The following is a 56,110-nucleotide window of genomic DNA, read 5'->3' as shown; positions in this document are numbered from 1 at the left end:
GGTGCCGAGGATCGCGCCGGGGATGTCGTAGCCGTTGTGGTCCTTCTCGCGTTCGCTGCGCGGCAGCAGCTTGAGACCCGCGATCAGGGCGAGTACCGCGACCGGCGCGGGCAGCAGCATCGTCAGGCGCCAACTCGCCTCGGTGAGCAGGCCGGAGAGCACCAGGCCCATCGAGAAGCCGGTGGCCGCGCAGGTGGTGTAGATGGACAGGGCCCGGTTGCGCAGCGGGCCCTCGGCGAAGGTCGTGGTGATGATGGACAGGCCGGCCGGGGCGGTGAAGGCGGCGCTGAGGCCCTTGATGAAGCGGCTGGCGATCAGCAGCGGGCCCGAGTCGACGAGCCCGCCGAGCAGCGAGGCCAGCGCGAAGACACCGAGGGCCACCAGGAACACCTGACGGCGGCCGAGCAGGTCGGCGGTCCGGCCGCCGAGGAGCAGGAGTCCGCCGTATCCCAGGATGTAGCCGCTGACGATCCATTGCAGCGTCGAGGTGGAGAGGCCGAGTTCGGAGCCGATGGACGGGAGCGCGACGCCGACCATCGACACGTCCAGCGCGTCCAGGAACATCGCGGCGCAGAGCACCAGCAGGGTGCCCCACAGGCGGGGAGTCCAGCGTCCATCGGTCGCCGGAGTGGTGAGCGGAGAGGTCATGACGAAGACAGTACATGCGCATGCATTGAATGTAAGTGCATTTAATGTTGATGCAACAAAATTCGGTCGGCGTCAGATGACGGCGGACTTCTCCTCCCAGAGCGCGGCGAGCGCGGGGTCGCCGGTCACGGCGGGGAACGGCTGCCGGTTCCACAGGGCCAGGTAGAGAGCGGCGGCAGGGCCGGCCACCTCGCAATCCGCTTCCGGATCGGTGGTGCGTTCGGCCGCCGGCGGTTCCGACGACAGCCGTACGGTCCACACCGCGTCGTCCCTGTCGGTCACCCGGACCCGTAGTGTCCGGGGCTCGTCCGTGCGGACTCGGCTCTTCGCGCGGGCGTGGAAGCCGCGCAGCAGCTCGTCGATGCCGTCCGCGGCGAAGTCCGGGGCGAGCGGGGTGGGCGCGACGCCGAGGGCGGATTCGGCGTCCACCCGGTGGACGGCCGTCTCATGGGCCTGGCGACGGGCCCAGAACGCGAGGGGCGAGGAGGCGGGCAGAAAGCTCCAGCACTCGACGTCGGGCGGGGCCGAGGCGAGGGTGTCGACGAGGATGCGATGGCCCTCCCGGAACCAGGTGAGCAGTGCGCTGCCGTCGAGGTCGGGCAGGTCGCCGAAGGGGGAGGGCGACGTGTGCCGCTCGGCGACGTACGTGGTTGCCCAGCGGTGCACCGCACCTGTGTGCAGCACCAGGTCGCGCACCGCCCAGCCCGGGCAGGTCGGCACTTTGGCTCCGGTGCCCGCCCGTTCGGCGGCAGCGGCGAGCAACTGGCCCTCCGAGTCCAGGATTTCCACGAATCGCGCGGTCTCGATCAAGGCGGTCTCCATTCGGGATTGCGGTGGTTCGCTAGCTCAGGAATGCTTCGGTGGTCGCCGTGAACTGCTTCGCGTCGTCGAGCCACGGGAAGTGTCCGGCGCCCGGCTGGACGACCAGCTCGGCGTGCGGGAACAGGTCCGGAATCTCGGTCATCGCGGGCGGTGGGGAGTTGAGGTCGACCTCCCCGGCCAGTACGAGGACCGGTGAGGCGAGACGGGCGAGCGCCGCCCGGGTGGCCGCCGGGTCGAAGGCGCCCTCGGAGGCGAAGACGGCCGCGGCCTCGTCGTTGCGCTGCCGGTCCTCCGCGGCGCGGTGGGTACGGGCGGCCTCGTCCCAACGGCCGTACCAGAACGGGGCGATGGTCTGGAAGGTGTCGGCGTCCGGCTGTCCGGCGACGAGTGCCTCCAGGGCCGCGAACGCCTCCGGGAACCAGGGCTCGTACCGGCGCAGCCGTGCCGTCGTGACCCGGACGTTTCCGGCGATGGTGATGCCGAGGGCCAGGACGCTCGGGGTGATCAGTGCGAGCCTGCCGACGCGCTCGGGGTGACGGGCGGCGTACAGCAGGGCCAGGTTCGTGCCTGCGGAGTGGCCGAGCAGGTCCAGCCGGTCGAGGCCCAGGTGCTCGCGCAGGGCCTCGACGTCGTCGACGAGACGGTCGCAGCGGTAGGACGCGGGGTCCTGCGGTACGGCGGAGCGGCCGGTGCCCCGGAGGTCGAGCATGATCAGACGCCGGTGCGCGGACAGGCCCCCGAGGTCCCCGAGATAGACGGAGTCCTGCATCGGGCCGCCGGGCAGACAGACCAGCGGCGGTCCCTCCAGCTCCTCCCCGAGCACTCGACAGGCCAGTTCGGTTCCGTCGTACGCGGAGAAGCGCGTGGAGAAGGGCACTGAGAGGGCGGACATGGCCAGGACTTTCGCAGTCGTGCAGCGGTCCGGCAACCGGGTTTCGTGGCGTGATCGCGGACAGGGAGCGACTGCGGGCCAGGTGTCCGCGCCGTGAAGTGGTCGACGCGCGATTGTCAGTGGTGGGTGTCAGGGTGGTGGCACAACGATCTGCGAAAGGGAATCGCCGTGATCACCACCGACCTCGCACCCGGCTCCCCCTGTTGGCTCGACCTCGGCACCCCCGATGTCCCCGCCGCCGCAGCCTTCTACGGCGCGGTGCTCGGCTGGGAGTACGAGTCCATGGGCGCGGGGGAGGACATGGAAGGCGGGATGTTCCGGAAGGACGGCAAGGTCGTCGCCGGGCTCGGCAAGCTGACGGAGGAGGGCGCTCGCTCCGCCTGGATGATCTACTACGCCGTCACCGACGCGGACGCCACGACCCGGGCCGTGGAGCGCGCGGGCGGCACGGTGCGGCTGGCGCCGAGGGACCTCGACGACTGGGGGCGGATGGCCCAGTTCAGCGATCCGCTGGGCGGCCAGTTCGCGGTCTGGCAGGCGGGGAAGAACTCGGGTTTCGAGCTGGCCGACGAGCCGGGCTCCCTGACCTGGGCCGAGCTGTACACGCGTGACGCCGCTGCCGCCAAGGAGTTCTACAGCAGTGTCTTCGACTGGTGGTACAGCGAGATGGAGATGCCGGGCGGCGGGGGCTCGTACACCCTCATCACCGCTCCCGGGCTTCCCGAGGAGCGTATGCAGGGCGGCCTGATGCAGGTCCGCGCGGAGGATCTCGCCCTGGCGGACGGGCGGCCGTACTGGCATCCGGTCTTCGCGGTCACCGACTGCGACGCCGCGGTCGCCAAGGTCACCGAGAACGGCGGCAGCGTGCGGATGGGGCCGGACGACGCGGAGGGTGTCGGTCGGCTGGCGGTCTGCCTCGATCCGGCGAACGCGGACTTCGTGGTGCTGGCTCCGGCCGAGCGCTGAGCCCGCGAGGGGTCTGGGTCGGCGGGGGCGACCCTGCGCGCTGAGGAACCCGGGCGGCGGGACGCCTGGCCTGGGCTTCGTCCGTGACCCCGGCGGTACGCCGTCGTCCGCGCGTCGCCGGGGCGAAACCGTCCGGCCCGAGTATCGAAGCGGTCGTCAGCGGCGGCCGCGACACCCTTGTGAAGTCCCGGCCCCGGACATCACGACGCCGAAGTCGCGCGGCGGGTGACGAAGCCGATCACGGCTGCCGTGGCGGCCAGTGCCGCGACGCTGGTGAGGGCGGCGGGGAGCGAGAACCACTCCGCCATGAACCCGATGGCGGGTGGTCCCAGCAGCATGCCGCCGTAGCCGAGCGTGGACGCGACCGCGACTCCGTCGGGGCCGGCCAACGCACCCGCGCGTTCGACGGCGACGGGGAAGAGATTGGCGAGACCGAGCCCGGTGACCACGAAGCCGAGGAGCGCCGCCCACAGGGACGGGGCGAGCGCGCCGAGGAGCATGCCGGCGGCGGCGGTCGTGCCGCCGGATATCAAGGTACGGGTCTGGCCCAGCCGTTCGAGCAGCCTCGTGCCGGTGAGCCGGCCGATGGTCATGGCGAGTGCGAAGCAGGAATAGCCGACAGCCGCGATGCCCGGCGACGCGTGCAGATCCTGTTCGAGGTGCAGGGCGCTCCAGTCGGCGAGGGCTCCTTCGCCGTAGGCCGTGCACAGGGCGATCAGGCCGAAGACGATGACGAGTCCACGTGTGCGGCTGTCCAGGCGCTGTGGCACCGACTCCTTGTGTTCTTTCCGTACCGCGCTCTCCGGTGGTGCCGGGGGCTGGATGCTCAGCAGGGTGCGGCCCGCCAGGGCGGTGACGAGCAGTCCGATCACGGTGAGGCCGAGCAGATGTCGCGTGGGGGACAGCGCCCCGGCCACGAGCCCGCCGAGCCCGGCGCCGATCATGCCGCCGAGACTGAACGCGGCGTGGAAGCTGGGCATGATCGGCCGTCGCAGGACCCGTACCAAGTCGACGGCCGCGCTGTTGAAGGCGACGTTGATGCCGCCGAAGGCCATGCCGAAGATCAGCAGGACGGCGCCGAGCGCCGGGGCGGAGTGGGTGAGCGGTGGCAGAGCGACGCTGAGGCAGAGGAGGACGGCGCAGACGACGGTGACCCGGTGGTTGCCGTAACGACGGCAGAGGCGGCCGGTGAGGATCATCGTGACGACGGCTCCGCCGGAGACGCCGAGAAGAGCGAGGCCCAGGGCGCCGGCGGAGGCGTCGGTCTGCTCCTTGATGGCCGGGATGCGGACGACCCAGCCGGCGAAGACGAAGCCGTCGAGGGCGAAGAAGACGGTGATGGCGGTGCGGAGGCGGGTGAGGGTGTTGTCGGGGGTGGTGCTGTCGTCCGTCCGGGATTTGTTTATCAGCGGCACAAAGCCAGGCTAGGTGGGTGGGAGGGGGAGGGCAAGGGAGCCTGTCGGGCGACGCTCTTGCGTCTCCGGGGCCCGGGTGTCCGGGGCTGCGGAGCATCAGGGTCTGCGGATCAAGGGGGCGTCCGTGCGGTCCGCGATGGCCTCGGCCGTCACACCCGGTGCGCACTCCACGAGTACGAGGCCCTCCGGCGTGACGTCGAGGACGCCGAGGTCGGTGATGATCCGGTGGACGCAGGCCTCGCCGGTGAGCGGCAGTGTGCACTCCTTGACGATCTTCGGGGTGCCGTCCTTGGCGGTGTGCTCCATCAGGACGATCACGCGACGGGCCCCGTGGACCAGGTCCATCGCACCGCCCATGCCCTTGACCATCTTGCCGGGGATCATCCAGTTGGCCAGGTCGCCGGCGGCGGACACCTGCATGGCGCCGAGCACGGCGGTGTCGATGTGGCCGCCCCGGATCATGCCGAAGGAGAGCGTCGAGTCGAAGAAGGAGGCGCCGGGCAGGACGGTGACCGTCTCCTTGCCCGCGTTGATGAGATCAGGGTCGACCTCGTCCTCGGCCGGGTACGGGCCGGTGCCCAGGATGCCGTTCTCCGAGTGCAGGACCACCTGGACGCCCGGCGGGAGATGGCCGGGGATCAGGGTGGGCAGACCGATGCCGAGATTGACGTAGGAGCCGTCGGTGAGTTCGGCGGCGGCGCGGGCGGCCATCTCGTCCCGGGTCCAGCCCAGTCGCGTGCCGAGGGTGGTGCTCATGCGCGTACGGTCCCTCGTGTCGAAGACGCGGAAATCAAAAGGTGTTCTGTCTGCTTGTCGGCCGCCTCGGCTGCCGTCAGCTCCACCACCCGCTGGACGAAGACGCCCGGCAGATGCACCTCGTCGGGGCTCAACTCGCCCGGTTCCACGAGCTGTTCGACCTCCGCCACGGTGATCCGGCCGGCCATCGCGGCAGGCGGGTTGAAGTTGGCGGCGGACCTGCGGAAGACCAGGTTGCCGTGGCGGTCGCCGCGCCAGGCCCGTACGAGGGCGAAGTCGGTGGTGATGCCGTGCTCCAGGACGTACGCGCGGCCCGCGAAGTCCCGGGTCTCCTTGGGCGGGGAGGCCACCGCGACCGTGCCGTCGGACGCGTAGCGCCAGGGCAGCCCGCCCTTGGCCACCTGGGTGCCCACCCCCGCCGGGGTGTAGAACGCCGGTATGCCCGCTCCGCCGGCGCGCAGCCGCTCGGCCAGCGTGCCCTGGGGTACGAGTTCCACCTCCAGTTCGCCCGACAGGTACTGCCGGGCGAACTCCTTGTTCTCGCCGACATAGCTGCCGGTCACCCGGGCGATCCGGCCGTCGGCCAGCAGGACTCCGAGTCCGCGCCCGTCCACACCGCAGTTGTTCGACACGACCTTCAGGCCGGTGGTGCCCTGCGCGTGCAGGGCCCGGATGAGCACATTGGGGATGCCGCTGAGACCGAAACCGCCGACGGCCAGCGACGCGCCGTCGGGTATGTCGGCGACCGCCTCGGCGGCGCTCGCACGGACCTTGTCCATGGGGGAGTTGGGCCTTTCTGCTCTGCTCTTGCTGTGCGCCTGCCTACTGGCCTACGGCGTCCGAGATCGGCTTGGCGCCGCCGTGCGCTGTGAGGCCGCCGTCGACCGGGATCTCGGCGCCGGTGATGAAGGAGGCGTCGTCGGACAGCAGGAACGTCACGAGCGGGGCGATGTCGTCGACGCTCCCGGTGCGGCCGAGGGGTGTCCCGAGGAGGTTCGCCTCACGGAATCCCGGTGCGGCGAAGGCGGTCATGTCCGTCTCGATGAAGCCGGGGTGGACGATGTTCACGCGGATGCCGCGCGGCCCCATTTCCATGGCGGCGGTCCTCGTCAGGCCGCGCAACGCCCACTTGCTGGCCGTGTACGCGACGGGATAGTGGGCGGTGAGCGCCGCCGACGAACCGACGTTCACGATCGACGCCCCCGGCCGCATCAACGGCACGAGATGCTGGATGCCCAGCAGAGGACCGGTGACGTTGACCGCGTGGACCCGGGCCATGTCCTCGGGGCGCACGTCGTCCATACGGGCCCGCCAGGTGACGCCCGCGTTGTTGACCAGACCGTGCACCTGCCCGTACGACTCCCGCAGTTCGGCGGCGAGTTCGGCCCACTCCTTCTCGACGGTGACGTCGAGGCGGCGGCAGCCGGGTGCCTCGGTCACGTCGGTGGCGATCACCCGGGCGCCCTCCTGGGTCAGCGCCTCGGCCTCGGCGGCACCCTGACCGCCGGCCGCGCCCGTGACGACCACGACCTTGCCGAGGAGCCTCTGCCGGTTCGTGTCGGTCACGGCCGCTCCCGCAGTCGTCGCCGGGCGACCGGCACCGGCACCGGATCGGCCCCGGCGACCACGGTGTTGGAGACGCTGCCGATGCCCTCGACAGTGAGCGTCACCGTGTCCCCTGGCCCGAGCGGCGCCGGGTCCCGGTGGCCTCGTACGCCCCACAGCTCCGCCAGACACCCGCCGTTGCCGCAGGTGCCCGAGCCGAGGACGTCGCCGGGGCGGACCACCGTGCCGCGTGAGGCGTAGGCGACCATCTCCTCGAACGTCCAGCTCATGTTGGACAGCAGGTCCTTGCCGACGATCGCGCCGTTCACCGCCGCCGTCAGCTCCAGGCGCAGAAAGCCGTCCGAGTCGCGGTAGTTCTCGAGCTCGTCGGCGGTGACCAGGTACGGGCCCAGCGTGGAGGCGGTGTCCTTGCCCTTGCAGGGGCCGAGGCCCACCCTCATCTCGGCCGACTGGAGATCGCGGGCGGACCAGTCGTTGAGGACCGTGTAGCCGACGATGTGTTCACGGGCCTGCTCGGGGGTGAGGTCGCGGCCCTCCTTGCCGATCACGGCGGCGACCTCCAGTTCGAAGTCGAGCACGCTCGACCCCGGCGGCATCGGGATGTCGTCGTGCGCGCCGTACACGGCGTACGGGTTGGTGAAGTAGAAGGTCGGGGCCGCGTACCACTGCTCCGGCACCCCGGCGGCCCCGTTCACCGACCGTCGTACGCCCTCGACGTGCTCCTCGAAGGTGACGAAGTCCCGCACGGTGGGCGGCTGGAGCGGCGGCAGCAGCCGTACCTCCGACAGGGGGACGGGCGCGCCCACGGGGCGGGTGCCGACTGCTTCGAGCGGTGACGTGCCGTCCGGGAGGGCTCGTACGGCGTTGCCTTCCACGATGCCGCAGTGGCGACGCCCCTCGTGCAAGTAAGTGGCGATGCGCATGAGTTGCCTCTCAGACCGGCGGGGCGACGAACACCCCGCGGTCGACGTCGTTGAAGGACTCCTTGGCGACCAGTTCGTTCATCGGGTTCGCCGTGCCCCACTGGTCGGTGACCTCGGGCTGCGAGAAGTCGTAGACGTGGGGATGCCAGGTGTCCTCGTCGAGCAGCTCCAACTCCGTTGTGTACTCGACCGTGTTGCCGTGCGGGTCGAGGAAGTACGTGAAGGTGTTGTCGCCCGCCATGTGCCGGCCCGGGCCCCAGACCTTCTGGAAGCCGGCCCGCATCACCCGGCCGGAGCCGCGCATGTACTCGTCCAGGCCGCGCATCTCGAAGGAGACATGGTGCAGGGAGGTGTGCGGGCCCTTCGCGATGGCCATGGAGTGGTGCTGGTTGCTGATCCGCATGAAGTGCATGACGTCACCGACGTACGGCGAGCTGAGCGTGTCGGAGTGGCGGAAGCCGAGATGACGCTCGTACCACTCGCGGGTCCTGTCCAGGTCCGGCGAGTTGAGGACGACGTGCGACAGCTTGACCGGGATCGCCTCCTTCTCCTCGATCCGGCGGTGCTGCCTGACCTCGACGTCGGCGGAGACCTCGATCGTGCGCCCGTCGATGTCGAAGAAGCGGAAGCCGTAACCGCCGCCGGGCGTGTCCACCTTGCCGGGCCGCGAGACCAACTGGACGCCATCGGCGAGCAGTTGCTCGGCGAGAGCGTCCACGTCCGCCGCGCTCCCGGCACCGTAGGACACCAGGTCGAGCCGCTTCTCGTCGGCCTTCCGCAGCCGTACGACGTACTGCTCGGGCGAGCCCTCGGCGGCCAGGAAGGAGATCCCGGAGTCCTCGGCGACCTTGGTCAGGCCCCACACACCGGCGTAGAAGTCGAGCTGCTTGTCGTAGTCGGGCACGGCGAGGTCGACGTGCCGGAGGTGCGTGAGCGGACGGTCACTCATGGGGGGTTCCTCCTCGGACGAGGTTGAGCAGGGCGGCGGCGTTGCCGCCCCGCACCGCGTGGAAGTCGTGGTCGGGCAGACCGGCCGTGCGCAGCGCGCCCAGCGGGTCGTCGGTGCCCATGTCGAAGGGGAAGTCGGAGCCGAGCAGAACCCGGTCGGCGCCGACGGCACGGATCAACTCCCGCAGTACGTACGGGTCGTGGACGAGCGAGTCGAAGTACAGCCGCCTGAGATAGCTGCTCGGTTCCCGCTCGCAGTCCCGGGCGTCGGGGCGGACCCGCCAGGCGTGGTCGGAGCGGCCGACGTGGGTCGGCAGATAGCCGCCGCCGTGCGCCGCGATCAGCTTCAGGCCCGGATGGCGGTCCAGAACGCCGGAGAAGATCAGCTGGGAGAGGGCGACCGCGTTCTCGGTGGGCTGGCCGACGGTGTTGGACAGGTACCACTGGTCGAGCCGCTCGTCGAGCGTGCAGCCGAAGGGGTGCAGGAAGAGGACGGCACCCGTCTCCTCCGCCCGTGACCAGAAGGGTTCGTACGCCGGATCCGACAGCTCGTGACCGGGCGCGTGCGAGGAGATCTCCACGCCCTTCAGGCCCTGTTCGAGCGCGTGGTCGAGCAACTCCGCCGTGAGGCCGGGGTGTTGGAGCGGTACCAGGCCGAGGCCGTGCAGCCGATCGGGGGCCTTCGCACAGTGCGCGGCGGTGCCCTCGTTGGCCAACTGACTGACCCTCTCGGCCAGTTGTGGCTCCGCCCAGTAGTGGTAGTGCGACGGGGACGGGCTGACCAGCTGGATGTCCACGCCCTGCGCGTCCATGGCGGCGAGACGCGCGGTGACGTCCGTCAGCCTCGGCACGCGCGTACCGACCATGGGACCGTTGACGGCCAGGGCCGCCCGGCCGTTGCGGCGGGCGTCGAGTGCGCGGGCCTCGGCGAGACCGGGCCGGCCGGCGACGACCTCCTCGACCTCCGGGAGGAGGAGATGGGCGTGGACGTCGATCGTCGGGGGTGAGAGGGGCTCGGTCACGGAAGTTCCTTGAGGGCGCTCATCGTGCGGCCCATCAGTGCCGCCACATCCATGCCGCGCTCCTGGTCGGGCGCCCTGTCGAGCAGCCACCGGGCGACCTGGACGGAGGCGTCGACGACCATGCGCACCCGGGGCAGCCGGCGGGCGCGGTAGTCGGTGAGGAGCTGGTCGTCCCAGTCGTCGCGGCCGGTCAGCAACTCGGCGAGGACCAGGACGTCTTCGAGGGACATCGCGGCGCCCTGGGCGAGCGTGGGCGGACAGCAGTGCACGGCGTCACCGACCAGCACCACCCGCCCGCGGTGCCACGGGCCCTCGACCAACAGCCGGTCGAAACAGGCGTAGTTGACGGCCTTCGGATCGGTGAACGCGGTGCGGATCTCCGCCCACGCCCCGCCGTAGCCCTCGCTGAGCGCTCGCATCTCGTCGGCGTACGCGCCGGGGTCCAGCGAGGCCCGGTCGCGGGCCCACTCCACGAGATAGGCGTAGACCGTGTCCTCGCTGGTCGGGCAGTACCCGGCGATGAAACAGCGGCCGCCGTACATCATCTCGGTGCGGCTGACGCCGGCCGGGCGGGGCGCGGGGGCGCGCCAGATGCCCATGCCGGTGGGTTCGGGTCTCTCGGCGATGCCGATCATGTCGCGGGTGGTGGAGTGCAGTCCGTCGGCACCGACCACCAGGTCGTAGCGGCGGCTCGTGCCGTCCGAGAAGGTCACGTCCACGCCCTCGCCGTCCTGCTCGAAGGCGGTGGCCGTCGTGCCGAGGCGGACCTCGGCGCCCGAGGTGCGTACCTGGTCGATGAGGAGCTGCTGGAGCCTCGGCCGCTGCATGCCGATGTGGGCGGGCAGGTCCTCGCCGCCGGTGCGGAGTTCGTCGTGGGTGTGCAGCACGGTGCCGTCGGGGGTGAGGATGGCGACGCCGTCGGCCGCGTAGCCGTCCTTCTCGATGCCGGCGAGGACCCCGACCTCGCGGAGCACGCGCAGGGCGTTGCCCTGGAGGGTGATGCCGGAACCGGCGGCGGCCTTCCAGTCGGGGCTTGCCTCGACGAGGTCTACCGCGATGCCGGCTCGGCGGAGGAGGACGGTGAGGGTGTTGCCGGAGGTTCCTCCGCCGATGATCAGTGCGGTGCGGGTGAGGCGGTTGGCCATGTTGGGGTTACCTCCCGGGGTGGGGCCGCACGGCATTGTGCGGCGGCGTGCGGGGTGCACCGCTGTGAGGGCGGTACGTAGGGTGCGGGTTCGTTGTGGCTGGTCGCGCAGTTCCCCGCGCCCCTTTGGGGCGCCGATCCCGCGCCGGACTTCGGCCCCCGGCGACTCCTCGGGCTACTTCACCGCTAGGGGATTCACGGGGGAGCCGACGGCGCCGGTTATGGGTAGTGGGGCGGCCGTGAGCCAGAACTCGTATGTGCCGTCCTCGGCGCAGTCGGCTGCCAGGGTGTCCAGGTCCCACATCTCGCCGATCAGCAGGCCGATGTTGGGGATGACGACCTGGTGCAGTGGCTGGAAGGCTTGCTCGAACTCGTTCGGCCGTACCTCGAAGCCCCACGTGTCGGTGGCGATCGCGGCGATCTCGGTGCGGTGCAGCCAGCCCGCCGTGGTGAACGACAGACCTGGTGCGGGACCGCCCGCGTAGTCGCCCCAGCCCTCGCGCCGGGCGCGGGCGAGCTGTCCGGTGCGGACGAGGACGATGTCGCCCCGGCCGACGGTCACCCCGTGCGCCTCGGCGGTGGTGTTCAGGTGCTCCTCGGTGATGGCGAAGCCGTCGGGCAACTCGCCCCGCTCGCCGATGACTTGGCCGACGTCGAGGAGTACGCCGCGTCCGGCGACATACGGCGCCATGTGCTCGATGCCGGTGACGAGGTCGCCGTCGGAGGTGACCACCTTCTCGGCCGCCCGGCCGTTCCACGCCTTGCCGTGGTCGAAGATGTGCCCGAGCCCGTCCCACTGGGTGGAGCACTGCAACGGCATCGCGATCACGTCGTCGGCGCCGCCGATGCCGTGCGGGAAGCCCTGGTTGCCGAGGGCCGCGTCGGTGCCGGTGTCGAGCATGGTGTGCACGGGGTTGGTGCGCCGGCGCCAGCCCTTCTGCGGCCCGTTCATGTCGAACCGCTGCGAGAGCGAGAAACTGACGCCCCGTCGGACGAGCGCGGCACCTTCGCGCCGTTTGGCCTCGTCGAGGAAGTTGAGGGTGCCCAGCACGTCGTCCGCGCCCCAACGCCCCCAGTTGGAGTACGACTTGGCGGCCTCGGCGATAGCGCCCTCCGGGTCGAGGTGGTCGAGGCTCATGACGGCTCCTCCGCCGTACAGCGGGTGCGCTGGACGCCCAGACCGGTGATCGAGCCCTCCATGACGTCGCCGTCGCGCAGCAGCCGTCCCCAGTGGATGCCGTTCCCGGCCGGGCTGCCGGTCAACACCAGATCGCCGGGCAGGAGTTGGGCGGTCCGCGAGATGTACGACACCAGCCGTGCCACACCGAAGAGCATGTCCTTGGTGGACTCGTCCTGCATGGTCTCGCCGTTGAGCCTGAGGGTGACCCGCAGGTCGTCGGTGTCCGCGATCGACCCGGCCGGTACGAGCCAGGGGCCGAGCGGGGTGAACCCGGGGGCGTTCTTGCTGCGCAGCCAGTCGGTGCCGATGGCCTTCATGTCCCGGCGGAACACGGTGGCGCGGTCGGTGAGGTCGTTGGCGATCGTGTACCCGGCGACGTACTCCAGCGCCTCCGTCACCGGCACCTGATGGGCCGGCTTGGCGATGACGACCGCCAACTCCAGCTCCCAGTCGGGCTGTTCGGCCCAGGACGGCAGTACGACATCGTCGTACGGGCCCGTGATCGCGCTCGGCAGGCCGATGAACACGTACGGCAGGTCCTCGGCCGCCCGGCGGTCCATGACCGCGGCGATCTCGGCCCGCGCCTCCTCGACCGTGCGCGGATCGTCGGGGGAGCGGTGGGCGACCTCCAGGTCGATCACGTGCTGCCGGTAGTTGGCGCCGGACTGGAAGATCTGCCGGGGCTCCAGCGGGGCGTGCACCCGCAGGCCCTCCAGCGGGCGCCATCCGAGGGCGGTGTCGGCGTCCGTGGCGAGGGCGTGCAGTAGTGGGAGGGTCTCCTCCCACTGCTCCACCACGGCGCGGACGCCGGACGGCGCCCGGTCCAGGGCCGTGCTCAGGTCGAGCACCCGGTCCTCGACCAGGAGACCGGGGAACGGCTCCCCGTCCGGTACGGAGAACGTGCCGAGCGCGAACGGGCCGACAGGTTGCGCGAGCGTTGCCATCAGATGTCCTTCTGCTGGGGTGCGGTCTACTCTGACCTCGAACCACTGATCACGGAAATCAATCTTCTGTATGTGCCGAATCCATGGCATGGATGGCTCTCGCTCGCTAGGCGGTACCCGGTGAACCTGTCCAGACTCGACCTCAATCTGGTCCTCGCCCTGCGTGCGCTGCTTGAGGAGCGCAACGTCACCCGGGCGGGTGAGCGCATCGGCCTCAGCCAGCCCGCGATGAGCGCGGCGCTGTCCCGGCTGCGCCGTCACTTCGACGACGAACTGCTCGCCCGGACCGGCAACTCCTACGAGCTGACCCCGCTCGGCACCGCCCTGCGGGACCGCAGCGCCACCGCGTGCGACCTGCTGGAGCGGGTCTTCGCCAGCCAGGCCGACTTCGACCCGGCCGCCGAGTCCCGCGAGTTCACGCTGCTCGCCTCCGACTACGGGGCCGCCGTCTTCGGTGCCGCGCTCGCCCGAGCCCTGCACGAGGAGGCGCCCGGCATCCGGCTCACCTTCCAGCACCCGGCGCCGTCCGTCCAGGAGAACACCGCCACCCTGCTGAGCACCGTCGACGGACTGCTGATGCCGCACGGCGTGATCGACGGCTTCCCCGCGGTCGACCTGCACCAGGACCGCTGGCTGTGCATGGTCGCCGACGACAACCCGGAGGTCGGCGACGAGCTGACCTTGGACCAGCTGGCGCGGCTGCCCTGGGCGGTCTACCAGCGCCCTTACGACGCCCCGGTCGCCCGGCAGCTCAGCATGATAGGGATCAGCCCCCGGACGGAGGTCTCGGTGCAGACCTTCCAGTTGCTGCCCCACATGGTCGAGGGCACCCGTCGGGTCGCGATGATCCAGGAGCGCCTGGCCCGCAAGGCGGTCCGCGCCGCGGCGGTGCGGGTCCTGGCCTGCCCGTTCGAGGCGGTTCCCGTGCGGGAGGCGTTGTGGTGGCATCCGGTGCATGCGCAGGACGCGGCGCACATCTGGCTCCGCCAGAAGGCGGCCGCTGTGGGAGCGACGCTCACTGGACCCGCCTAGGGGCGCGGGGAACTGCGCGACCAGCCACCCACCAAGCCGCACCCGCCGACTCACAGTCCGCAGCAGACGCGACTGCGGGTCGTACGTGGTTGCTCGCGCAGTTCCCCGCGCCCCTTAGGTGGGCTGTCCTGCCCTCAGTCCGATTGCAACGAAGGCCGTGGCGAGGCCCAGCAAGCCCACCGCACCCGCCAAGCTCCCCACCGCCGATTCGCCCGCCAGAAGCACCAGCGGGCAGATGAACTCCCCGCCGAAGAACGCCGCCATCCACAGCCCCGTCCCGCGCCCGCGGTCCTCGAAATCGAGGCGGGACATCGCGCTGGTCAGGAGGGCCGGCAGGAGCATGCCGGTGCCCACGCAGTTGACGACCGCGCCGACGACCAGCAGCGGGGCGCTGCCCGCGAGGAACATCAGCCCGAAACCGGCGGCGCAGACCGTGAGTACGGCGGGCAGCATCGGGTCGGGGGAGCGTCCCAGGCGGGCGAACGTGACCGCGCCGCCGACGGTGGCGGCACTGGCGATCGCGGTGGACAGGCCGATCACACCGGAGTTCTCCACGCCGAGGTCGTCGAGGAGGTACGCCATCTCCACGGGGACGGTGTAGAAGACCATCGCCCCGAAGAAGGTCAGCGCACAGATGCCTCCCAACTGCCGCCAGGGGAAGGGACGGTGGGCCTCCGTCCCGGCCGCGATCCCGATACCGGCGGTCGGTCGAGCCGCCGGGTTGGGCAGCGCGGCGGCCATCAGCGGAGCGAGCGCCAGGCTCACCGCGTACACCCAGAACGGCACACGCCAGCCCGCCGATCCGGCGGCGCCGCCGATCACGAAGAAGGCGGTGGCCGACGCCGAGGCGCACATGGTCTGCAGGGCGAGGTACTTCACGCGCCGGCGACCGGAGTAGTAGTCGCCGATCAGGGTCGTGCAGCACGTCATGATCGCGGCCTCCGTGATCCCGACCAGGGCGCGGCTGGCGATGATGCCGCCCAGCGATTCCAGCCAGAGCGGAGCCGTGCCGAACACGGCGTACAGCAGGGTCGCCACGATCAGCAGGCGTTTGCGGCCCACCCGGTCCACGACCACCCCGGCGAACGGGGCCAGCAGCGCCAGCGCCAGCGCCGGAACGGTCAGCGCGAGAGGCACCAGCGCCTTGGCGCCGGGGACCGACGCGAAGTGGTCCTGCATCTTCGGCAGCACCGGGGCGATCAGTACCGCGCCCAGGATCGGCAGACAGCTGCCCGCCATCAGCAGGGTCACGCGCAGCAGATGGGCCGGGCCCGAGACCTCCAGGGAGGACGGCGCGTCGTCGTCGACCGTGGCGGAAGGGGGCAGCGGAACGGGACCGGGCATGGCGACTCCAGGGACGGTATGAGGGAGCGGGCATGCCGGTTCTCACGGGCGCCGACGGCGCCCGGCATGCTGCGGACGGCCGCACGACGGCGGCTGGTCCGGACAGCGGCGTGCGGGTAGGGACGACTATGGGTCGTCGTACGCCGCGTCGCCATCCTCCACGCGATCCGAATCCCGTATCCGGCTCATCCACGCGGTGGATGAGCCGCCGCCCCGCACCTCCGAAGGGGCGCGGAGCGCTCGGCAGTAGTCAGAAGCCTCCGGGAGTGCGGCCGAGCGTGCCCGTCGGGTCGCCCGGGTCGGCGCCCTCGACCCGGCCGAAGTACAACTCGACCTGGGAGCGGAAGCGTTCGACGGCCGCGCGGTCGGACATGAACCTCGCGAACGCCGGAGGCGATCAACGGGGCGTTGCGGCGTGTTGATGCTGCTGAGGATGATCAGGAGGCGTTGCCTTGGCGGCGCCGGTAGGGGAGTGGCGCGAGGGGTTGTTTGGTTCGGTGCGGCGCCGTCGTGGCTGGTCGCGCAGTTCCCCGTGACCCTTGGTCGGTCAGGGCGAGGTGCCCGACATCGTGCCCGGGATCATCGCGCTTCGCGTGCCGGAGAAGATGACGCCCGGTTCGGACGGGGCGTGGTTGAGGACCCATAGGCCGATCAGGGTGGCGAGGGTGAAGACGACGGTGATCAGTACGGCCAGGACGAGTCGGCGGCGTCGCTCCCGGCGTAGCCAGTCGCCCCGTGCCGTGCGGTAGGCGTCGGGGGTGGGTGCGGCACTCACTCCGTCGGCCAGGGTCTCCAGGGCGGCCCGCAACTCCCGTTCCGTACGGTCCTGTTCTGTGAAGTGGTCGTTGGTCATCGCCGTGTCTCCATCGCCTGGGTCAGAGCGGCGATGCCGCGTGCGGTGTGTGTCTTGACCGAGCCGCAGGAGATGCCCATCGCGGCGGCGATCTCGCTCTCCTTGAGGCCCAGCCAGTGGCGTAGGACCAGCGCCTCGCGTTGCCGGGCGGGCAACTGCTGGAGGGCGCCGATCAGTACGCGCTGGTCGTCGTGGAGGAGAGCGGTGCTCTCGGCGGAGGCGACCGAGTCCTCCGGCGGAGGCGGGTTCTCCACGTGCCGGCGGGCGACCTGGAGGTGGCGTATGCGCATCCGGGTCAGATTGCACACCGTGGAGCGCAGATACGCCTCCGCGGCCTCCGTCTCCCGCAGCCGCCGCCACTTCCGGTAGAGCTGGTAGTAGGCCTCGGCCACCACGTTCTCCGGGTCGTCCGCGCCGAGCAGGACGGCCAGCCGCAGCATCGAGGCGTAGTGCAGCTCGAACAGGCTGGCGAGGGCGGTCTCGCGTTCGAGGTCGGCCGGATCGCCGACCACCGGGGCCAGGATCTCGTTCGCGGCGGCGGGCCGGGGAACCGACGGGGCGGCGACGGCCCCCGGTGGCAGCACCGGCAGGCGTGTGGGCTCTCTGCGTCTCACGGGTTGTTCGCTCCCGTCTCGGGGCGCCGCCTGACGATCAGGCGGGACGGCAGGTCGGTCGCGTCGGCGCCGCGCGGGACGCCGAGACGTTCGAGGGCCGCCGTGCCGAGGACGGCGACGGCCAGATTGAGCAGAAGGGCGGCCAGACCTGCGTAGATCTGGAGGGGCTGGTCGTCGGTGCCGAACGCCACGATGGACGAGAAGCCCTCGCGCACCACCATGAACGTTCCGGCCACCATGCCGACGGCCCACCCGGCGAGCAGCGCACGCGGATGCAGCCGACCGCTGTAGAGCCCGACGGCGACGGCCGGGAAGATCTGCAGGATCCAGACGCCGCCGAGGAGTTGGAGATTGACGGCGTCCTGGTCGCGCAGCCCGAACACGAACGCCACCGCCCCCACCTTCGCGGTGAGCGACACCGCCTTGGCGATGCGCACCTGCCGCTTGGGCGTGGCCGTCGGATGCACGTACTCGACGTACACATTGCGTACGAAACTGGTGGCGGCGGCGATTGACATCACTGCCGCCGGGACCAGTGCCCCCACGGTGATCGCGCCGAACACCAGGCCCGCCAGCGGCCCCGGCATCAGCTGGTCGACCAGCATCGGCACAGCCGCCTCGGCACCGCCCTCCGGTGCCTGGACCCCCGCCGCCAGGGCCGCGATGCCGAGGAAACCGAAGAGTGCAAGGAGCCCCGTCCACGCGGGCAGCGACACGGCGACCTTGCGGACGGTACGCGTGCCGTCGGCCGCGAAACCGGCGGTGAGGACGTGTGGGTACATCAGCAGCGCCAGTGCCGAGCCCAGGGCGAGCGTGGCGTAGGCCGGCTGCTGCTCGGGGGAGAGGAGCAGGGGCGAGTGGGCGGCGTCCGTGCCGCCGAGCCGGCGCGCCGCCCCGTCGAAGACCGCGCCGGGCCCGTCGAACCGGTCGAGCACCAGCCAGCACACGGCGGTCAGCGACACGAAGACGGCCACCGCCTTGAGCGCCGAGATGACGGCGGGCGCGCGCAGCCCGTGCCGGTACGTCGCCACCGCGAGCCCCGCGAACAGCGCCACCATGACCAGGTCCCCGGCCGCGCCCCGCGGATACAGACCCCCGGCCGTCAACACGGCTCGTATGCCCAGGAGTTGCAGCGCCAGATACGGCATCGTCGCGAGGATCCCGGTCAGCGCCACCACCAGCGCCAGCGGAGGCGAACCGTACCGCCCGCGCACGAAATCGGCGGCCGTGATGTAACCGTGCCGCCGCGCCACCGCCCACAGCCGGGTGAGGAGGACGAAGGCCAGCGGGCAGACGATCACCGTGTACGGCACCGCGAAGAACGCCGGCGCGCCGTTTCCGTACGCCAGTCCGGGCACGGCGGTGAAGGTGTACGCGGTGAAGATCGTGCCGCCGAGGAGCAGCCAGGTCCACACCGGGCCGAGACTCCGGTCGGCCAGTGCCCAGCCCTCCAGCGAGGGCAGCCGGTCGTTCGGGCGCAGCCGGCGCGCGGTCACGGCGAGCAGTGACGCCCCGCCGATCACGGCGAGGAACGTCGCGGTCATGGCGCTGTCCGCCATGGGTCACCGTCCTTGGTGTGCCTGAGCCCTCGCCGGAGAGTTGCGCGGGTGGCCGGTTCGGAGGACAGGGAACCGACGGGAAATCTTCTGGAAATTCGCTGTCAACCACATCCGGCGGGTGGGCAACTCTTGCACAGACCCCCAGCGAGCGGGAGAGGAGCGCAGGTCATGGCACGGACCGGACACCAACGGCTACGACGCGTCGCCGTCGCCGTGTTGCTCCTCGCGCCCGCGGCAGGGCTGCTGTGGGTCCCCTGGTACGCCGGTGCGGGCCCGCGTCTCGCCGGTACGCCGTTCTTCTATTGGTACCAGCTCGCCTGGGTACCGGGCGGCGGGCTCTGCCTGCTCGCCGCCTACGCGCTGACCAGGAAGGACGCCAGCGACCCCTGACAAGGTCGGCCGACCGCCCACGTCACTCCCGCTGAGCCGCTCCCGTCCCTCGAACCCCAGCCCAGCCATCCACCCGTCACCGTCAGGTGAGGAGCCGCCATGTCCGCATCAGCCATGCCCGAATCCGCCCTCCCGGCATCGGAAGGCCCACCGAACCAACCGTCCGGATCCCCCCGGATGTCCCCGCGCTCGCTCCTGCTCTGGACCACCGTCGCCCTGGCCGGAGCCGTCGGCTGGGGCGTTCTCGCGCTGGCCCGGGGCGAGGCGATCTCCGCGGTCTGGCTGGTGGTGGCCGCCCTCGGCTCGTACGCCATCGCCTACCGCTTCTACTCCCGCTTCGTCGTCCGGCGCGTACTGAAGCCGGACGACAGCCGGGCCACTCCCGCCGAACGCCTGGAGGACGGCGTCGACTTCCAGCCCACCGACCGCCGAGTCCTCCTCGGTCACCACTTCGCCGCCATCGCGGGCGCCGGACCGCTGGTCGGGCCGGTGCTCGCGGCGCAGATGGGGTACCTGCCCGGCACCCTGTGGATCGTCGCCGGAGTGATCTTCGCCGGGGCGGTGCAGGACATGGTGGTGCTGTTCCTGTCCATGCGGCGGGACGGCAAGTCGCTCGGGCAGATGGCCCGGGAGGAGATCGGCAGGGCGGGCGGCGCGGCGGCGCTGATCGCGGTGTTCGCCATCATGATCATCCTGCTCGGGGTGCTGGCCCTGGTCGTGGTCAACGCCCTCGCCCACTCGCCGTGGGGCACCTTCTCCGTCGCCATGACCATCCCCATCGCCCTGTTCATGGGCTTCTGGATGCATGTCGTACGCCCAGGCCGCGTCGTCGAGACCAGCCTCATCGGGGTCGCGCTGCTGCTGCTCGCGATCGTCGGCGGCAGCTGGATCCAGAACTCCTCGCTCGCGGACGCCTTCACCCTCAGCCCGACCACCCTGGTCTTCTGTCTGGTCGGCTACGGCTTCGTCGCCTCCGTCCTCCCCGTGTGGATGCTGCTCGCCCCGCGCGACTATCTCTCCACCTTCATGAAGATCGGCACCATCGCGCTCCTCGCGGTCGGCGTCGTGGTCGCCGCGCCGGTCATGCGGGCGGACGCGGTGAGCGACTTCGCCTCCTCGGGCACCGGTCCGGTGTTCGCCGGGTCGCTCTTCCCGTTCCTCTTCATCACGATCGCCTGCGGCGCCCTGTCGGGCTTCCACGCACTGGTCGCCTCCGGGACGACGCCGAAGCTGATCCAGAAGGAGTCCCAGGTCCGGATGATCGGCTACGGCGCCATGCTGATGGAGTCGTTCGTCGCGATCATGGCCCTGATCGCCGCCGCCACCCTCGAACCGGGCTTGTACTACGCGATGAACGCGCCCGCCGGACTCCTCGGCACCACCGCCGAATCCGCCTCCCAGGCGGTCGCGGGCCTCGGCTTCACCATCACCCCCGACCAGCTGACCCAGGCGGCCAAGGCAGTCGAGGAACAGACGCTGATCGCCCGCTCCGGCGGCGCGCCCACCCTCGCGGTCGGCATGTCGGAGATCTTCTCCGGGGTCTTCGGGGGTACCGCCCTCAAGGCCTTCTGGTACCACTTCGCGATCATGTTCGAGGCGCTGTTCATCCTGACGACGGTCGACGCGGGCACCCGGGTCGGCCGCTTCATGCTCCAGGACATGCTCGGCAACGTCTGGAAGCCCATCGGCCGGGTCAACTGGAAGCCCGGGATCTGGCTGTGCAGCGGGATCGTCGTGGCCGCCTGGGGCTACTTCCTCTACACCGGCGCCACCGACCCCCTCGGCGGAATCAACCAGCTCTTCCCCCTGTTCGGCATTGCCAACCAGCTGCTGGCCGCCGTCGCCCTCACCGTCTGCACGACGGTGCTGATCAAGTCCGGCCGACTGCGCTGGGTCTGGGTCACCGGCGTTCCGCTCGCCTGGGTGGTCGCGATCACCTTCACCGCCGGCTGGCAGAAGATCTTCTCCGGCGACCCCCGGGTCGGCTTCTTCGCCCAGCGCGCCAAGTACGCCGACGGCATCGACGCGGGTCAGGTCATCGCGCCCGCCAAGTCCCTCGACGACATGCACACCGTGGTCACCAACTCCACGGTCGACGGCGTCCTGATCGCCCTGTTCCTGCTGCTGGTCACGGTGGTCATCGCCAACGCGGCCGTGGTCTGCGTACGGGCCGTACGCTCGCCCGTCCCGCTTCCGACGACCGAGACACCGTACGTCGAATCCCGCATCGACCTGCCGGAGCAGGCTTCCGCCGAGTCGCTCGTGGGGGCCCGTTCGTGAAGGCCGGGCAGCGGGCTCGGGCAGTGTTCCGGTACCTGCGCTGGTACCTGCGCGAACTGACCGGTGAGGCGCAGTACGACCGTCACTGCGAGCGCCATCGCGGTCGGCACCCGCACATCCCCGTACCGACCCGGCGCGAGTACGAGGTTCTGCGCACCCGGCACCGGGAGACCCACCCCCAGAGCCGCTGCTGCTGAAACCCTGCCCCTGGCCCCCGGCGTTTCGACGCCGGGGGCCGGACAGCGGTCGTTCAGTCGCGCGTCGGGGGAGTGTAGAAGTCGCCGACGGACGTCCAGACGCCGTTCTTCACCTCCACCCGCTGCACACTGCGCGTGCCGAGGTGGTTGCTCGCGCTGAACTTCATCACCGGCGACACCCCCGGGTCCACGGAGGAGGCCTTCGCGTACGCCGCGCTGATGGCCTCGGACGTGACGGGCCCCTTGATGGTCTTGGCGATCTCGGCGAACACCTTCGCGTTGCTCCAGCCCCACAGCGCGAGGAAGCCGGCGTCCTGACCGGGCTCGTACTTGGCCATCGCGGTACGGAACTCCTTCACCGCGGGGTCCGGGTCAGAGGGCGCCTTCACCAGCTGTACGGCCTTGAGGCCCTCGGCGGCGTCCTTGGCCAGCGAGACCGTCGACTCGGCGGCCACCGGCGCGTAGGCGTAGGTGGGCAGGTTCAGCCCCTGGAGCTTGGCCTCCTTGAGGAAGGCGGCGGCCTCGGGGGAGGTGAGGATGACGATCACCGCCTGGGTCTTCGCGGCCTTCACCTTGCTGATCACCGGGGTGTAGTCGGTGGTCTGGTACTTGACCGCCAGCCGCTCGACCTCGACCGAGGGGTCCACCTTCTTCGCCACGGGCTCGACCTGCTCGGCCACGTTCACGAACGCGGCCGGGTCACTGTGCACGACGAGGATCTTCTTCGCGCCGTCCTGCACCGCCCACGCGGCGACCGCGGCGGCCTGGTCCTCGTACAGGGTCTGGGTGCCGAACAGGCCGGCGCGCGGCGGGTCGTACCAGGCCTCGCTGCCGCCCACCTCGTTGAGAACCGGGACCTTGGACTGGGTGAGGACGAACGGGAAGGCGGCCTCCGCCTGGGAGGTGCCGTTCGCGTTCACGATCGCCACGACCTTGTCCTGGCCGACGAGTTCACGGGCGATCTGCACGGTCTGCTGCGGATCGGCCGCGTTGTCCTCGACCGTCCACTTGATCTTGCGGCCGTTGATGCCGCCGGCCGCGTTGACCATCTTGAAGTACGCGTCGGCGCCCGCCTTCTCGGGCACGCCGTACGAGGCGGTGGCCCCGGTCAGGGGGAGCCACGCACCGATGTGGATCTCCGTATCGCTGCCGGCGGCGCCCGCGGAGTCCTGGTCGGCGCAGGCATTGGCCGTCAGCGAGACCACGGCCAGGACGGCGAGGGCTCCCAGGGTGCGGCGAGATCTATTGGTTGTCCGGAACACGATCCACCTCGTTCATGCTCGTTCATGACGTGATTTCAGTTCACTTGGGGTGCCCGGGCGGCGGTCGCCGCGGTCGTGGCGGTCGCGGCGGCTTCCAGGCCGCCGCTGAAGTAGGCGGCTTCGGCCAGGGCGGCGAACTCCGGGTCGCCAGGGCGTCCATGGGCCGCGACGACGCCCTCGTGGAGCACGGCCACCTCGTGGCAGACGGACATCGCGCGGCTGAGCAGCTGTTCGAGCAGGACGACCGTCAGACCGTCGTGGGCCAGCCGCACCAGCCGGTCGTAGACCTCGTCGACCAGTGCCGGGGCCAGCCCGAGCGCCGGTTCGTCGACGATCAGGACGTCGGGGCGGACGATGAGCGCCCGGGCGATGGCGAGCATCTGCTGCTCGCCGCCGGACAGCCCGGCGGCGGAGGCGTTCATTCGGTCGCGCAGCCGTGGCGGCAGCCACTCGACGGTCTCCGTCAGCCGTTCGCGCAGTGGCGCGCCGGTGATCCCGGCCGCGTACGCCGCGACTTCGAGGTTCTCGCGCAGGGTCAGCGTCTTGAACAGGGCACGGCCCTCGGGCGCCAGGCTGGTGCGGACGGCACCGCCCGTCTCCCGGTCGCCGTGGGCGGGTTTCAGGGAGCCGTGCAGGATGCCGGCCAGCGTGCTCTTGCCCGCGCCGTTGGCGCCCGCGATCCCCAGGACGACGCCCTTGCGGACGTTGAGATCGACGTCTCGCAGGGCGGTCACACCGCCGTAGACATGGCCGACACCGCGCAGCCGGATCATGCTCTGTTCGCCCACGTGCTCGGGCAGTTGGGCCCGGTTGCCGACCGTCCCGAGGTACGACGACCGCACCTTGGGATCCTGCAGAACGGTGTCCGGGGTGCCCCCACCGATCGTGCGCCCGAAGTCGAACGCGATCACCCGGTGGGCCACGGAGAACAGGTCGTCGAGGACGTGGTCGATGACCACCACGGCGGTTCCGGCCGCGTGCAGCCGCCTGATGTGCCCGGCCAGCAGCGCCCGTTCAGCCGAGTCGAGGCCGCCGAACGGCTCGTCCAGCACCAGCAGTTTGGGTTCCTCGGCCATCGCACGGGCGAGGTCCAGCCGCTTCTGGAGCCCGAACGGCAGCTCCGTGGGCCGCCGGTCCGCCACGTCCGCGAGGCCCACGGAGTGCAGCAGCCGCATGACTTGGGCGCGGTCCCGGGCCGTGACCCGGCGCCGCGTGCACAACACGTTCTCGGCGACGGTCAGTTCGGAGAACACCTCCGCGTGCTGGAACGTACGCCCGATGCCCAGCCGCCGCCGCGCGGTCGCCCTCGCGTTCAGCAGCGGCCGTCCGGCGAACTCGGCGGTCCCGCTCACCCGGCCGTTGCCGGTCAGCCCCGACAGGGCGTTCAACAGGGTTGTCTTTCCTGCCCCGTTGGGTCCGATGACGGCCAGGATCTCGTCCTGCCGCAGGGTCAGCGAGGCGTCCTCCAGGGCCTTGAGTCCGCCGTACGAGACGGACAGGTGCTCCAAGTTGAGGAGGACGGTGCTGTCGGACGCGGGCCGCAGGGGCACGGGGTCCGCCGACGGCTCGGGGGCCAACGGGCGCCGGACATCCGGCCGTCGCAGAACACGTCGTAGGACAGCCCGTGCCGGTTTGGCGAGGAACGGCACGACTCCGCCCGGCAGGAAGATCAGCACCGCGATCAGCACGATGCCCTGCACCACCGGCTGGGGCAGACCGACCGCCGACGACAGCGACGGGTTCCAGGTCAGATAGATACCGCCGGCGACCGCGCCGACGATGGTGCCCACCCCGCCGAGCACACACGCCGCGATCAGCGAGATGCCCAAGGTGAGCGAGAACGGATCCGGGCTGACGAACCCGGTGAGCAGACCGAGCAGCACGCCCGCGAACGTCGTGCACGCGCCGCTCACCGCGAACGACAGCGCCGACTGCGCCTCGGGCGCGATCCCGATCGTACGGGCGGCCAGCGGATGCGACTTGGCGGCCACCAGCCGCATCCGCAGCCCCGAGGCCGCGGCCGGCACGGCCAGCCCGAGCACCACGGCGGCGGCCCCCACCGCCAGGTACTGCGCGTCGGTGCCACCGCCCAGGACGGTGCCCAGGCCGAGGACGCTGCGCAGTTGAAGCACCGGGACGCCCTGGTCGCCGCCGGTCACGCTGCTCCAGCGGTTGACCAGCTCCAGGGTCACCGTGGTGAAGGCGAGGGTCAGCAGCGCGATGTACAGCGTGGAGAACCTGGCACCCGCGTACCCGATGAAGCCGCCCAGGACGGCACCGGTGGCGACCGCCCCGAGGACCACCGCCTCCAGGGTCCAGTCGTGGCCGCTGCCGTACGCGGCGAAGTAGGCGCCGATGGCGAAGAACGCGGGATGGCCCACCGACCAGATGCCGGACCAGCCGGCCAGCAGACCGACCGACAGCACGACGATCGTGTACACGGCCGCCAGCCCCACCGAGTACATCTGGTACGCCGGGATGGCACCGGACGCCATGAACGCCATGAGCACCGCGCCTGCGGCCGGGCCCAGCGCGGCCCTCGCCAGGAGGGAACGGTTGAAGACCATGGATGCGACCCCTCAGACCCGTTGGAAGGTGCGGGTGCCGAACATGCCCTGCGGGCGGATCAGCAGGACCAGCACGGTGAACGCGAACACGAAGGTGTCCCGGAAACTCGCGGAGACGTAGTTCGCCGCCAGGTTGTCCAGGACGCCGATGGTCAGCCCGCCGACGACAGCGCCGTACATGCTGGTCAGACCGCCCAGGAAGATCCCGGCGAAGGCCCTGAACAGCGGGGCGACGAGGGCGGTGGGCACCAGCCCGGAGCGGGGCGCGTACAGACAGGCGGCGAGTGCGGCGAGGCCCAGGCCGAGCGCCCAGGAGAGCCGGGCGATGCGCTGGGCGCCGAGGCCGACGATCCGGGCCGTGTCCGCCGACTCCGCCACCGCGCGCATGGCCGAGCCGAGCGTGGTGCGGGCGAACAGATAGCCGACCAGGCCCATCGCCACGGCCGCGACGGCGATCGTCACCAGGCTCTGGACCGGCACCGCGGCACCCGACCAGCGCACCGTCCCGTCGACCAGGTTGGGGAAGGCCTTCGGCTGGTCGCCCCAGATCGACCCGGCCACGCTCTCCAGCACGAGGGACACACCCATCGTCACGACGAGCGCGGAGAACAACTGCCCCTGCCCCAGCGGCCTGATGACCGTCTCGCGGACCAGGAGACCGGACGCCACGGTGATCGCGACGGCGGCGAGGATGCCGAGGACCGTCGCCACGCCCCGGTCGTGGAGCGAGACCGCCACGTACAGGCCGAGGGTCGCGAGGGACGCCATCGCGAAGTTCACGACGTCCGTCGCCCGGTAGATGATGACCAGCCCCAGACCCATGAGGCCGTACACGGCTCCACTGGCCACACCGCTGACCAGGACGAGCAGGAACTGACTCACAACCCCTCCCCAGGGGAAGGGCACATTCGCGCCACCCATACAGGAAGCATGATCACCTCACGAGCCGCAGAGTTAAAGTGAACTCAATTCAGTAAGCTAGGCACTCCGGCGCCGGACGGGCAAGACTCGTGCACGGGATTTGTGCGAGTGGCCGGCCGGAGCTCGGCGTCAGACAGCGGTCGGTGCTCCGCCGAGCGCGGTGCGTGCCGCCGCGAGGCCGAACACCAGGGCGGGAGCGAGACCGCCGGCGTAGGCGCGCCGGTACAGCCCGCCGGCGTCCGCCCCGGCCGCCAGCAGACCGGGGATCCGGCCGTGCCCGTCCGAGTCCGCCGACAGCGCGTGTGCTCCGGCGTCGATCAGCAGGCCACCGAAGGTGAACGTGATCGCCGGGGCCGCCTCGACGACGTAGAAGGGCGGCTCGTCGAGCGGTCGGGCATCGAGCAGCCGCCCGGGGACCGGTGCCCCGCCCTTGCTCGCGGCGGAGTTGAACTCCCTGATGCGGTCACGGATCACGGCACCCGGATAACCCCACTCCTCGGGCATCGACGCGAAGTCGTCCAGGCTCTCCGCGACCGCGCTGCGGGCGCCGGCGCGATGGCAGAGCTGGAACTTGTCCACGCCGGGGATGCCCTCCACGTACGAGGCACTGATCCACTCGCGGTGCACCCGCGCGTCGGCGACCAGCAGACCGCGGGCGCCCGGCCGTTCCAGCAGGGCCATCGTGGTCAGATGGTCGCCGACCGTCTCGTCGACGAAGCGCTCGCCCGTGGTGTCGAACAGCAGGGCGTGCTCGCTGTAGTAGAGCGCCAGGTCGACGAAGCGCGCCGGGTCGGCCAGGGAGACACCGGCCGGCATCAGATGCCCGTAGAACCCCGCGTCCTTCCTGCCGAACGCCGCGCCCGCCGCACTCCCGAGCGCGAGACCGTCGCCCCGGCTGTACGGGTTCGCCCGCAGGCCGATGTCGGCGGCCTGGGGGTGGATGTGCTCGGTGCGCAGGGCCGGATCGCCCTGGAAGCCGCCGGTGGCGAGCAGGGTCCAGGTGGCCTCGATCCGGCGTGCTGTTCCGTCGGGCAGGAGACACTCCGCCCCCTTGACCGTGCCGTTCTCCGTGAGGAGGGCGCGTGTCCAGGTGTCGGTCAGCACCTCCTGGCCCCGGTCGCGGATCAGCCGCTCGCAGGTGTCGAGGTAGTGGTTGGTGTCGACCTGATGGCCGCGCCCGAAGCCGAGCACGGGCACCGGCGGTCGGCACTGCACACCGAGCGACCGGATCCACACGACGCCGTCCGCGAAACCGTCGATCAGGGCCTCGGCCAGCTCCGGGTCGCCGTCCGGATTCACCCGGCGCAGTTCCTCGATGGTCGGCGCGGTCCATACGAAACCCGCGAAGCGCGCGGAGCCGCCGACGCGTTCCGCCTTCTCCACCAGCACCACCGAGCCGCCTTCGGCCGCCACCCGGGCGGCGGCCGAGAGACCGGCCATCCCGCCGCCGATCACCAGAAGATCCATTGATTCCACTGATTCCGTACCCATAGCGGGCCCACCGCCTTCGTTGGCATTCGTGTCACCGGGATGAAACACGACGCTAATTGAACTCACTTCTGGAGTCGAGGGGTCGGGCGACGGACGGTGGGACGGTACGAGTTCCGGCCGGGGCGGGCCGCGCGATCCGTGTCGGTCGCGTCGGCCGCGTCGGCCGCGTCGGCCGCATCGGTCGGGTCAGTCGGGTACGAGAACCGCGCGTCCCCGCACTCCGCCGGAACGAAGCCCCTCGATCGCCTCCAGTGCGCGCGACAGCGCGAACTGCTCGACCTCCACCTTCAGAACGCCCTCGCGTGCCAGCGCGACGACCTGTTCCAGCTCGGGCAGGGTCCCCCAGAAGGGCAGGGAGATCCGCGTCCCGGGCGGCAGCACACCCGGCTTGCGGACCGACAGCTCCCCGCCACCGCTGCCCACCACGACCAGCTCTCCGCCCGGCCGCAACACGCCGGTCGCGAGGTCCAGGCTGGAACGGCCGCCGACGAAGTCGAGCACGGCGACCGCCCCGACCCCGCCCGTCCGGTCCCGCAGGACCGCCGCGCTGTCGGGCCGCAGGAGCGTCGCGAAGTGTGCGCCGCACTGGTCGGCGAGGGCGAGTGCCTCCTCCCGTACGTCCACGGCCAGGACCCGCGCCGTCGTTGTGGCGCGCAGGATCTGGACGGCCAGATGCCCGAGCCCGCCGACCCCGATCACGACCACGCTCGCGTCGTCGTCGATCGCGCGCCGGATCCCGGCCACGGCGTGGTACGCGGTCAGCCCGGCGTCCGACAGGGGCGCGGCCTGTACGACGGCCAGCTCGCCCACCGGGACCAGCAGCCGCCCGGACGGCACGAGCAGCAGGTCGGCCATGCCGCCGTCGCGTCCGAGCCCCGCCCCGGTTCCGGTGCGGTCCGCGTCCAGTGCCGTACGCCGGTCGCAGTAGTTCTCCGAGCCGACGGCACAGCGCGCGCAACTCCCGCAGCCCCAGGGGCCGTATACGACCACGCGCTCGCCGACCGCCGGGCCCATGGCGCCGGGGCCGCGCTCCAGCACCCGCCCGGCGACCTCGTGCCCGAGGGTGAACGGGGTGCGGTAGAGGAGGGCGCCTTCTCGTGCGTCGATGACATGGAGGTCCGACCGGCACAGCCCGGCCGCCTCAACCTGGATAAGGACCTGTTCGCCCGTGGGGACGGGCCGTGCCACCTCGGTGATGACCGGTGGGCCGCCCCACCGGGTGAGCCTGACCGCTCTTGTCCCGTCTGTTGACATGTGTGAGACGGTAACAAAAATGAAGTCAGTTCAGGAACTGGTGTGGGAGCAGGAACTGGTGCAGGGAGAGGATCGCGCATGGGCGGCGAACACGCGGGACGCTTCGACGGGCGGGTCGCGCTCGTCACCGGAGCGGGATCCGGCATCGGCGCGGCGGTCGCACGGCGGCTCGCCGCGCAGGGCGCCGAGGTCTTCGCCGCGGACATCGACGGCCTCGCGGCCGAAGCCGTGGCGAAGGAACTGCCGCGAGCGCTTCCGCTGACCGTCGACGTGGGCGAGTCGGCAGAGGTGGACCGGGCCTGCGACGAGGTCGTACGACGGCACGGGCGGCTCGATGTCGTGGTGCACGCGGCCGGGGTCGACGACCCCACGGCCAAGCAGTGGATCGCCGAGGCCCTGGTCGCGGACCGGCCGCCAGAGGTGACCGCGAGGCTCGGCGGCGACGCCTGGCGGCGCGTCATGCGCGTCAACCTGGACGGCACCTTCCATGTCCTGCGCGCCGCGCTGCGGGTCATGGCGCCCCGCCGGTCCGGAGCCGTCGTCACCGTCGGCTCCTCCTCGGCCTTCGACACCCAGGCCGGCTACCCGCACTACGCGGCCTCGAAGGCGGGCGCGCACGCGCTGAGCCAGTCCGTCGCCAAGGAGGCCATCGCCTTCGGCGTCCGCGTCAACACCGTGGCGCCCGGACCGACCGAGACCGGCATGGCCGCCAGGACGCCCGCCGCACTGCGCCAGGGCTTCGCCGACCCGCGCGTACGCCCGTACGCCACCCCTGAGGAGATCGCCGACATCGCCCTGTTCCTGGCGAGCGACGAGGCCGCGAACCTCGTCGGCGCGGTCCTCCTCGCCAACGGCGGACGCTTCACGGTCTGACGGTCCAGGCGACGCCGCATGCCCGAAGGAGGCTTGGATGTTCCGGCTCGACCCCGATCCGGCGCTGCTGCTGGAGAGCGACGAACGACACCAACTGCGCGAGGTTCTACGGCAGTTGCTGGCCGAGACCTGCGGGCCCGAGGAAGTCCGCGCACAGACGGAGAGCCCGCGCGGACACGACCGCGCCTTGTGGGACCGGCTCGCCGGTGAGATCGGTGTGCACGGACTCGCCGTGCCCGAGGAGTACGGAGGTGCCGGCTACACCTTCGCCGAACTCGCCGTGGCCCTGGAGGAGACCGGGCGCGTGCTGTGCCCCGCCCCACTGTTGTCCACTGTCGTCCTCGCCGGACACGCCCTGATGGCCGGCGGCGACCGGGCGGCCTGCGCGCGCTGGCTGCCGGGCATCGCGTCAGGCACGCGCACGGCCACGGTCGCCGGATTCCTGCACCGGGCCGACGTGACCGCCGAACGCGGCCCCGACGGCTGGGTGCTGCGCGGCGAGGCCGACTTCGTGCCCGACGGCGAGGGCGCCGACCTGCTGCTGGTCGCGGCCCAAGTACCGGACGGGGAGCGGCTGTTCGCCTGCGAGCCGGACGGCGCGACCTGCGACCGGGTCGCCCGCCGCGTCCTCGATCCCACCCGCCGCCAGGCCCTGATCCGCTTCCGGGGAGCGCCGGCGGAACCGGTCGGCGAGCCCGGACAGGCGCAGGGGATCGTGGAGGCCGTCCTCGACGCCGGGCGGGTCGCGCTGGCCGCCGAGCACGTGGGCGGCAGTGCGCACGCCCTGGACGCCGTCCTCGCGTACGTGTCCCACCGAACCCAGTTCGGTCGCGCCATCGGCTCCTTCCAGGCCGTCAAGCACCGGCTGGCCGACCTGCTCGTCGAGATCGAGGGCGCCCGGTCGGCGTCGGCGTACGCAAGCGCCTGCCTCGCTGGAGGGGCACCGGAGGTCCCGGTGGCGGCGAACGCGGCGGCGGTGGCCTGCACCGGCGCCTACCGTCTGGCGAGCATGGAATACGTGCAGCTCCACGGCGGAATCGGCTTCACCTGGGAACACCCTGCCCATCTGTACGTACGTCGCGCACGGGCCGACGAGGCCCTGTTCGGCACCGCCGACGACCACCGGCTGCGCCTGGCCGGACTGCTCGGCCTCGTCGGACACGGCAACGGATCGGTCCACGGCGACTGATCGTCGTGCCCTGTCCATTGACAGGGCCAACTACCGCACCCAGAATCGTACTGAATTCAGTTCAGGTTGGAGGAGCTCATGGCAGTCGAAGACGAGATCCAGTTCGAGCGTGACGGAGCCGTTGCGCGGGTCTGGCTGAACCGGCCGCACAAGAAGAACTGCGTGACGGTGCCGATCCTCAATCGGCTCGACGAGATCATCACCGAGGTCGACGCGGACCCCGAACTCCGCGTGCTGATCCTGCGCGGGCGCGGCAACACCTTCTGTTCCGGGTTCGACCTGGACAGCCTCAAGGCCGACTTCATCGGCAGCTCCACGGCCATCGACGTCGCCGTGCTGTCGGCGAAGGTCTGCGACCGGCTCTACTCGATGAAGACCCCCTCGATCGCCGTCCTCGAAGGCCATGTCACCGCGGGTGGCTTCGAGTTGATGATCTCCTGCGACTTCGCGATCGCCGCGGACGACGCCCTGATCGGTGACTTCCACATCCGCCGGGCACTGTTCGGCGGCGCGGGCCCGATCTACCGCGTGCCGCGCATGATCGGCGTCCGCAAGACCAAGGAGCTGATGCTCACCGGCAAGCTGCTCACGGGAGTCGAGGCCGCCGAGTTCGACCTCATCAATTCCTCGGCGCCCGCCGACAAGCTCGACGCGACGGTCGAGGAGTTCGCCGACCAGCTCATCGACAAGAGCCCGTTCACCATGTGGATCACCAAGATGACCATCGACCGGAGCCTCGACGCCGACATCCAGTCCCTGATGGTCATGGAGCACCTCGCGGTCGGCGTGATGCTCAACTCCGAGGACGCGGCGGAGGGCGTCGCGGCCTTCCTGGAGAAGCGGGAGCCGCAGTGGAAGGGCCGCTGAGCGGTCGGCTCCACGGGTCCCGGTGCGCCGGGTGCGCGGTGGCCGTGTACCCGGCCGACCCGGCGTGCCCGCGCTGCGGGGGCCCGGCCGCCCCGACCGTCCTCTCGGACACGGGCACGCTGTGGACATGGACCGTGCAGCGGTACGCGCCCAAGTCGCCGCCGTACGTCGTCCCGGCCGCCGGGTTCGAGCCGTTCGCCGTCGGATACGTCGAACTCGCCGAGGGAGTCCGGGTGTTGGCCGTCCTCGATGTCCCGCCCGATGACGTCACGATCGGCATGCCGCTGCGGATCGGCGCGGCGGACGGTGTCCCCAGGGCGGCAGCCGTCGGAGCCGCCGTATGAGCGCCGAGGACGTCATGATCTGCGGCGCCGGGATCACCTCCTTCGCCCGTACGGAGGCCACCGGCAGGCAACTCGCCGTGGCGGCCGTACGGGCGGCGCTCGCCGACGCGGGGCTGCCGTGGTCGCGGGTCCGGGCGGCGTACGGCGGCAGTGACGCGGCCGGGAACGCCGACACCCTCGTGGCCGAACTCGGCCTGACGGGCGTGCCGTTCGTCAACGTACGCAACGGATGCGCGACCGGCGGCAGTGCGCTCGTCTCCGCCGTCAACGCCATCCGCTCCGGCGCGGCGGACGTCGCCCTCGCCGTCGGCTTCGACAAGCATCCGCGCGGTGCCTTCGATCCACGGCCGGCGGACTGGGGGCTCGACGAGGCCTACGGCCACGAGGGGCTGATGGTCACCACCCAGTTCTTCGCCATGAAGATCCAGCGGTACATGCACGACCACGGGATCAGCGCACGCACGCTCGCGCTGGTCGCGGAGAAGGCGTACGCCAACGGGGTCCGCAACCCGCACGCCTGGCGCCGAAAGCCGCTCGACGCGGCCGAGATCCTGGCGTCCGGCGTGGTCAACGACCCGCTGACCCGGTACATGTTCTGCTCGCCAGGACAGGGCGCGGTCGCGCTGATCCTGTGCAGTCGGGCGGTCGCCCGCGAACTGGACGCTGTCCCGGTCGCGTTGCGGGCGGCCGTCGTACGGACCCGGAGGTTCGGTTCGTTCGAGGTGTTCAGCCCCTGGGCACCGCCCGGCACACCGAGCAGCGTCAGCACGGATGCCGCGCAACTGGCCTTCGAGCAGGCGGGATTGGGGCCCGGTGACATCGACGTGTGTCAGCTCCAGGACACCGAGAGCGGTGCCGAGGTGATGCACCTGGCGGAGTGCGGGTTCTGCGAACACGGCGAGCAGGAGCGGCTCATCGCATCCGGCGCGACCGCGATCGACGGCACCCTGCCGGTCAACACCGACGGCGGCTGCATCGCCAACGGTGAGCCGATCGGGGCGTCGGGACTGCGCCAAGTCCACGAGATCGTCCAGCAGTTGCGTGGCAGAGCGGGCGAACGACAGGTCCCCGGCGGCCCGTCGAGCGGCTTCACCCATGTGTACGGCGCCCCGGGCGTCAGCGCCTGCACCGTACTGACCCGCTGAGTCGGAACCGCCGAAAGGAACCGACGGAAGGGAGCACGATGAGCGGCATCCCCGGCCCCGAGGAGTTCCGCGCCGAGGCCCGGCGCTGGCTCACCGGCACGGCGAAGGCCCGCGCCGCCCGCCAGGAATGGGGCCGCGGCGACGACTCCGTGGCCGTCTTCGAGAACCGGACCGAGGCCGAGGAACGCGAGCACACCGACCGCACCCGGGAGTGGGAACGCACCCGGTACGACCAGGGGTGGGGCGCGCTCGACTGGCCGAAGGAGTACGGCGGACGCGAACTGCCCGCCCACTACGAGCAGTTGTACCGTGCCGAGGAAGCCGCCTTCGACGTGCCCCGGCGCACCGAGATCTTCCCCGTCACCCAGCAGCTCGTCGCCCCCGCCATCCGGATCTGGGGAACGGCGGAACAGAAGCAGCGCTGGCTGCGGCCCATGCTGCGCACCGACGAACTCGCCTGCCAGCTCTTCTCCGAGACGGAGGCGGGCTCCGACCTGGCCGCCGTCCGCACCCGGGCCGTACCGGACGGCGAGGGCTGGGTGCTGCGCGGCCACAAGGTCTGGACGTCCGGCGCCCAGGTCGCCACCTGGGGCGTCGCTGTGTGCCGTACCGACCCGGACGTGCCCAAGCACGCGGGCATCACGGTCTTCCTGGTCCGGATGGACGCCCCGGGAGTGACCGTACGGCCCATCCGGCAGATGACCGGCGGCTCCAGCTTCAACGAGGTGTACCTGGACGACGTGTTCGTCCCCGACAGCGACCGGCTCGGCCCCGTCGGCGAGGGCTGGCGGGTCACCCTCACCGTGCTCGCCGCCGAACGCCTCGACTCCGGCGGCCTCGGCCTCGACAACGCCGACCGCGCCCTCGACCTCGCCCGGCATCTGCCCCGGCCGCTCACCGGCGGCGAACGGCAGCAGGCGGCCGACCTGTTCGTCCGCTCCCTGGTCCAGCGGCTCATCGGACTGCGCGTCACGGCGGCCCTGGTCGCCGGGCGTGAACCGGGAGCCGAGGCCTCGGTCGGCAAGCTCCACGCCACGGCGACCATGCGCGCCACCACCGACCTGGTCCAGCAGCTCCTGGGGCCGCGCCTCGCCGCCGACACGGGGGAGTGGGGCACCTTCGCCTGGACGGAACACCTGCTCGGCGCCCCCGGCTACCGCATCGCCGGCGGCAGCGACGAGATCCAGCGCACCATCCTGGCCGAACGCGTGCTGGGGCTGCCCAAGGAGCCGAAGGGAGCCGGGAGTTGAGCACCGCGACAGAGGTGACGGAACTCGCCGCACGAGTCCGCGCCCAGCTGGCCGACCGGCATCCGGGCGAGCCCTTCGGCGACCTGCGCACCCTGCCCGGCGGCCACTCCGGGCTCACATACGCCATCACGGCAGGGACAACCTCGTACGTCGTGAAAGCAGTTCCACCCGGGCAGCGCCCCATCGGTCGCAACGACGTGCTCCGGCAGGCCCGGGTGCTGCGCGTCCTCGCCGGATCACCGGTGCCCGTGCCCCGGGTGGCCGCCGTCGACGAACGTGAACCCGCCTGGTTCGCCATGGAGTTCGTGACGGGCGAGGCCGTCGAGCCGGTCCTCGACGAGCACAGCCTCGTTCCCGACCTGTGCCGGACACGGATGCTGGCGCTGGCCGACGTACTGCGGGATCTGCACGGTACGGAGGTGGAGACGTACGAGGCCCAGTCCTCCGAACCGCCGCTGGATCCGGCCGGTGAACTGGAGCGATGGAGCCGCACCATGCGGGCCGTGCCTCTCGAACTCCGCCCCGGAGGCGATGAGTTGCTCGACTCGCTGGCCTCCCGGGTCCCGTCGGACGTCCCGCCCGTGCTGACCCACGGCGACTTCCGCCTCGGCAACGTCCTGTGCCGGGGCGAACGGCCGACGGCCGTCGTCGACTGGGAGATCTGGGGTGTCGGGGACCCTCGTATCGACCTCGCGTGGTTTCTTCTCTTCGCGGACCATCGCAACTTCCCCCAGTTGGGCCGCCAGGTGCCCGGCCTCCCCGGCGAGGCCGAACTGCTCGCCGCCTACCTCGACGGCCGCCCCGAACCCCCCGCCCTCGACTGGTTCCGCGCCCTGGCCCGCACCAAGATGGCCGCGATCATGGGCCACAACCTGCGCAGACACCGCGAGGGCAAGCACCACGACCCCGACCAGGAACGACTCCCGCCGACGATCGCGGCGATGATCCGCACGGCGCGCGACATCGTCGCCCCCAGGCCCTGAAGGAGCGCCACCCATGGATTTCGGACTCTCCCCGAAGGCCGAAGAACTCCGCACCCGGATGGCCGCGTTCATGGCGGAGTACGTCCTGCCCGCGGAGGCGGTGTACGACCGGCAGCTCGCGGAAGCGGACGACCCGCACGAACTCCCGCCGATCATGCGGGAGTTGAAGGAGAAGGCTCGCGCCGAAGGGCTCTGGAACCTCTTCCTCGCCCACGGTGACTGGGGCGCCGGCCTCACCAACCTCGAATACGCGCCCCTCGCCGAGTTGGCGGGACGCTCGGTGATGGGGCCCGAGGTGTTCAACTGCTCGGCCCCCGACACCGGCAACATGGAACTGCTCGCGCTCTTCGGCACCCCGGAGCAGCAAGACCGTTGGCTACGGCCCCTGTTGGCCGCCGAGATCCGGTCCTGCTTCGCGATGACCGAACCCGAGGTCGCCAGCTCCGACGCGCGCAACATCCGCACCCGGATCACCCGGGACGGCGACGAGTACGTCGTCAACGGCCACAAGTGGTACACCTCCGGCATCATCGACCCCGACTGCCGGCTGATCATCCTGATGGGCGTCACCGACCCGGACGCGCCCACCTACCGGCAGCAGAGCATGCTGCTGATCCCCCGGGACACCCCCGGCATCACCGTCCTGCGCGACCTGCCGATGTTCGGCTACACCGACCGCTGCGGCCACGGAGACGTGCTCTTCGAGGACGTACGGGTGCCGGTGGACGCCATGTTGGGCGGCGAAGGGGACGGATTCGCCCTGGCTCAGGGGCGGTTGGGGCCCGGGCGGATGCACTACGCCATGCGGGCCGTCGGATTCGCCGAGCGCGCACTGGAGTTGATGTGCCGCCGCACCCTCACCCGCACCGCGTTCGGGGGCGCGCTCGCCGAACAGGGCGTCGTGCGGGAGTGGATCGCGCGCAGCCGTATCGAGATCGAGCAGCTGCGGCTGCTGGTCCTCAAGTCGGCCTGGCTGATGGACACCCAGGGCAACTCGGCGGCCCGTACCGAGGTCGCCGCCATCAAGGTGGCCGCCCTGGAGGTCGCCCACCGGGTGGTCGACCGCGCGGTCCAGGCGCACGGCGCGGCCGGCGTCAGCGACGACACCGTACTGGCGCGGCTGTACGCCATAACCCGGGCACTGCGGATCGCGGACGGGCCCGACGAGGTGCATCTGCGGACGGTCGCGCGGCGCGAACTGGCCAAGTATCCCGAGGAGTCGGCGTGAAGGAACAGGTACTGAACGGCCGGGTCGCCGTGATCACCGGCGGCTCCCGGGGCATCGGCCTCGGCATCGCCAAGGCCTACCGGGAAGCGGGCGCCCATGTGGTGATCGCCGCCCGGAAACCGGACGGACTCGCGGCAGCGCGCGAGGAGTTGCTGCGCGTCAAGGGCGACGGCGAGGTTCACGAGGTCGTCGCCAACGCGGGGGAGCCGGCGGACGCGGAGCGGTGTGTCGAGGAGACCGTGTCCCGGTTCGGCAGGCTCGACGTGCTGGTCAACAACGCGGCCACCAACCCCTACATGGGCCCGCTCCTCGACCTCGACCTGCCCCGCGCGGAGAAGACGGTACGGGTCAACCAGTACGGCATGCTCGCCTGGACCCGCTGCGCCTGGCGGGCCTGGATGGCGGAGCACGGGGGAGCGGTCGTCAACATCGCCTCCGTCGGCGGACTGATCGTCGACCCCCACATCGGCTGGTACAACGCCACCAAGGCGGCCATGCTGCACATGACCCGCCAACTCGCCTACGAACTCGGCCCGATGGCACGCGTGAACGCGATCGCGCCCGGCCTGATCAAGACCGAACTGGCCAGGGCCGTCTGGGAGCCACGAGAACCGATCCTGACCGCGAAGCTTCCGCTGCGCAGGCTCGGGACCCTGGAGGACGTGGCACACGCGGCCGTCTTCCTGGCCTCCGAGGCCTCGTCCTGGATGACAGGACAGACGCTGGTCCTGGACGGCGGAGCGACAGTACTGCCGATCGGGGTGGAGGGATGACCGCAGTGGCCGAGCCGCTCACGGAGCTGTTCTCGCTGCGGGGGCGGACGGCCGTGGTCACCGGGGCGTCCTCCGGTCTCGGCGCCCGGTTCGCCGCCGTACTCGCGGCGGCGGGCGCGACGGTGTTCGCGGCGGCCCGGCGGCTGGAGAAGCTGAAGGAACTCGCCGACGCGGACCCCCGTATCCACCCCGTCGTCTGCGACGTCTCGCGCGAGGAGGAACGGGTACGGCTGATCACGACGGCGCTCGACGAGACCGGCCGGATCGACGTCCTCGTCAACAACGCCGGCGCGCCCGGAGCCGTACGCGCCGAGGACGAGAGCCCCGACGACTTCGCGGACGTACTGGCGGTGAACCTGGTCGCGCCGTTCCACCTGGCACGGCTGCTGGCCGAAGCGCCGACACCGACCACGACGCCAACAGTTGCGTCACTGTCCGGTCGTACGAGATCGGTCGTGAACGTCTCGTCCGTGCTCGGGCTGGTCTCGGGTGCCCCGCTGGGAGGCGCCGCCTACGCCGCCTCCAAGGCCGGGCTCGTCGGGCTCACCCGTGAACTGGCCGGTCAGTGGGGGCAGTTGGGGGTGCGGGTCAACGCGCTCGCCCCCGGCTGGTTCCACTCGGAGATGACCGAGGAACTGTTCGCCGACGAGCGCTCGCGGCGGTGGGTCGAGCGCGGCACCATGCTTGGGCGCGGTGGTGAACAGGGGGAGCTGGACGGGGCGTTGCTCTTCCTGGCGTCGGACGCGTCCTCGTACTGCACCGGACACGTCCTCACCGTGGACGGCGGGTGGACCGCGCGATGAGGGTCACGGTAGAGGTCGACGGAGACGGGCTGGCGCACATCGAGATGTGCCGGGGCGCGGGCAACGCGATCGATCTGGCGATGGCCCGAGCGCTGTTGGACGCGGCCCGGGAGTGCGAGAAGGCGCGGGCGCGGGCCGTACTGCTCACCGGACAGGGGCGTTCCTTCTGCGTCGGCGGCGACCTGAAGGAGTTCGCCGCGCTGTCCGGAGAGCGCCTGACCGGGCACCTCACCGATGTCACCGACGCACTCCACGGAGCGCTGCGGATCCTCGCCGGGCTGGACGCCCCACTGGTGGCCGCCGTCCAGGGGGCCGTCGCCGGAGCGGGGCTCGGGCTGGCGACCGCGGCGGACGTGACCCTCGCGGCGAGCGACGCCCGCTTCACGGCCGCGTACACCGCGATCGGATACACACCCGACGCCGGAACCAGCTGGTCGTTGCCCCGACTCGTCGGACCACGGCGGGCCATGGAACTGCTGCTGACCAACCGGCGGGTACCGGCCCCGGAGGCGCTGGCCATGGGGCTGGTGAGCCGGGTCGTCGCGCCGGAGCGGCTGTACGAGGAGGCCGTCGAGGCGGCGGGCGCGTTGGCGCGCGGGGCCACGGGGGCGTACGGCGTGACACGGCGGCTGGTGGGACGGGCGCTGTCGGCCGGCCTAGACGAACACCTTGACGCGGAGGCCCGGCAGCTGGCCGCCGCCGCGGTGTCGCCGGAGGGCCGGGAAGGCGTGGCGGCGTTCCTCGACGGCCGACCGCCCGACTTCGCCCGCAGTGACGGCACACCAGGGACCCGGTCGACCTTCGATTCGAAACCGACTTGAACTTGGGTCTACTCTCGGACGACCGGACGGTGATCGGAACCGTGCGTGGAGCAGAGGGAGAGACGATGGCAAGGGCACGGATCGTGGATCCGGAGGAGGGGCCCAGGTCGAAGCGCGGCGCGATCCTCGTGGCCGCCGTGGAGCGGTTCGGGGAGGACGGCTACGAGAACACCAAGTGGTCGGAGGTGGCCGACCGGGTCGGGATCGGGCAGACCGCCCTCTACCACTACTTCGAGTCCAAGGCCCACTGCCTGCTCACCATCATGCGCCTGGAACTCCAGCGCTCCCACGACATGTTCGTGGAGGCCACGGCCGACGAGACGGAACCCGTGGAGGAACTGCGCGCGGCGGTCCGGGCCGCCTTCGCGGTGACCGACCAGGAGATCCGCCAGATGCGCATCCTGCAGGCCAACATGTCCCTGCTCGCCAACCCGCGGAAGTCCAAGCGTGAGGAGACCGAGCGCGTCGCTGCCCGGCAGCTGGTCCAGATGGTCGAGCGGGACTGGACGAACCTGCTGATGCGCGGCATGTCGAAGGGCGCCTTCCCGGTCCGGGACGCGCACACCCTCGGCCTCGGCGTCCTCGGCATGATCGTGAGCGTCTGGCGCTGGTACCGCCCGACCGGGGCGATCCCGCTGCCGGAGATCAGCGAGATGATCGAGGGGTGTGTGGTGCGGATGGTCGCCGAATAGCACGTCGGCCCGCCCCTTGTCGGGGGCGGGGCGGCTGCCTTACAGTCAAACTGAACTGAACTCAGGTTGTTTGATGATGATTGTTCAATGGCGCTGAGGGAGAGCGATCAGCAATGGTGCTTCGCGAATACATGGCCAGAATGGACGGCCAGGACCCGGAAAAGGCCCTCGAACTCCTGGAACCGGACTTCCGGTTCCTCATCGCCCTCCCCGGCGCCCAACGGTCCGGTACGTCCCGTGCGGACTTCGCCGAGTACATCGCGGGACGCGCCGCTGTGGACCGTACGCACGAGATCAAGCGGTACTCGGTCGACGGCGACGTCGAGACGGTGTACGGCTTCGTCGTCGAGAAGGGCGTGACCACCGGCGCGTTCCTGTCCGCCGTACTGGTCTCGCCGGCCGGGCTGATGGCGCGCTACCAGTCGTTCTTCACGACCGACTTCGACCTGGTGGACCGGGCATGACCACACACACGGCCTCCTTCCTCAGCAACTGGTTCGCGATCCTGGACAGCGACGACGCCGACCGGATCCTCGACCTGATCAGCGACGACTTCTCCTTCTCCATCCTGTTCTCCACCGGCGGCGACGGCGCGACCGACTTCCACGGCGGCCGTCCCGAGATGGAGGGCTATCTCGCCCAGCGCGCGGTGGGTGTCCGCACCCACCACCGGCTCACCGCGAGCACGGTCGGCCAGGACGAACTGTTCCTCGGCGAGGTACGGCGGTCCGGCGTACCGGAGGCGACCTTCGTGGCCTCGGCCCGGCTCGACGGAGAGGGCAAGGTGCGGCGGCTGATGATCGGGCGTTCGCCCGCGGTCCTGTTCACGTGATCGACCAAGGAGGGCGGATGTACAACCTCGTACTGCTGGCGGCCCGGCCGCCCGAGTGGACGCATGAGCGGTTCATCGACTGGTGGCGCGGCGACCACGCCGAACTGACCCGTCGGCTGCCCGGCCTCAGGGCCTGGCGGCACACCGACATCGACGCGGCCTTCGAACCGCGTTCGGAGGGTTGGGACGGTCTCTCCGTCCTGAGCTTCGACACCGCCGACGACCTGCGCAAGGCGCTGCGGAGCCCCGAGTGGGCGGAGGCCGTCGCCCAGGTCGGCGACATGCGCGGACGCCGGATCGCCGTCATGGGCGGCGAGCTGGAGATGTACGCGGGCTGAGCGCGGCCGGGGCTGGGCCGCGTTCGTAAAGTCCCGTCCTTCGTCCGGTGCGGCGAGTGGGGTCCTCCCTCTGGGGGAGCGTGCCAGGCGTCGCGAGGCAGGCGGGGCTTTGCGGACACGGCCTGGGGCCCGGGCATTCTGGACAACCCCTTCGCGAAGAGGCGAGGAAGCGGATGCGACAGACAGTGCGGGAGTTCTACGACCGGTCCCAGCGGGCCGACTTCACAGCGGTCGTCGACGACCACGGCCGACACGGCGCCCGCGACCTTCTCCAGCGTGCGGCCGATCTGGCCGAGGCGATGAGCCCCGAATGGGCGCCGGGCGGCACGGTGCTCCTCCAGGCCGACAACTCCTGGCGGACCGTTGCCACGACCCTCGCCGTCGGACTGACCAACGGCGTCCTGGCGCTGGTCAACCGGCACACGACCCCTGCCGAGTTCGCGGCGGCCATGGAGGACATCCGGCCGGATGTCGTGATCGCCGAACCGTCCGCGATGACGGAATGGGGCGTCGACCGGGCCATGCCGGACGCGCGCACGGCCCAGGCCCTCGACGGCTGGACGGTACGAGCCGGCCACGGCCCACGGGACGTCTCCCGCTGGTCGGGCGGCACCCTCATCGGACTGACCTCCGGCTCCACCGGACGGCCCAAGGGTGTCGTGCAGTCCGAGGACGCCCTGCGGTACGCGTGTACGTGCACGATCGACGTCAACGGTCTGCGTGACGGGGACGCCGTGGCCGCCGTGGTCCCGCTCTCCTCGACTGCCGCCTACTGCTTCGGGGTCTCTCTGGCCCTCATGCTGGGCGGTCCTCTCGTCCTGACCGGCCGATGGGACCGAGAGGAGGCGCTCGCACGCATGGCGGCCCATGACGTCCGGTGGACCATGTGCGTACCGACCATGGCCCTGCAGATGGGCTCGGCCGCGGCCGGCTCGAAGGTCCTCGACGGGGTCCGCTCGATCACCGTCGGCGGCGGCCCCATGGACAGCGGCGCCCTCGCCCGGGCCGAACGCTCCCTGGGAACGAGGATCCTGCGCGTCTTCGGCATGTCCGAGTGCTTGGGCCACACCTCCCCGAGCCCCGACGACCCCGAGGAGATCCGCCTGGGCCGTGACGGACGCCCCTTCCCCGGCACCGAACTACGCGCGGTCGCCGCCGACGGCACAGTCCTGGGACCGGGTGCGACCGGCCGAGCCCAGGTCCGAGGCCCGTCCCTGTTCCTCGGCTACGCCCGGGACGGCAAGACCGAACCGCCGGCCCTGACCCCCGACGGCTTCTTCCCCACCGGCGACCTGCTGACGACCGGCGAGGACGGCACGGTCACTGTCATGGGCCGGGAGAAGGACGTCATCATCCGAGGCGGACGCAACCTCGACATCACCGAGATCGAACGCGCCGTCGCCACCCACCCGGCAGTGGCCCGCGCCTGCGTGACCCCCGTCCCGGACCCCCTCCTGGGCGAACGCGCCGCGGTCCTCGTCGTGCCCGAGGACGGCGCCGCGGCCCTAGGGCTCGACGAGATCCGCGAACACCTCGCCCGCACCGGCCTGTCGAAGGCCAAGTGGCCCGAATTCGCTTTCACCGTGGGCGAGTTGCCGCAGACGACAGTCGGCAAGCTGGACCGCTCGGGAGCCCGCGGTCTCGCCCGCGAACTGCACGCGAGGCTCCCCGCACACGACGAAGAGCACCGGCAAGGAGACGCATGACCACCCCCACGACCCCCACCCCCCGTTTCGACCGCGGACGATGGGCGGAAGGCGGGCCCGAGACCGTACGACCCGGTGTCCACCGCATCCCGCTCCCGCTGCCGGACGACGGACTGCGGGCCGTCAACGTCTACGCGCTGGAGGGCCTGACGGAGGGGCTGGTGCTGATCGACGGAGGATGGTCGATCCCCGAGTCCCGCAAGGCACTTGAGGACGCCCTCACCGGACTGGGCCACGACCTCGGCGAGATCAGTCACATCCTGGTCACCCACATCCACCGCGACCACTACACCCAGGCCGTCGAACTGCGCAGGCTGCTCGGCTCCCGGGTCTACCTGGGCGCGGGGGAGCGGCGCGGGCTGGAGCTGCTGGGGGAGCTGCGCTCGAACGAGCCGGTCGGTTCGCTCCGGACGTTGCGGAGGGCAGGGGCGGACGAACTCGCCGAGCGGGTGGCGGCGATGTACGACAAGGACTTCGACCTGAGTGTGTGGGAGGCGCCGGACCGCTGGTTGGACGAGGAGGAACTCCTCTTCGGCGACACGTCGCTGTCGGTCGTCCCGACGCCCGGTCACACCCGGGGCCATGTCGTCTACCTGGACCGGGCCCGGGGCCTGCTGTTCTCCGGGGACCACGTCCTGCCGCACATCACCCCGTCGATCGGATTCGAACTGGGCGGTACGGCCCTGCCGTTGGGCGACTACCTGGACTCACTACGCCGGATGACCACCCTGACAGACGCGCAACTCCTGCCCGCACACGGCCCGGTCGGCGCCAGCGTGCACGCACGCACGGAGGAACTCCTGGCCCACCACGACGAACGTCTCACCGAGACGTTGACTGTGCTGGGTGTGCGGACGCGCAACGCGTACGAGGTGGCGGGGGAGTTGGGCTGGACCCGTCGAAGGCTGCCCTTCGCGGACCTGAACGCCTTCAACCAGATGCTCGCGGTGAACGAGACGGCGGCGCACCTGGACGTGCTGGTGGCTCGCGCCCAGGCGAGTTGCACACGCACGGACGACGTCAACTGGTACACGGCGACGAGGGTCTGAGAACGAACACTTTTCTCGCCCCCGCCGCCCCTACCCGTTCCCATCCTTCTGGGGGCTGCCGCCCCCAGACCCCCGCTGTCGGCCCTGAAGGGGCCTTGTCCTCAAACGCCGGACGGGCTGGGTGGGGGTACGGGCCGCCGTTTGAGGACAACCACGCTCAGCCCACTCTTTCCGCCACCCGCCCACCCCCGCCGCTTCCGCGGCACAGGCGGTTCCTCTCCAGCGCCGGCCGGGGCATTCCAGCCCGTCCGGCGCTGGAGGACGGGGGGCCACCCTCCAGCCCGTCCGGCGTTTGAGGACGAGGCCGTTCAGGCCGATAGCGGGGGTCTGGGGGCGCAGCCCCCAGGGATGGGAACGGGTAGGGGCGGCGGGGGCGAAACAAACAACCACCTCAACGCGCCGTCCAACCCCCATCGACATACAACTCAGACCCAGTCACAAAGCTCGCGTCATCGGAAGCGAGAAACGCCACCGCCCCCGCCACCTCCTCAGGCGTCCCCAACCGCCCCAACGGCGTCCCCTCGACCATCGCCGTCAACCGAGGCGTATCACGCCACAGTTCACGCGACCGAGGCGTCTCGATGAACCCGGGATGCAGCGAATTCACCCGCACACCACGCGTCGCCCAGTGCAACGCGGCATTCTTCGTCATCAACCGCACAGCCCCCTTCGCCGCGTGATACGAGAACTGCGCACCAAATCCCCCCACCGTCCCGAAGATCGACGCGACATTGACGATCGAGCCGCCCCCAGAGCGCTCGATCGCCGCACCCCCGTACTTCATACCGAGCCAGACCCCGGTCTGGGTCACGCCGAGAACCCGCTCCCAGGACTCCATGGTCTCGGTCTCGACCGTATGCATGGTCGCGATGCCGGCGTTGTTGACCAGCACGGACAGCCCACCCAACGCGGCGGTCACCGCAGCGACGACCTCACGCCAAGCCGACTCGTCCGAGACGTCCAGGGCCAGCCCCAGCGCCCCACCCCCGACCTCCTCGGCGAGCTTCGCGCAGCGATCCCCGTCGAGGTCGGTCACCACGACCACCGCACCCTCGGCCGCGAGCCGCCGCACGACGGCATCACCGATACCTCCCGTGGCCCCGGTCACCAGCGCCGTCTTTCCAGCCAGCCTCGCCTGCATCGAATCCCCTGTCCCAGTTGTCCCAGCCATGGATCTCAGCGCGCCCTACCAGTCCTCAGTCCCGCACCCCGAGCCAGGCAAGCGCACCCCCATCGATCACATACGACGCCCCGGTGACGAACGCCGCATCCTCCGACGCCAGGAAGCACGCCAGCTTGGCAACCTCCTCAGGACGCCCGAGCCGTTCCACCAACTGCGGTGCGGTCAGCTCCCGTTCCATGGCGTCACGGTCCGTCGCGGCGGCGAAGTACTCCTGGGCGAGCGGTGTGTCGATGACGCCGGGGCAGAAGCAGTTGCAGCGCACCGGGGCCAGGTCGACGGCGGTCACCTTGGTCAGATGGATGACACCGGCCTTGGTGACGCCGTACGCGGGGGCGTTGGGAAAGCCGGTGAGGCCGGAGACGGAGGCGGCGTTCACGATGGCGGGCCCCCGCCGCGAGCGGCGCAGATGGGGTGCGGCGAACTTGGTGGTCAGCCACACCGCCTTGAGGTTCACCTCGTAGACGGCGTCCCAGACCTCCTCGGAGAGCGACTCGACCCCACGGTCCGGCTCAGCCGTGAACGCGGTCTCGATCACCCCCGCGTTGTTGACCAGCACGTCGAGCCCGTCGAAACACTCCGCCGTACGCGCCACCATCGCCTGGATGTCGTCCCGCACACGCAGATCGCAGACGATCGCCTCGGCCCGCGCCCCCTCCGCGCGGACGAGATCCGCCGTCTCGGCAGCGGTCTCCTTGTTCCGGTCGGCGACAGCCACGGCCGACGCGCCCTGCCGGGCCATCTGTACGGCGATCGCCCGCCCGATGCCCTGTCCCGCGCCGGTGACGAGCACGGTCCTGCCATTGAGGGAACCCAGCATGAGTCTGCTCCCGATCCCGAGTACGCGACGCACATCCCGAAACAAGCCGTACATCCTGAACTGAACTAGCTTCATTTTCTTCGAGTCTAGATTTGCGCGACAGCGGGGGGCAAGGCTCACGTCAGAGTGAAGTTCGGCCGAGAAGCGCCGGGCGGGGTCCCCCGAAGGCCACTCTGCCCCTTACGTTCTTCTCCTCACCGATCTCACCTGCCCGGCCCGTCCGACCTGCCCAACCTGTCCGACATGCCAACTCCGCACACTGGGAGCCCCCTTGGACGCCGAAGACTCCTTCAGCACCACGGACGACGACACCCGGTTCGGCCCGCTCTCCCGCCGCAGATTCCTCCAGGCGACCGCCAAGGCAACGGTGACGGCCACCGTCACGACCACCGCACTCGCCGCCGCCACACCCCTCGCGGTCGCCGCGCCCCACACGGCGACCGACCTCACCTTCACCGCCGCCACGGGCGGCTCCGCGACCCTCGCCCCCGTCGGGGACCGGCTGGTCGCCGAGATCCAGAACGTGCTCTGGTCCGTGCCGCGCGGCGGAGGCACCGCCGTCCCGCTGACTCCGCCCGGCCTCGAACCCACGCGCCCCCAGTTCTCGCCCGACGGCAGCCGGCTCGTCGTATGCGCCTACCGAGGCGGAGCCTTCCACCTCTGGACGCTGCGCCCCGACGGCACCGGCCTGCGGCAGCTCACCGACGGCCCATGGGACGACCGGGGCCCGGCCTGGTCACCGGACGGCACCCGGATCGCGTTCGCCTCCGAGCGCGGGGGAGACACGGTGACCGGCGCCCCGTACCGCGTCTGGGTCGTGGAAGTACGCACGAGCACGCTGATCCGGCTCACCGGGCGCCCGGGTCAGCAGGGTCCCGGGCAGGACACGGCCTGGGAGGACTTCGACCCGACCTGGTCGCCCGACGGCGAGCGGGTGCTGTTCGTGCGCGCGACCGTCCCCGCACCGGGCACGCTCCGTGCGACCACCGTCGCGTCCGTGGCCGCCGACGGCTCGGGCCCGGTCGTCACGGAGCACACCGACGGCTCCGGTGCCCAGCTCATGACCCCCGCCGTCTCACCCACCGGACGCCTCGCCTATCTGCGCACCACGGCCGCACCCACGGCTTCCTGCACCCTCGTCGTGGACGGCACACCGGTCACCGTCGACGGCGACCTCCTCCCGGCACCGCCCCGCTGGACGGACGGCGAACGCCTGCTGTTGAACATCGACGGCCACTTCAACCTCCTCGACCCGGATGCACCGGCACCCGCCGACCGCGAGGAGATCCCGTTCACGGCCACGCTCCCCGTGCAGCGCCCCAAGTACCGCGTCAAGTCATACGACTTCGAGGGCGCCGGCACCCGTCCCGTCCGAGCGCTCCACCTCCCCGCCCTCTCACCCGACGGCCGGTCCGTCGCGTTCGCCGCGCTCAACGCGCTGTGGACCGTCGGCACGACTGGCGGTCGGCCACCCCGCAAGGTCCTCCAAGTCCCCACCACCCGCTATGTGTTGGCACCGACCTGGACACCAGACGGTACGGCGCTGGTGTACGCCGACGACCGCGACGGCCTGTTCACCGTGCGGCGCCGCGACCTCGACTCAGGCGCGGAGACCGTGCTCGCCGAGGGCGGCCGGGTCTTCCCCGCCCTCGCGCCCGACGGGACCCGGCTGGCCTGCCTGGACATGTCGGGCAACCTCGTGGTGCGCGACCTGCCCGACGGTGCCGAACGGGTCCTCGCCGCACCGCTCGGCGCGGGCGGTCTGCCCGGTCGCCCCAGCTGGTCTCCCGACGGCCGGTACGTCGCCTTCTGCGACCGCAACCGTGTCAACCAGCGCTTCCGTGAGGGCTTCAACCTCATCCGGGTCGTCGACACGACCACAGGTACAGCCGTCCTGCACGCCCTCGCCCCGCACACCTCGCTCGCCGACCGCTACGACTCCGGGCCCGTCTGGTCCCCGGACGGCCGCTGGATGGCCGTCGTCGCCGAGTCCGCGCTCTGGCTGCTGCCGGTCCGCGCCGACGGGACCCCCGACGGCGAGCCGCGCAGGCTCACCGACGAACCCGCCGACCACCCGTCCTGGTCCGCCGACGCCCGCACCCTCCTCCACCTCTCCGCCGGCACCCTGCGCCTGACCGACATCGCCGACGGCGGCACCCGTACCGTCCGAGTCCGGCTGGACTACCGCAGACCCCGCCCGGCCGACACGGTCGTCCACGCGGGCCGCTTCTGGGACGGCACCGGACCGGACGTCCGCGAGGACATCGATGTCGTGGTCCGCGACGGCCGTATCGCCGAGGTCGCCCCGCACCGGGCCGGCCGCGCGGCCGTACGCCGGATCGACGTGAGCGACCGCACGGTGATCCCGGGCCTGTGGGACGCGCACACCCACCCCTGGCAGTCCACCTACGGCGGCCGGCAGACCGCACTCCAGGTCGCGTACGGCATCACGACCGCCGTCTCGCTCGGCGGCTTCGCCTACGAACAGGCCCGCATCCGGGAGGCGGTCGCCGCCGGTGCCCTCGCCGGACCCCGGCTCCTGTCCACGGGCGAACTGCTCGACGGCGGACGCGTCGCCTACAGCATGGCGCGCGCCCACCGCACTCCCGAGGGCCTGCGCCGCTCGCTGACCCGGGCGCGGGCGCTCGACTGGGACTTCGTGAAGACGTACGTACGAGCCCCCGGTTGGGTGATGAAGGAGGCCGCCGACTTCGCCCACGACCGGCTCGGGGTGCGCAGCGGCAGCCATCTGTGCAGCCCGGGCGTACAGCTGGGCCAGGATCTGACGACCCATCTGCAGGCCACCCAGCGACTGGAGTTCGGGCACGCGACCACGGCAACGGGCCGCGCGTACCAGGACTTGGCGGAGATCTACACCCGTACCGACTTCCACCTGATCGCCACCCCGTTCACGGCGGCTCCCCTGCTCGGTGCCGACCCCACCCTCGCCGACGACCCGCGAGTCACGACGCTCATGCCCCCGTGGGACACCGCACTTGTCCGGCAACAGGCAGCGCTTCCGCCCACCGATGCCCAACTGGCGACTCTGGGAAGGGAGTTGGAAATCTACCGGCGGATCCTCGCGGCGGGCGGTCTGGTCGCGCTCGGCACTGACCAGCCGCTCGTCCCGGTGGGCCTGCACCTGCACCTGGCCCTGCGCGCACTGCACCGAGCCGGCCTCTCACCGGCGGAGGCACTGCGCACCGCCACCCTGCTGCCCGCGCGGGTCTTCGGCGCCGACGCCGACCTGGGCACGCTGGAGGAGGGCAAGTTCGCCGACCTCACGATCGTGGACGGCGACCCCTTCACCGACTTCGCCACCCTGGTCCGCACCGTGGCCGTCCTGCGAGGCGGCGTCCCCTTCGAGCAGGCCGACCTCGTCGACGCCTTCGGCTCCACTCGGCGCCACGACCCACAGGGATCGTCGTCCTCCTCCGAGCACTGGCTGGAGGTCAGCCACCAGATGCGACGGGAGGGCTGCTGCGACCCCGGCAGCGGGGGCTGACCGCCGGGGCGGGATCTCTCCGGGATGCTCGGGATGCTCGGGATGCTCCGAGATGTGGCGTGGACCTCATGTCGCGTATCGTCATTTGTTGGCCGATAACGAACATCATGCACCGGATCGGCCGAATCCGAGGAGGATCGGGACGTATGACGGACACCATCCGGACGGATCCCACCCGCATCGACGTCCATCAGCATCTGATCCCGCCGGAGCGTGCCCGTGCCATGGCCGGGCGCGCCGCCGGGCTCGGCTGGCCCGCGCCCGTGTGGGACGAGGCGAGCGCGCTCGCGATGATGGACCGCCGGTCCATCGCCACCGGCGTGCTGTCGTACGCCGCACCGCTCGCCGCCCCCGACGACCCGGACGGCGCCCGGACCGGGGCCCGGAGCGTCAACGAGTACACCGCCGAACTGGTCAAGAACCGGCCCGACCGCTTCGGCCTGTTCGCCGTACTGCCCCTCCCGGACATCGACGGCGCGCTCGCCGAGGCCGCCCACGCGCTGGACGAGCTGAACGCCGACGGCGTGATGGTCCTGTCCAACGTCCAGGGCCGCTATCTCGGCGACCCGGAGTTCGAGCCCCTGTGGGCCGAGCTGGACCGCCGGTCCGCCGTCGTCCTCGTCCACCCCACCGCCCCGCCGGGCCCTCCGGACCCCGCGCTGCCGCCCGCCCCACTGGTCGATTTTCCCTACGACACCACCCGCACCGCGCTGCATCTGGTGATGCGCGGGGTACCCCGGCGTCATCCCCGGATCAGGATGATCCTGCCGCACGCGGGCGGCTTCCTGCCGTACGCCGCCCACCGGCTGGCGCTCGCCGGACACCTCGACCCCGACACCACCCCCGAGGACTTCCTCACCGACCTGCGCCGCTTCTACTTCGACACCGCCCTCGCGGGCAGCCCCGCGACCCTGCCCTCGCTGCTGGCCTTCGCCGACCCCGAACGCGTCCTGTTCGGCAGCGACTTCCCCATGCTCCCCGAGGAGTGGGGCACCGGCTTCGACAACGGCCTTGACGGGTACTCCGGTTGGGGCCCCGGCCAGCTGCACGCGATCAATCGTGGCAACGCCGAGGCGCTCATTCCGCGACTCGCGGCGGGTTAGTCTCGGGGCATGCGGATCTCCGTCTCCTCCGACATGGACGAACCCGTGGCTCGCGCCCTCCTCGGGCAGTTGCGCGACCGCGGACACGACGTGGTGACGTACGGGGCGCTGAGCCCTGGTGACGATCCGCAGTGGGCCGCCTGCTCGGAGGCGGCGGCCCGCGAGGTCGCCGCCGGGAACGCCGACCAGGCCGTCGTGTGCTGCTGGACCGGCACGGGCGCGTCGATCGCCGCGAACAAGGTGCCCGGTGTACGAGCCGCCCTGTGCACGGACGCCTACACGGCGGACGGCGCCCGCCGCTGGAACGACGCCAACGTGCTCGCGCTCAGCCTGCGCCTGACCTCGGAACCGCTGCTGAAGGAGATCCTGGACGCCTGGTTCGCCGCCGAGGCGAGCGCGGACGCCGAGGACCGGGAGAACGTGGCGCGCGTCGAGCGGCTGGACAACACGAGAACCGCCCCCTGAGCCAAGGCAGTCGAAGGAGGACCGCGATCCCTCGGACCGCATTCCCTCGGACCGGAATCCCTCGGACCGCGCTCCTCAGACGGTGATCACCCTGAGTCCGGCCTCCTCGAACCGCCCCACCGTCTCCTCGTCGGCCGCCGTGTCCGTGACGAGCGTGTCCACGGCCTCGATCCCGCAGATCCTGGCGAACGCCCGCCGCCCCAGCTTGCTGGAGTCGGCGGCGACCACCACACGCCCGGCGCACTCGCACAGCAGCCGGTTGATCGCGGCCTCCGCCTCGTCGTTCGCCGCCGCCCCGTGGACGACGTCGAGGGCGACCACGCCCAGTACAGCCATGTCGATGGTGATCTGGCTCAGCACACCGTCGGCGAGCGGCCCCACGAGTTCGTACGACTGAGGGCGCGCGACCCCGCCCGTCAGCACGATCTTGAACTGGGGTCGTACGGCTAGCTCGTTGGCGATGTTCAGCGCGTTGGTGACGATCGTCAGCGCGGGCGAGCCGACGGTCGGATCACCGCGTACGGCCAACGCGCGCGCCACTTCCGTCGTGGTCGTCCCGCCGTTCAGGCCCACCGCCTCGCCGGGGGCGACCAGACCCGCGACCGCCCGCGCGATGCGCTGCTTCTCGGAGGCGCTGCGGGCGGTCTTGTAGCGCAGCGGCAGTTCGTACGACACCCCGTGCACGACCGCGCCGCCCCTGGAGCGTACGAGCATCTGCTGCTCGGCGAGCTGGTCGAAGTCACGGCGGATCGTCGCGGCCGACACCCCCAGCTCGGCCGCCGCCTCCTCGACCTCCAGTCGGCCCCGCTCGACCAGCAGCTCCAGCAGGGACTTCCAGCGGGCGTCCCGGGACATCCGGACTCTCCGTTCCTCGATCTTCCGCGACCCTAGCGCACCGAATGTTCACAGCCCTTGGCGCTCGAATGCTTGATTCTGCTCGAAACATGGCTATATCTTGCAAGAACGAGCATGAACCCGCTCTCTGGGGGAGAGGTACCGCATGACCCATGTCGAGGACGAACTGAACAGCCAGCCCGAGTGCTGGACCCGCGTCGCCGCGGAGGCGGCCGAGCATGCCCACGCGCTGCCGACGGCAGGGGAGCGGGTCGCGATCGTGGGCTGCGGCACCTCGTACTTCATGGCGCAGGCCGTCGCGGCCCTGCGGGAAGGTGCCGGCCAGGGCGAGACGGACGCCTTCGCCGCCTCAGAGTTCCCCTACGGCCGCCTGTACGACCGGGTCGTCGCCCTCACCCGGTCCGGCACCACCACCGAGGTGCTCGAACTGCTCGGACGACTGAGGGACGGCACACCCACGGGTACGCGGACGCGGACGACCGCGATAACCGCCGATCCCCGAACTCCCGTGATGGAAGCGGCCGATGACCTCGTCGTGCTCGACTACGCGGACGAACGCTCCGTCGTACAGACGAGATTCGCCACCACCGCCTTCACGCTGCTCCGGGCCCACCTCGGACTCCACGACGAGACCGTGCTCGACGACTGCCGTACCGCGCTCTCGACTCCGTTGCCCGAAGGGCTCGTCGAGTGCACGCAGTTCACCTTCCTCGGCCGGGGCTGGACGGTGGGGCTCGCCAACGAGGCCGGGCTGAAGATGCGCGAGGCGTCGCTGTCCTGGACCGAGGCCTATCCGGCGATGGAGTACCGGCACGGCCCCATCAGCGTCACCACCCGCTCCACGGCCACCTGGATGTTCGGCGAGGCACCGGAGGGGCTGGCCCAACAGGTCCGGGACACCGGTGCCTTGTGGGTGGCTGGCGTCCTCGACCCGCTCGCCGAACTCGTGCGCGCACAGCGCCTCGCGGTCGCGGTGGCGGCGGCACGAGGCCTCGACCCCGACCGCCCGCGCCACCTCACCCGCTCGGTGATCCTCGCACCAGCACTCTGATGCCTCGTCGGCGGAAGCCGGAAGGAAAGAAGGAGGAGACATGCCCCTGGTGACCACCGGTGAACTCGTCACCCGGGCCGCCGCCACGCGTTCGGCGGTCGCCGCGTTCAACGTCATCACCCTGGAGCATGTCGAGGCCGTCATCGTCGGTGCGGAGCAGGCGGGTTCACCCGTCGTCCTCCAAGTCAGCGAGAACGCCGTCAAGTTCCGCCAGGGACAGGTCCTTCCGCTGGCCCGCGCCGCCGCCTCGGCCGCCGAACACGCCGCCGTACCCGTCGCGTTGCACCTCGACCACGTCCAGAGCGACGACCTGTTGCGTCAGGCGCCCGGTGCCGGATTCAGCTCCGTGATGTACGACGCGGCCCGCCTGTCGTACGCCGAGAACCTCGCCGCGACCAGGGCCGCCGCCGACTGGGCGCATGCCCAAGGGCTCTGGATCGAGGCCGAGTTGGGACAGGTGGGCGGCAAGGACGGACGGCCCCCGCTGGACGCCCACGCACCCGGCGCCCGTACCGACCCCGCCGAGGCCCGTGCCTTCGTCGCCGACTCAGGGGTGGACGCCCTCGCCGTGGCCGTCGGCAGCACGCACGCCATGACCACGCGTACGGCGGCCCTCGACCACGACCTCCTGAAGCGGCTCGCCGCCACCCTGGACGTCCCCCTCGTCCTGCACGGCTCGTCCGGCGTTCCGGACGACGAACTCGTGGCCGCTGTCGCGGCCGGCATCACCAAGGTCAACGTCGGTACGGCCCTCAACATCGCCATGACCGACGCCATCAGGGAGTTCCTCGCCACCCACCCCGAGGCCGTCGACCCGCGCAAGTATCTGAGCGTGGGCCGGGAAGCGATGACACGGGCGGTGGCCCGGATCATCGGCGTGCTGGGCTGACAGTTACAACAGCTGGTATTTTTTCACCATGCACGAAACGGAGCTGTACCTCGGGGAGCCGCCGCACGTGGCGAACGCGGGCGTCGGCGTGCACGGCGTCGCGAGCCGCACCGACGTCTTCCGGCTGCCGGAGCTGTGGCAGCTGCACCTCTACCAGTACGAGGCCGAGCTGATCGTCGGCGGCACACCGCACATCGTCCGCCCCGGCCGCGTCAGCCTCGTACCGCCCGGCACCACGGTCCGCTTCCGCTACCAGGGCCGCTCCGAACACCTCTACGCACATCTGCGCATCCCCGCCACCGGACCCTCGCGCACCGTCCCCGTCGTCCAGGACGTGGGCCCCGAACTCCCCACCCTCACCGGCCTGTTGCTCGCGGCCATCGCCGCCGTGCCACGCGCCCCCGAGCACACGAGAGCCGAGATCTGGACCGCGCTGTGGCGCATCGCCCACCTCACCCCGGACACCGAACGCCCCGGCCCCGGCCCGCATCCGGCGGTCAGCGCGGCCATCGCGTACATCGAGGGCCAGCTGGCCGCCCCGCTCACCGTGCCGGCCGTAGCCCAGGCGGCGGGCGTCTCGCACAACCACCTGACCAGGCTGTTCAAGGCCGCGACCGGCGACACGGTGGTCGGCTGGATCCGCCGTCGGAGACTCGACCGCGCCCGCCACCTGCTGCGCGCTTCGACCCTGTCGATCCCGGCGGTGGCCGCTTCCGTGGGCATCCCCGACCTCCAGGCCTTCAACAAGGCATGCCGCCGCGAACTGGGCGCGTCACCACGAGCGCTACGGGGAGAGACGACCACCACCGGCACCTGAGGTGGTAGAAATTCATCCCCAGATGGCCTACCTCGTCACTGCTTGACGGCCTTCAGCACCACGAACTTGGCATCGCTCGCGACGAGTCGGCTGTTGCCGAACAGCTTCCGCAGCTTGAGGTGATAGCCGAGATGCCGGTTGCCGATCACCCACAGCTCACCGCCCGGCCGCAGCGCCCGCCGCGCGCCGGTGAACATTCGCCAGGCCGTGGCGTCCGACGTCGCCTGGTGGGTGTGGAACGGCGGGTTGTTGAGCACGAGGTCGACGCTTCCGTCCGCGATCCCGGCCAGCCCGTCCCCGACCCGGAACTCGGCACGCCCGTCCGGCAGTTCGTTGGCCCGGTATGTCTCCTCCGCCGAGGCCACCGCCTGGAACGACTCGTCGACGAACACCAGCTCGGCCTCCGGCGCGGCCAGCGCCACGGCCGTACCGACCACACCGTTCCCGCAGCCCAGGTCCACCACCCGGGGGGCACCTGACGGCTCCGGCAGATGCTGGAGGAAGAACCGGGTGCCGATGTCGAGACGCTCGGCGCAGAAGACGCCCGCGTGGTTGACGACGGTGTGTCCGGAGGCGGGGCCGATACCGTCGGGCAGCGAGTAGCGGAGGGGCCAGGGATTGACGCCCTTGCCCACCGACGGGCCGATGCCGGCGTGGATGAGCCGGGCCTTCTTCTCCGCGAGGGAGGTCCGGGTCGGGCCGACGATCCGCTCGAACAGCTTCAGCGTCGAGGTGTGGATCTCCTTCACCATGCCGGTGCCGACGACGACCGTGTCCTTGTGCAGCGCGGGCGCCAGCCGCAGCAGCTGGTCCTCAAGGAGCGCCAGACTCTTCGGCACCCGCACGAGCAGCACGTCGACGCGCTCGGGCGGCGGATCCTGGGTGGTGAGCAGTCGTACGGAGTCCTCGTCCACGTCGGCCCGCCGCAGGTTCGCCCGGGTCGCCTCCTGGGCGAGGAACGAGTCGGTGATCTGCGTCGGCCGGTGCGCGGCGAGCGCCGTGGTGAGCGCGCCCCAGCGGTCGCCGACGACCACGACCGTGCCGGACAGATCGGTGCCGTCCTCCGCGAGATGCCCGAGAAGGTACTCGTCGGCGGCGTCCCACGCACGGAGCCGCTCACGCGGATCGGCGGGGAAACGGGTCAGCGTCAGTTCGGCCCAGGGAGTCGTCATACGGTCGGTCATCGTGGCCCCACCCTACAGAGCCGCAGCTCACACCCCGTCGGCCCCGTCGGGCAGGATGGGATCCATGGACGCCGAGCTGTTCCCCAGAGCCCGTACGGAGATCGCGCCGGGCGCGGTGCACGTGCCGGACTGGCTGGACGCGGCACGTCAGCGCGAGCTGCTGGACGCCTGCCGCGACTGGGCACGCCCACCGGCAGGCCTGCGCACGGTCCGCACGCCCGGCGGCGGCACCATGACCGCCCGGCAGGTCTGCCTCGGCTGGCACTGGTACCCGTACGCCTACGCCCGCACCGCCGTCGACGGCGACGGCGCGCCGGTGAAACCGTTCCCCGACTGGCTGGGCGAGCTGGGGAAGGAG

56 protein-coding genes (2 of these 56 running past the window's edge) are annotated in these 56,110 nt (G+C 71.1%); 29 read left to right on the top strand and 27 right to left on the bottom strand.

What is annotated here, in order from left to right; all coding sequences use genetic code 11:
* From ACFYXF_RS05690 to ACFYXF_RS05680, 3 genes are all read right to left on the bottom strand, one after another.
* A protein-coding gene (locus ACFYXF_RS05690) for an MFS transporter (protein ID WP_389348256.1) crosses the window boundary here: on the bottom strand, positions 1-648 show its 5' portion. Its footprint begins 840 nt before the window's first position; 648 of the gene's 1,488 nt are visible here — the first part of the coding sequence; the start codon lies at positions 646-648; its stop codon lies beyond the left edge, outside the window.
* 72 nt (positions 649-720) lie between these two features.
* Positions 721-1,455, bottom strand: coding sequence for a maleylpyruvate isomerase family mycothiol-dependent enzyme (locus tag ACFYXF_RS05685; protein ID WP_389348472.1), 735 nt, complete (start codon positions 1,453-1,455; stop codon positions 721-723).
* Positions 1,456-1,489: 34 nt separating this feature from the next.
* Positions 1,490-2,362, bottom strand: coding sequence for an alpha/beta fold hydrolase (locus tag ACFYXF_RS05680; RefSeq protein ID WP_389348255.1), 873 nt, complete (start codon positions 2,360-2,362; stop codon positions 1,490-1,492).
* Positions 2,363-2,530: 168 nt separating this feature from the next.
* On the opposite strand from ACFYXF_RS05680, the gene ACFYXF_RS05675 reads away from it, so the two are divergent.
* Positions 2,531-3,328, top strand: a complete 798-nt coding sequence (locus ACFYXF_RS05675) for a VOC family protein (RefSeq protein ID WP_389348254.1) — start codon at positions 2,531-2,533, stop codon at positions 3,326-3,328.
* A gap of 200 nt (positions 3,329-3,528) precedes the next feature.
* On the opposite strand, the gene ACFYXF_RS05670 is transcribed toward ACFYXF_RS05675, so the two are convergent.
* From ACFYXF_RS05670 to ACFYXF_RS05625, 10 genes are all read right to left on the bottom strand, one after another.
* Positions 3,529-4,743 carry an MFS transporter gene (locus tag ACFYXF_RS05670; protein WP_389348253.1) on the bottom strand — a complete coding sequence of 405 codons (1,215 nt, stop codon included), beginning with the start codon at positions 4,741-4,743 and terminating at the stop codon, positions 3,529-3,531.
* 96 nt (positions 4,744-4,839) lie between these two features.
* The gene (locus ACFYXF_RS05665; protein ID WP_389348471.1) at positions 4,840-5,475 is read right to left on the bottom strand and encodes a CoA transferase subunit B; all 636 of its coding nucleotides are present in this window, start codon (positions 5,473-5,475) and stop codon (positions 4,840-4,842) included.
* Between the two features lie 20 nt (positions 5,476-5,495).
* The gene (locus ACFYXF_RS05660) at positions 5,496-6,278 is read right to left on the bottom strand and encodes a CoA transferase subunit A (RefSeq protein WP_389348252.1); all 783 of its coding nucleotides are present in this window, start codon (positions 6,276-6,278) and stop codon (positions 5,496-5,498) included.
* Positions 6,279-6,321: 43 nt separating this feature from the next.
* Positions 6,322-7,065: an SDR family NAD(P)-dependent oxidoreductase gene (locus tag ACFYXF_RS05655; protein ID WP_389348251.1), complete on the bottom strand. Its 744-nt coding sequence runs from the start codon at positions 7,063-7,065 to the stop codon at positions 6,322-6,324.
* Positions 7,062-7,988, bottom strand: coding sequence for a fumarylacetoacetate hydrolase family protein (locus tag ACFYXF_RS05650; protein ID WP_389348250.1), 927 nt, complete (start codon positions 7,986-7,988; stop codon positions 7,062-7,064). The genes ACFYXF_RS05655 and ACFYXF_RS05650 overlap by 4 nt, the downstream gene beginning before the upstream one ends.
* 10 nt (positions 7,989-7,998) lie before the next feature.
* Entirely contained in the window at positions 7,999-8,937 is a 939-nt protein-coding gene (locus ACFYXF_RS05645; RefSeq protein ID WP_389348249.1) for a VOC family protein, read from the bottom strand.
* The gene (locus ACFYXF_RS05640; RefSeq protein ID WP_389348248.1) at positions 8,930-9,958 is read right to left on the bottom strand and encodes an amidohydrolase family protein; all 1,029 of its coding nucleotides are present in this window, start codon (positions 9,956-9,958) and stop codon (positions 8,930-8,932) included. Before ACFYXF_RS05640 ends, ACFYXF_RS05645 begins: the two co-directional genes overlap by 8 nt.
* Positions 9,955-11,103, bottom strand: coding sequence for an FAD-dependent oxidoreductase (locus ACFYXF_RS05635; RefSeq protein ID WP_389348247.1), 1,149 nt, complete (start codon positions 11,101-11,103; stop codon positions 9,955-9,957). Before ACFYXF_RS05635 ends, ACFYXF_RS05640 begins: the two co-directional genes overlap by 4 nt.
* Positions 11,104-11,277: 174 nt before the next feature.
* Positions 11,278-12,240, bottom strand: coding sequence for a cyclase family protein (locus ACFYXF_RS05630; RefSeq protein ID WP_389348246.1), 963 nt, complete (start codon positions 12,238-12,240; stop codon positions 11,278-11,280).
* Positions 12,237-13,226, bottom strand: coding sequence for a fumarylacetoacetate hydrolase family protein (locus ACFYXF_RS05625; protein ID WP_389348245.1), 990 nt, complete (start codon positions 13,224-13,226; stop codon positions 12,237-12,239). Before ACFYXF_RS05625 ends, ACFYXF_RS05630 begins: the two co-directional genes overlap by 4 nt.
* Positions 13,227-13,346: 120 nt before the next feature.
* On the opposite strand from ACFYXF_RS05625, the gene ACFYXF_RS05620 reads away from it, so the two are divergent.
* Positions 13,347-14,258, top strand: a complete 912-nt coding sequence (locus ACFYXF_RS05620; protein ID WP_389348244.1) for a LysR family transcriptional regulator — start codon at positions 13,347-13,349, stop codon at positions 14,256-14,258.
* 114 nt (positions 14,259-14,372) lie between these two features.
* Here ACFYXF_RS05620 and ACFYXF_RS05615 read toward each other — a convergent pair whose 3' ends face one another.
* From ACFYXF_RS05615 to ACFYXF_RS05595, 5 genes are all read right to left on the bottom strand, one after another.
* Positions 14,373-15,602, bottom strand: coding sequence for an MFS transporter (locus tag ACFYXF_RS05615; RefSeq protein ID WP_389348243.1), 1,230 nt, complete (start codon positions 15,600-15,602; stop codon positions 14,373-14,375).
* 250 nt (positions 15,603-15,852) lie between these two features.
* Positions 15,853-15,975 (bottom strand): hypothetical protein, encoded by a 123-nt coding sequence (locus ACFYXF_RS05610; RefSeq protein ID WP_389348242.1) that lies wholly within the window; start codon positions 15,973-15,975, stop codon positions 15,853-15,855.
* Positions 15,976-16,149: 174 nt separating this feature from the next.
* Positions 16,150-16,455, bottom strand: a complete 306-nt coding sequence (locus ACFYXF_RS05605; RefSeq protein ID WP_389348241.1) for a hypothetical protein — start codon at positions 16,453-16,455, stop codon at positions 16,150-16,152.
* Entirely contained in the window at positions 16,452-17,069 is a 618-nt protein-coding gene (locus ACFYXF_RS05600) for a SigE family RNA polymerase sigma factor (RefSeq protein ID WP_389348240.1), read from the bottom strand. The genes ACFYXF_RS05605 and ACFYXF_RS05600 overlap by 4 nt, the downstream gene beginning before the upstream one ends.
* A complete protein-coding gene (locus ACFYXF_RS05595; protein ID WP_389348239.1) occupies positions 17,066-18,628 on the bottom strand; it encodes a sodium:solute symporter in 1,563 nt (520 codons plus the stop codon). The genes ACFYXF_RS05600 and ACFYXF_RS05595 overlap by 4 nt, the downstream gene beginning before the upstream one ends.
* A 168-nt stretch (positions 18,629-18,796) precedes the next feature.
* Here ACFYXF_RS05595 and ACFYXF_RS05590 point away from each other — a divergent pair, with 168 nt between their 5' ends.
* From ACFYXF_RS05590 to ACFYXF_RS05580, 3 genes are all read left to right on the top strand, one after another.
* The gene (locus ACFYXF_RS05590) at positions 18,797-19,018 is read left to right on the top strand and encodes a DUF3311 domain-containing protein (protein ID WP_369031949.1); all 222 of its coding nucleotides are present in this window, start codon (positions 18,797-18,799) and stop codon (positions 19,016-19,018) included.
* A 114-nt stretch (positions 19,019-19,132) separates the two neighbouring features.
* On the top strand, positions 19,133-21,298 hold the full coding sequence (locus ACFYXF_RS05585) for a carbon starvation CstA family protein (protein ID WP_389348470.1): 2,166 nt from the start codon (positions 19,133-19,135) through the stop codon (positions 21,296-21,298).
* Entirely contained in the window at positions 21,295-21,495 is a 201-nt protein-coding gene (locus ACFYXF_RS05580) for a YbdD/YjiX family protein (protein ID WP_389348238.1), read from the top strand. The genes ACFYXF_RS05585 and ACFYXF_RS05580 overlap by 4 nt, the downstream gene beginning before the upstream one ends.
* Before the next feature lie 53 nt (positions 21,496-21,548).
* Here the strand turns inward: ACFYXF_RS05580 and ACFYXF_RS05575 are convergent, their stop codons facing one another.
* From ACFYXF_RS05575 to ACFYXF_RS05555, 5 genes are all read right to left on the bottom strand, one after another.
* Positions 21,549-22,757, bottom strand: a complete 1,209-nt coding sequence (locus ACFYXF_RS05575) for an ABC transporter substrate-binding protein (protein ID WP_389348237.1) — start codon at positions 22,755-22,757, stop codon at positions 21,549-21,551.
* 35 nt (positions 22,758-22,792) lie between these two features.
* Positions 22,793-25,324 (bottom strand): ATP-binding cassette domain-containing protein, encoded by a 2,532-nt coding sequence (locus ACFYXF_RS05570; protein WP_389348236.1) that lies wholly within the window; start codon positions 25,322-25,324, stop codon positions 22,793-22,795.
* 12 nt (positions 25,325-25,336) lie between these two features.
* Positions 25,337-26,206, bottom strand: coding sequence for a branched-chain amino acid ABC transporter permease (locus ACFYXF_RS05565; RefSeq protein WP_389348235.1), 870 nt, complete (start codon positions 26,204-26,206; stop codon positions 25,337-25,339).
* Positions 26,207-26,374: 168 nt separating this feature from the next.
* Positions 26,375-27,712 carry an FAD-dependent oxidoreductase gene (locus tag ACFYXF_RS05560; RefSeq protein WP_389348234.1) on the bottom strand — a complete coding sequence of 446 codons (1,338 nt, stop codon included), beginning with the start codon at positions 27,710-27,712 and terminating at the stop codon, positions 26,375-26,377.
* Between the two features lie 210 nt (positions 27,713-27,922).
* On the bottom strand, positions 27,923-28,990 hold the full coding sequence (locus ACFYXF_RS05555; RefSeq protein ID WP_389348233.1) for an NAD(P)-dependent alcohol dehydrogenase: 1,068 nt from the start codon (positions 28,988-28,990) through the stop codon (positions 27,923-27,925).
* A 78-nt stretch (positions 28,991-29,068) separates the two neighbouring features.
* Here ACFYXF_RS05555 and ACFYXF_RS05550 point away from each other — a divergent pair, with 78 nt between their 5' ends.
* From ACFYXF_RS05550 to ACFYXF_RS05470, 17 genes are all read left to right on the top strand, one after another.
* The gene (locus ACFYXF_RS05550; protein ID WP_389348232.1) at positions 29,069-29,863 is read left to right on the top strand and encodes an SDR family NAD(P)-dependent oxidoreductase; all 795 of its coding nucleotides are present in this window, start codon (positions 29,069-29,071) and stop codon (positions 29,861-29,863) included.
* Between the two features lie 37 nt (positions 29,864-29,900).
* On the top strand, positions 29,901-31,052 hold the full coding sequence (locus ACFYXF_RS05545) for an acyl-CoA dehydrogenase family protein (RefSeq protein WP_389348231.1): 1,152 nt from the start codon (positions 29,901-29,903) through the stop codon (positions 31,050-31,052).
* A gap of 78 nt (positions 31,053-31,130) precedes the next feature.
* A complete protein-coding gene (locus ACFYXF_RS05540; RefSeq protein WP_389348230.1) occupies positions 31,131-31,919 on the top strand; it encodes an enoyl-CoA hydratase/isomerase family protein in 789 nt (262 codons plus the stop codon).
* Positions 31,904-32,263 (top strand): Zn-ribbon domain-containing OB-fold protein, encoded by a 360-nt coding sequence (locus ACFYXF_RS05535; RefSeq protein WP_389348229.1) that lies wholly within the window; start codon positions 31,904-31,906, stop codon positions 32,261-32,263. The genes ACFYXF_RS05540 and ACFYXF_RS05535 overlap by 16 nt, the downstream gene beginning before the upstream one ends.
* Positions 32,260-33,408, top strand: a complete 1,149-nt coding sequence (locus tag ACFYXF_RS05530) for a thiolase family protein (RefSeq protein ID WP_389348228.1) — start codon at positions 32,260-32,262, stop codon at positions 33,406-33,408. Before ACFYXF_RS05535 ends, ACFYXF_RS05530 begins: the two co-directional genes overlap by 4 nt.
* 38 nt (positions 33,409-33,446) lie before the next feature.
* Positions 33,447-34,658 (top strand): acyl-CoA dehydrogenase family protein, encoded by a 1,212-nt coding sequence (locus tag ACFYXF_RS05525; RefSeq protein ID WP_389348227.1) that lies wholly within the window; start codon positions 33,447-33,449, stop codon positions 34,656-34,658.
* Positions 34,655-35,641, top strand: a complete 987-nt coding sequence (locus tag ACFYXF_RS05520; RefSeq protein ID WP_389348226.1) for a phosphotransferase family protein — start codon at positions 34,655-34,657, stop codon at positions 35,639-35,641. The genes ACFYXF_RS05525 and ACFYXF_RS05520 overlap by 4 nt, the downstream gene beginning before the upstream one ends.
* A gap of 13 nt (positions 35,642-35,654) precedes the next feature.
* Positions 35,655-36,869: an acyl-CoA dehydrogenase family protein gene (locus tag ACFYXF_RS05515; RefSeq protein ID WP_389348225.1), complete on the top strand. Its 1,215-nt coding sequence runs from the start codon at positions 35,655-35,657 to the stop codon at positions 36,867-36,869.
* A complete protein-coding gene (locus ACFYXF_RS05510) occupies positions 36,866-37,642 on the top strand; it encodes an SDR family oxidoreductase (protein ID WP_389348224.1) in 777 nt (258 codons plus the stop codon). Before ACFYXF_RS05515 ends, ACFYXF_RS05510 begins: the two co-directional genes overlap by 4 nt.
* The gene (locus tag ACFYXF_RS05505; RefSeq protein ID WP_389348223.1) at positions 37,639-38,445 is read left to right on the top strand and encodes an SDR family NAD(P)-dependent oxidoreductase; all 807 of its coding nucleotides are present in this window, start codon (positions 37,639-37,641) and stop codon (positions 38,443-38,445) included. The genes ACFYXF_RS05510 and ACFYXF_RS05505 overlap by 4 nt, the downstream gene beginning before the upstream one ends.
* Positions 38,442-39,266, top strand: coding sequence for an enoyl-CoA hydratase/isomerase family protein (locus ACFYXF_RS05500; RefSeq protein WP_389348222.1), 825 nt, complete (start codon positions 38,442-38,444; stop codon positions 39,264-39,266). Before ACFYXF_RS05505 ends, ACFYXF_RS05500 begins: the two co-directional genes overlap by 4 nt.
* Positions 39,267-39,331: 65 nt before the next feature.
* Positions 39,332-39,958: a TetR family transcriptional regulator gene (locus tag ACFYXF_RS05495; RefSeq protein ID WP_369031930.1), complete on the top strand. Its 627-nt coding sequence runs from the start codon at positions 39,332-39,334 to the stop codon at positions 39,956-39,958.
* A gap of 113 nt (positions 39,959-40,071) precedes the next feature.
* Complete coding sequence (locus tag ACFYXF_RS05490; RefSeq protein WP_389348221.1) at positions 40,072-40,422, top strand: nuclear transport factor 2 family protein; 351 nt, start codon at positions 40,072-40,074, stop codon at positions 40,420-40,422.
* Complete coding sequence (locus ACFYXF_RS05485) at positions 40,419-40,790, top strand: nuclear transport factor 2 family protein (RefSeq protein ID WP_369031928.1); 372 nt, start codon at positions 40,419-40,421, stop codon at positions 40,788-40,790. The genes ACFYXF_RS05490 and ACFYXF_RS05485 overlap by 4 nt, the downstream gene beginning before the upstream one ends.
* 17 nt (positions 40,791-40,807) lie before the next feature.
* Positions 40,808-41,128 carry an EthD family reductase gene (locus tag ACFYXF_RS05480; protein ID WP_389348220.1) on the top strand — a complete coding sequence of 107 codons (321 nt, stop codon included), beginning with the start codon at positions 40,808-40,810 and terminating at the stop codon, positions 41,126-41,128.
* A 173-nt stretch (positions 41,129-41,301) separates the two neighbouring features.
* The gene (locus tag ACFYXF_RS05475; RefSeq protein ID WP_389348219.1) at positions 41,302-42,834 is read left to right on the top strand and encodes a class I adenylate-forming enzyme family protein; all 1,533 of its coding nucleotides are present in this window, start codon (positions 41,302-41,304) and stop codon (positions 42,832-42,834) included.
* The gene (locus tag ACFYXF_RS05470; RefSeq protein WP_389348218.1) at positions 42,831-43,883 is read left to right on the top strand and encodes an MBL fold metallo-hydrolase; all 1,053 of its coding nucleotides are present in this window, start codon (positions 42,831-42,833) and stop codon (positions 43,881-43,883) included. Before ACFYXF_RS05475 ends, ACFYXF_RS05470 begins: the two co-directional genes overlap by 4 nt.
* Before the next feature lie 391 nt (positions 43,884-44,274).
* On the opposite strand, the gene ACFYXF_RS05465 is transcribed toward ACFYXF_RS05470, so the two are convergent.
* Positions 44,275-45,024 carry an SDR family NAD(P)-dependent oxidoreductase gene (locus tag ACFYXF_RS05465; RefSeq protein WP_389348217.1) on the bottom strand — a complete coding sequence of 250 codons (750 nt, stop codon included), beginning with the start codon at positions 45,022-45,024 and terminating at the stop codon, positions 44,275-44,277.
* 55 nt (positions 45,025-45,079) lie between these two features.
* Entirely contained in the window at positions 45,080-45,883 is an 804-nt protein-coding gene (locus tag ACFYXF_RS05460; RefSeq protein WP_389348216.1) for an SDR family NAD(P)-dependent oxidoreductase, read from the bottom strand.
* 271 nt (positions 45,884-46,154) lie between these two features.
* On the opposite strand from ACFYXF_RS05460, the gene ACFYXF_RS05455 reads away from it, so the two are divergent.
* The 3 genes from ACFYXF_RS05455 (at position 46,155) to ACFYXF_RS05445 (ending at position 50,956) form a co-directional block, all read left to right on the top strand.
* Complete coding sequence (locus ACFYXF_RS05455) at positions 46,155-49,388, top strand: amidohydrolase family protein (RefSeq protein ID WP_389348215.1); 3,234 nt, start codon at positions 46,155-46,157, stop codon at positions 49,386-49,388.
* 146 nt (positions 49,389-49,534) lie between these two features.
* Positions 49,535-50,491, top strand: a complete 957-nt coding sequence (locus tag ACFYXF_RS05450; RefSeq protein WP_389348214.1) for an amidohydrolase family protein — start codon at positions 49,535-49,537, stop codon at positions 50,489-50,491.
* Positions 50,492-50,500: 9 nt separating this feature from the next.
* Entirely contained in the window at positions 50,501-50,956 is a 456-nt protein-coding gene (locus ACFYXF_RS05445; RefSeq protein WP_327280375.1) for an RpiB/LacA/LacB family sugar-phosphate isomerase, read from the top strand.
* A 75-nt stretch (positions 50,957-51,031) separates the two neighbouring features.
* Here ACFYXF_RS05445 and ACFYXF_RS05440 read toward each other — a convergent pair whose 3' ends face one another.
* Positions 51,032-51,811 (bottom strand): DeoR/GlpR family DNA-binding transcription regulator, encoded by a 780-nt coding sequence (locus ACFYXF_RS05440; RefSeq protein ID WP_389348213.1) that lies wholly within the window; start codon positions 51,809-51,811, stop codon positions 51,032-51,034.
* A gap of 145 nt (positions 51,812-51,956) precedes the next feature.
* On the opposite strand from ACFYXF_RS05440, the gene ACFYXF_RS05435 reads away from it, so the two are divergent.
* From ACFYXF_RS05435 to ACFYXF_RS05425, 3 genes are read left to right on the top strand one after another with little or no spacing between them, the layout of a single operon-like run.
* Positions 51,957-52,862: an SIS domain-containing protein gene (locus tag ACFYXF_RS05435; protein ID WP_389348212.1), complete on the top strand. Its 906-nt coding sequence runs from the start codon at positions 51,957-51,959 to the stop codon at positions 52,860-52,862.
* 40 nt (positions 52,863-52,902) lie between these two features.
* On the top strand, positions 52,903-53,751 hold the full coding sequence (locus tag ACFYXF_RS05430) for a class II fructose-bisphosphate aldolase (protein WP_389348211.1): 849 nt from the start codon (positions 52,903-52,905) through the stop codon (positions 53,749-53,751).
* Between the two features lie 28 nt (positions 53,752-53,779).
* Entirely contained in the window at positions 53,780-54,568 is a 789-nt protein-coding gene (locus ACFYXF_RS05425; protein ID WP_389348210.1) for a helix-turn-helix domain-containing protein, read from the top strand.
* Positions 54,569-54,603: 35 nt separating this feature from the next.
* Here ACFYXF_RS05425 and ACFYXF_RS05420 read toward each other — a convergent pair whose 3' ends face one another.
* Positions 54,604-55,752: a methyltransferase gene (locus ACFYXF_RS05420; protein WP_389348209.1), complete on the bottom strand. Its 1,149-nt coding sequence runs from the start codon at positions 55,750-55,752 to the stop codon at positions 54,604-54,606.
* Between the two features lie 64 nt (positions 55,753-55,816).
* Here ACFYXF_RS05420 and ACFYXF_RS05415 point away from each other — a divergent pair, with 64 nt between their 5' ends.
* Positions 55,817-56,110, top strand: the start of a protein-coding gene (locus ACFYXF_RS05415) for an alpha-ketoglutarate-dependent dioxygenase AlkB family protein (RefSeq protein WP_389348208.1). The gene runs 348 nt beyond the window's last position; only the first 294 of its 642 coding nucleotides appear in the window; the start codon lies at positions 55,817-55,819; its stop codon lies off the right edge, out of view.

This window comes from Streptomyces sp. NPDC002680 (assembly GCF_042889145.1).
Classification (GTDB): Bacteria; Actinomycetota; Actinomycetes; order Streptomycetales; family Streptomycetaceae; genus Streptomyces; species Streptomyces adonidis.
This window is presented reverse-complemented; position numbering and strand designations above follow the sequence as displayed.

Bases quoted from the DNA above. Each gene is read 5' to 3' on its own strand.
- ACFYXF_RS05615 (WP_389348243.1), bottom strand. From the start codon at position 15,602: ATGCCCGGTCCCGTTCCGCTGCCCCCTTCCGCCACGGTCGACGACGAC.
- ACFYXF_RS05635 (WP_389348247.1), bottom strand. From the start codon at position 11,103: ATGGCCAACCGCCTCACCCGCACCGCACTGATCATCGGCGGAGGAACC.
- ACFYXF_RS05495 (WP_369031930.1), top strand. From the start codon at position 39,332: ATGGCAAGGGCACGGATCGTGGATCCGGAGGAGGGGCCCAGGTCGAAG.
- ACFYXF_RS05570 (WP_389348236.1), bottom strand. From the start codon at position 25,324: ATGGTCTTCAACCGTTCCCTCCTGGCGAGGGCCGCGCTGGGCCCGGCC.
- ACFYXF_RS05465 (WP_389348217.1), bottom strand. From the start codon at position 45,024: ATGCAGGCGAGGCTGGCTGGAAAGACGGCGCTGGTGACCGGGGCCACG.
- ACFYXF_RS05490 (WP_389348221.1), top strand. From the start codon at position 40,072: ATGGTGCTTCGCGAATACATGGCCAGAATGGACGGCCAGGACCCGGAA.
- ACFYXF_RS05680 (WP_389348255.1), bottom strand. From the start codon at position 2,362: ATGTCCGCCCTCTCAGTGCCCTTCTCCACGCGCTTCTCCGCGTACGAC.
- ACFYXF_RS05660 (WP_389348252.1), bottom strand. From the start codon at position 6,278: ATGGACAAGGTCCGTGCGAGCGCCGCCGAGGCGGTCGCCGACATACCC.
- ACFYXF_RS05450 (WP_389348214.1), top strand. From the start codon at position 49,535: ATGACGGACACCATCCGGACGGATCCCACCCGCATCGACGTCCATCAG.
- ACFYXF_RS05425 (WP_389348210.1), top strand. From the start codon at position 53,780: ATGCACGAAACGGAGCTGTACCTCGGGGAGCCGCCGCACGTGGCGAAC.
- ACFYXF_RS05530 (WP_389348228.1), top strand. From the start codon at position 32,260: ATGAGCGCCGAGGACGTCATGATCTGCGGCGCCGGGATCACCTCCTTC.
- ACFYXF_RS05595 (WP_389348239.1), bottom strand. From the start codon at position 18,628: ATGGCGGACAGCGCCATGACCGCGACGTTCCTCGCCGTGATCGGCGGG.
- ACFYXF_RS05585 (WP_389348470.1), top strand. From the start codon at position 19,133: ATGCCCGAATCCGCCCTCCCGGCATCGGAAGGCCCACCGAACCAACCG.
- ACFYXF_RS05500 (WP_389348222.1), top strand. From the start codon at position 38,442: ATGAGGGTCACGGTAGAGGTCGACGGAGACGGGCTGGCGCACATCGAG.
- ACFYXF_RS05590 (WP_369031949.1), top strand. From the start codon at position 18,797: ATGGCACGGACCGGACACCAACGGCTACGACGCGTCGCCGTCGCCGTG.
- ACFYXF_RS05470 (WP_389348218.1), top strand. From the start codon at position 42,831: ATGACCACCCCCACGACCCCCACCCCCCGTTTCGACCGCGGACGATGG.
- ACFYXF_RS05440 (WP_389348213.1), bottom strand. From the start codon at position 51,811: ATGTCCCGGGACGCCCGCTGGAAGTCCCTGCTGGAGCTGCTGGTCGAG.
- ACFYXF_RS05610 (WP_389348242.1), bottom strand. From the start codon at position 15,975: ATGTCCGACCGCGCGGCCGTCGAACGCTTCCGCTCCCAGGTCGAGTTG.
- ACFYXF_RS05645 (WP_389348249.1), bottom strand. From the start codon at position 8,937: ATGAGTGACCGTCCGCTCACGCACCTCCGGCACGTCGACCTCGCCGTG.
- ACFYXF_RS05605 (WP_389348241.1), bottom strand. From the start codon at position 16,455: ATGACCAACGACCACTTCACAGAACAGGACCGTACGGAACGGGAGTTG.
- ACFYXF_RS05545 (WP_389348231.1), top strand. From the start codon at position 29,901: ATGTTCCGGCTCGACCCCGATCCGGCGCTGCTGCTGGAGAGCGACGAA.
- ACFYXF_RS05480 (WP_389348220.1), top strand. From the start codon at position 40,808: ATGTACAACCTCGTACTGCTGGCGGCCCGGCCGCCCGAGTGGACGCAT.
- ACFYXF_RS05515 (WP_389348225.1), top strand. From the start codon at position 35,655: ATGGATTTCGGACTCTCCCCGAAGGCCGAAGAACTCCGCACCCGGATG.
- ACFYXF_RS05475 (WP_389348219.1), top strand. From the start codon at position 41,302: ATGCGACAGACAGTGCGGGAGTTCTACGACCGGTCCCAGCGGGCCGAC.
- ACFYXF_RS05560 (WP_389348234.1), bottom strand. From the start codon at position 27,712: ATGGATCTTCTGGTGATCGGCGGCGGGATGGCCGGTCTCTCGGCCGCC.
- ACFYXF_RS05435 (WP_389348212.1), top strand. From the start codon at position 51,957: ATGACCCATGTCGAGGACGAACTGAACAGCCAGCCCGAGTGCTGGACC.
- ACFYXF_RS05540 (WP_389348230.1), top strand. From the start codon at position 31,131: ATGGCAGTCGAAGACGAGATCCAGTTCGAGCGTGACGGAGCCGTTGCG.
- ACFYXF_RS05460 (WP_389348216.1), bottom strand. From the start codon at position 45,883: ATGCTGGGTTCCCTCAATGGCAGGACCGTGCTCGTCACCGGCGCGGGA.
- ACFYXF_RS05650 (WP_389348250.1), bottom strand. From the start codon at position 7,988: ATGCGCATCGCCACTTACTTGCACGAGGGGCGTCGCCACTGCGGCATC.
- ACFYXF_RS05630 (WP_389348246.1), bottom strand. From the start codon at position 12,240: ATGAGCCTCGACCACCTCGACCCGGAGGGCGCTATCGCCGAGGCCGCC.
- ACFYXF_RS05430 (WP_389348211.1), top strand. From the start codon at position 52,903: ATGCCCCTGGTGACCACCGGTGAACTCGTCACCCGGGCCGCCGCCACG.
- ACFYXF_RS05420 (WP_389348209.1), bottom strand. From the start codon at position 55,752: ATGACCGACCGTATGACGACTCCCTGGGCCGAACTGACGCTGACCCGT.
- ACFYXF_RS05555 (WP_389348233.1), bottom strand. From the start codon at position 28,990: ATGTCAACAGACGGGACAAGAGCGGTCAGGCTCACCCGGTGGGGCGGC.
- ACFYXF_RS05550 (WP_389348232.1), top strand. From the start codon at position 29,069: ATGGGCGGCGAACACGCGGGACGCTTCGACGGGCGGGTCGCGCTCGTC.
- ACFYXF_RS05525 (WP_389348227.1), top strand. From the start codon at position 33,447: ATGAGCGGCATCCCCGGCCCCGAGGAGTTCCGCGCCGAGGCCCGGCGC.
- ACFYXF_RS05625 (WP_389348245.1), bottom strand. From the start codon at position 13,226: ATGGCAACGCTCGCGCAACCTGTCGGCCCGTTCGCGCTCGGCACGTTC.
- ACFYXF_RS05505 (WP_389348223.1), top strand. From the start codon at position 37,639: ATGACCGCAGTGGCCGAGCCGCTCACGGAGCTGTTCTCGCTGCGGGGG.
- ACFYXF_RS05485 (WP_369031928.1), top strand. From the start codon at position 40,419: ATGACCACACACACGGCCTCCTTCCTCAGCAACTGGTTCGCGATCCTG.
- ACFYXF_RS05445 (WP_327280375.1), top strand. From the start codon at position 50,501: ATGCGGATCTCCGTCTCCTCCGACATGGACGAACCCGTGGCTCGCGCC.